Source organism: Mycoplasma sp. 1654_15 (genome assembly GCF_012516495.1).
Lineage (GTDB): Bacteria > Bacillota_I > Bacilli_A > Mycoplasmatales > Metamycoplasmataceae > Mesomycoplasma.
This window is the reverse complement of record NZ_CP051214.1, coordinates 461,370-519,040: the sequence shown is the minus strand read 5'-3', so window position 1 is coordinate 519,040 and position 57,671 is coordinate 461,370. Positions and strand designations below refer to the sequence as shown.

General features: G+C 25.1%; 45 protein-coding genes, 2 tRNA genes and 1 other RNA gene (2 of these 48 cut by a window edge). 23 read left to right on the top strand and 25 right to left on the bottom strand.

Annotated elements, in window-relative coordinates:
* The 5 genes from topA to HF996_RS02305 all read right to left on the bottom strand — a co-directional run.
* On the bottom strand, nucleotides 1-191 hold the start of the coding sequence (gene topA / locus HF996_RS02325; RefSeq protein WP_174813141.1) for a type I DNA topoisomerase. It extends 1,660 nt beyond the left edge of the window; only the first 191 of its 1,851 coding nucleotides appear in the window; the start codon lies at nucleotides 189-191; its stop codon lies off the left edge, out of view.
* Between the two features lie 18 nt (nucleotides 192-209).
* On the bottom strand, nucleotides 210-572 hold the full coding sequence (rplS, locus tag HF996_RS02320; RefSeq protein WP_168910457.1) for a 50S ribosomal protein L19: 363 nt from the start codon (nucleotides 570-572) through the stop codon (nucleotides 210-212).
* Nucleotides 562-1,242, bottom strand: coding sequence for a tRNA (guanosine(37)-N1)-methyltransferase TrmD (gene trmD / locus HF996_RS02315; RefSeq protein WP_168910456.1), 681 nt, complete (start codon nucleotides 1,240-1,242; stop codon nucleotides 562-564). The genes rplS and trmD overlap by 11 nt, the downstream gene beginning before the upstream one ends.
* A gap of 5 nt (nucleotides 1,243-1,247) precedes the next feature.
* Nucleotides 1,248-1,520 carry a 30S ribosomal protein S16 gene (gene rpsP / locus HF996_RS02310; protein ID WP_168910455.1) on the bottom strand — a complete coding sequence of 91 codons (273 nt, stop codon included), beginning with the start codon at nucleotides 1,518-1,520 and terminating at the stop codon, nucleotides 1,248-1,250.
* A gap of 90 nt (nucleotides 1,521-1,610) precedes the next feature.
* Nucleotides 1,611-2,285: a 16S rRNA (uracil(1498)-N(3))-methyltransferase gene (locus HF996_RS02305; RefSeq protein WP_168910454.1), complete on the bottom strand. Its 675-nt coding sequence runs from the start codon at nucleotides 2,283-2,285 to the stop codon at nucleotides 1,611-1,613.
* Nucleotides 2,286-2,740: 455 nt separating this feature from the next.
* Here HF996_RS02305 and HF996_RS02300 point away from each other — a divergent pair, with 455 nt between their 5' ends.
* Together HF996_RS02300 and HF996_RS02295 are read left to right on the top strand one after the other, a co-directional pair.
* A complete protein-coding gene (locus HF996_RS02300; RefSeq protein ID WP_168910453.1) occupies nucleotides 2,741-8,320 on the top strand; it encodes an SGNH/GDSL hydrolase family protein in 5,580 nt (1,859 codons plus the stop codon).
* Nucleotides 8,321-8,360: 40 nt separating this feature from the next.
* Nucleotides 8,361-9,857, top strand: coding sequence for a hypothetical protein (locus HF996_RS02295; protein WP_168910452.1), 1,497 nt, complete (start codon nucleotides 8,361-8,363; stop codon nucleotides 9,855-9,857).
* A 31-nt stretch (nucleotides 9,858-9,888) separates the two neighbouring features.
* On the opposite strand, the gene HF996_RS02290 is transcribed toward HF996_RS02295, so the two are convergent.
* The 6 genes from HF996_RS02290 to HF996_RS02265 all read right to left on the bottom strand — a co-directional run bounded on the left by HF996_RS02290 (nucleotide 9,889) and on the right by HF996_RS02265 (nucleotide 17,362).
* Nucleotides 9,889-10,590 (bottom strand): phosphorylase family protein, encoded by a 702-nt coding sequence (locus HF996_RS02290; protein WP_168910451.1) that lies wholly within the window; start codon nucleotides 10,588-10,590, stop codon nucleotides 9,889-9,891.
* Nucleotides 10,547-11,641 (bottom strand): nicotinate-nucleotide adenylyltransferase, encoded by a 1,095-nt coding sequence (locus HF996_RS02285; RefSeq protein WP_168910450.1) that lies wholly within the window; start codon nucleotides 11,639-11,641, stop codon nucleotides 10,547-10,549. Before HF996_RS02285 ends, HF996_RS02290 begins: the two co-directional genes overlap by 44 nt.
* 1 nt (nucleotide 11,642) lies before the next feature.
* Nucleotides 11,643-12,581: a Cof-type HAD-IIB family hydrolase gene (locus HF996_RS02280; RefSeq protein WP_334199175.1), complete on the bottom strand. Its 939-nt coding sequence runs from the start codon at nucleotides 12,579-12,581 to the stop codon at nucleotides 11,643-11,645.
* A gap of 14 nt (nucleotides 12,582-12,595) precedes the next feature.
* Nucleotides 12,596-14,770, bottom strand: a complete 2,175-nt coding sequence (locus tag HF996_RS02275; RefSeq protein WP_254427687.1) for a hypothetical protein — start codon at nucleotides 14,768-14,770, stop codon at nucleotides 12,596-12,598.
* Between the two features lie 24 nt (nucleotides 14,771-14,794).
* Complete coding sequence (locus HF996_RS02270; protein ID WP_168910448.1) at nucleotides 14,795-17,200, bottom strand: hypothetical protein; 2,406 nt, start codon at nucleotides 17,198-17,200, stop codon at nucleotides 14,795-14,797.
* 85 nt (nucleotides 17,201-17,285) lie between these two features.
* A tRNA-Arg gene (locus HF996_RS02265) sits at nucleotides 17,286-17,362 on the bottom strand.
* A gap of 133 nt (nucleotides 17,363-17,495) precedes the next feature.
* Between HF996_RS02265 and HF996_RS02260 the strand changes: the two genes are divergently transcribed.
* The 3 genes from HF996_RS02260 (at nucleotide 17,496) to yihA (ending at nucleotide 20,320) form a co-directional block, all read left to right on the top strand.
* Nucleotides 17,496-18,452: a phosphate acetyltransferase gene (locus tag HF996_RS02260; protein WP_168910447.1), complete on the top strand. Its 957-nt coding sequence runs from the start codon at nucleotides 17,496-17,498 to the stop codon at nucleotides 18,450-18,452.
* A gap of 2 nt (nucleotides 18,453-18,454) precedes the next feature.
* Nucleotides 18,455-19,663, top strand: coding sequence for an acetate/propionate family kinase (locus HF996_RS02255; protein WP_168910446.1), 1,209 nt, complete (start codon nucleotides 18,455-18,457; stop codon nucleotides 19,661-19,663).
* 102 nt (nucleotides 19,664-19,765) lie between these two features.
* The gene (gene yihA / locus HF996_RS02250; RefSeq protein ID WP_168910445.1) at nucleotides 19,766-20,320 is read left to right on the top strand and encodes a ribosome biogenesis GTP-binding protein YihA/YsxC; all 555 of its coding nucleotides are present in this window, start codon (nucleotides 19,766-19,768) and stop codon (nucleotides 20,318-20,320) included.
* Here yihA and HF996_RS02245 read toward each other — a convergent pair.
* The 6 genes from HF996_RS02245 to HF996_RS02220 all read right to left on the bottom strand — a co-directional run bounded on the left by HF996_RS02245 (nucleotide 20,309) and on the right by HF996_RS02220 (nucleotide 25,380).
* On the bottom strand, nucleotides 20,309-21,049 hold the full coding sequence (locus tag HF996_RS02245; RefSeq protein ID WP_168910444.1) for a pseudouridine synthase: 741 nt from the start codon (nucleotides 21,047-21,049) through the stop codon (nucleotides 20,309-20,311). The two genes, yihA and HF996_RS02245, sit on opposite strands and share 12 nt — an antisense overlap.
* 2 nt (nucleotides 21,050-21,051) lie before the next feature.
* Nucleotides 21,052-21,438 (bottom strand): iron-sulfur cluster assembly scaffold protein, encoded by a 387-nt coding sequence (locus HF996_RS02240; RefSeq protein ID WP_254427686.1) that lies wholly within the window; start codon nucleotides 21,436-21,438, stop codon nucleotides 21,052-21,054.
* Nucleotides 21,439-21,466: 28 nt separating this feature from the next.
* The gene (locus tag HF996_RS02235; RefSeq protein ID WP_168910442.1) at nucleotides 21,467-22,618 is read right to left on the bottom strand and encodes an aminotransferase class V-fold PLP-dependent enzyme; all 1,152 of its coding nucleotides are present in this window, start codon (nucleotides 22,616-22,618) and stop codon (nucleotides 21,467-21,469) included.
* Nucleotides 22,618-23,334, bottom strand: coding sequence for a TlyA family RNA methyltransferase (locus HF996_RS02230; protein ID WP_168910441.1), 717 nt, complete (start codon nucleotides 23,332-23,334; stop codon nucleotides 22,618-22,620). Before HF996_RS02230 ends, HF996_RS02235 begins: the two co-directional genes overlap by 1 nt.
* A 370-nt stretch (nucleotides 23,335-23,704) precedes the next feature.
* Nucleotides 23,705-24,181, bottom strand: coding sequence for a transcription antitermination protein NusB (locus tag HF996_RS02225; protein WP_168910440.1), 477 nt, complete (start codon nucleotides 24,179-24,181; stop codon nucleotides 23,705-23,707).
* Between the two features lie 8 nt (nucleotides 24,182-24,189).
* Nucleotides 24,190-25,380: a phosphopentomutase gene (locus HF996_RS02220; protein WP_168910439.1), complete on the bottom strand. Its 1,191-nt coding sequence runs from the start codon at nucleotides 25,378-25,380 to the stop codon at nucleotides 24,190-24,192.
* Nucleotides 25,381-25,459: 79 nt separating this feature from the next.
* Between HF996_RS02220 and HF996_RS02215 the strand changes: the two genes are divergently transcribed.
* From HF996_RS02215 to HF996_RS02185, 7 genes are all read left to right on the top strand, one after another.
* Nucleotides 25,460-27,490: an Mbov_0121 family peptidase domain-containing ABC transporter gene (locus HF996_RS02215; protein WP_168910438.1), complete on the top strand. Its 2,031-nt coding sequence runs from the start codon at nucleotides 25,460-25,462 to the stop codon at nucleotides 27,488-27,490.
* 31 nt (nucleotides 27,491-27,521) lie between these two features.
* Nucleotides 27,522-27,863 (top strand): MAG1140 family protein, encoded by a 342-nt coding sequence (locus HF996_RS02210; RefSeq protein ID WP_254427744.1) that lies wholly within the window; start codon nucleotides 27,522-27,524, stop codon nucleotides 27,861-27,863.
* A gap of 28 nt (nucleotides 27,864-27,891) precedes the next feature.
* Nucleotides 27,892-28,344, top strand: coding sequence for an rRNA maturation RNase YbeY (gene ybeY / locus HF996_RS02205; protein WP_168910436.1), 453 nt, complete (start codon nucleotides 27,892-27,894; stop codon nucleotides 28,342-28,344).
* A gap of 3 nt (nucleotides 28,345-28,347) precedes the next feature.
* On the top strand, nucleotides 28,348-28,734 hold the full coding sequence (gene cdd, locus HF996_RS02200) for a cytidine deaminase (RefSeq protein WP_168910435.1): 387 nt from the start codon (nucleotides 28,348-28,350) through the stop codon (nucleotides 28,732-28,734).
* Entirely contained in the window at nucleotides 28,734-29,612 is an 879-nt protein-coding gene (gene era, locus HF996_RS02195) for a GTPase Era (RefSeq protein WP_168910434.1), read from the top strand. The genes cdd and era overlap by 1 nt, the downstream gene beginning before the upstream one ends.
* Before the next feature lie 49 nt (nucleotides 29,613-29,661).
* Nucleotides 29,662-30,030, top strand: a transfer-messenger RNA (tmRNA) gene (gene ssrA, locus HF996_RS02190).
* 93 nt (nucleotides 30,031-30,123) lie between these two features.
* Complete coding sequence (locus HF996_RS02185; RefSeq protein WP_254427685.1) at nucleotides 30,124-31,026, top strand: hypothetical protein; 903 nt, start codon at nucleotides 30,124-30,126, stop codon at nucleotides 31,024-31,026.
* 48 nt (nucleotides 31,027-31,074) lie between these two features.
* On the opposite strand, the gene rpmE is transcribed toward HF996_RS02185, so the two are convergent.
* The 3 genes from rpmE to HF996_RS02170 all read right to left on the bottom strand — a co-directional run bounded on the left by rpmE (nucleotide 31,075) and on the right by HF996_RS02170 (nucleotide 33,122).
* Nucleotides 31,075-31,296, bottom strand: coding sequence for a 50S ribosomal protein L31 (gene rpmE / locus HF996_RS02180; protein ID WP_168910432.1), 222 nt, complete (start codon nucleotides 31,294-31,296; stop codon nucleotides 31,075-31,077).
* 618 nt (nucleotides 31,297-31,914) lie between these two features.
* Nucleotides 31,915-32,520 (bottom strand): FMN-dependent NADH-azoreductase, encoded by a 606-nt coding sequence (locus HF996_RS02175; protein WP_168910431.1) that lies wholly within the window; start codon nucleotides 32,518-32,520, stop codon nucleotides 31,915-31,917.
* Between the two features lie 17 nt (nucleotides 32,521-32,537).
* On the bottom strand, nucleotides 32,538-33,122 hold the full coding sequence (locus tag HF996_RS02170; RefSeq protein ID WP_168910430.1) for an FMN-dependent NADH-azoreductase: 585 nt from the start codon (nucleotides 33,120-33,122) through the stop codon (nucleotides 32,538-32,540).
* A gap of 215 nt (nucleotides 33,123-33,337) precedes the next feature.
* Here HF996_RS02170 and HF996_RS02165 point away from each other — a divergent pair, with 215 nt between their 5' ends.
* The 8 genes from HF996_RS02165 to HF996_RS02130 all read left to right on the top strand — a co-directional run bounded on the left by HF996_RS02165 (nucleotide 33,338) and on the right by HF996_RS02130 (nucleotide 47,556).
* The gene (locus HF996_RS02165; protein WP_168910429.1) at nucleotides 33,338-41,527 is read left to right on the top strand and encodes an ABC transporter permease; all 8,190 of its coding nucleotides are present in this window, start codon (nucleotides 33,338-33,340) and stop codon (nucleotides 41,525-41,527) included.
* 111 nt (nucleotides 41,528-41,638) lie between these two features.
* Nucleotides 41,639-42,568 (top strand): ABC transporter ATP-binding protein, encoded by a 930-nt coding sequence (locus tag HF996_RS02160; RefSeq protein ID WP_168910428.1) that lies wholly within the window; start codon nucleotides 41,639-41,641, stop codon nucleotides 42,566-42,568.
* A 71-nt stretch (nucleotides 42,569-42,639) separates the two neighbouring features.
* Nucleotides 42,640-43,722 (top strand): peptide chain release factor 1, encoded by a 1,083-nt coding sequence (gene prfA, locus HF996_RS02155; protein WP_168910427.1) that lies wholly within the window; start codon nucleotides 42,640-42,642, stop codon nucleotides 43,720-43,722.
* A complete protein-coding gene (gene prmC / locus HF996_RS02150) occupies nucleotides 43,709-44,440 on the top strand; it encodes a peptide chain release factor N(5)-glutamine methyltransferase (protein ID WP_168910426.1) in 732 nt (243 codons plus the stop codon). Before prfA ends, prmC begins: the two co-directional genes overlap by 14 nt.
* Nucleotide 44,441: 1 nt before the next feature.
* A complete protein-coding gene (gene gltX / locus HF996_RS02145) occupies nucleotides 44,442-45,887 on the top strand; it encodes a glutamate--tRNA ligase (protein ID WP_168910425.1) in 1,446 nt (481 codons plus the stop codon).
* Entirely contained in the window at nucleotides 45,878-46,273 is a 396-nt protein-coding gene (locus HF996_RS02140; RefSeq protein WP_168910424.1) for a DUF1934 family protein, read from the top strand. The genes gltX and HF996_RS02140 overlap by 10 nt, the downstream gene beginning before the upstream one ends.
* Nucleotide 46,274: 1 nt before the next feature.
* Nucleotides 46,275-46,802 (top strand): tRNA (cytidine(34)-2'-O)-methyltransferase, encoded by a 528-nt coding sequence (locus tag HF996_RS02135; RefSeq protein ID WP_168910423.1) that lies wholly within the window; start codon nucleotides 46,275-46,277, stop codon nucleotides 46,800-46,802.
* On the top strand, nucleotides 46,789-47,556 hold the full coding sequence (locus tag HF996_RS02130) for a TrmH family RNA methyltransferase (protein WP_168910422.1): 768 nt from the start codon (nucleotides 46,789-46,791) through the stop codon (nucleotides 47,554-47,556). The genes HF996_RS02135 and HF996_RS02130 overlap by 14 nt, the downstream gene beginning before the upstream one ends.
* 8 nt (nucleotides 47,557-47,564) lie before the next feature.
* Here the strand turns inward: HF996_RS02130 and HF996_RS02125 are convergent.
* Nucleotides 47,565-47,639, bottom strand: a tRNA-Trp gene (locus HF996_RS02125).
* An 80-nt stretch (nucleotides 47,640-47,719) separates the two neighbouring features.
* Here HF996_RS02125 and HF996_RS02120 point away from each other — a divergent pair.
* The 3 genes from HF996_RS02120 to HF996_RS02110 all read left to right on the top strand — a co-directional run bounded on the left by HF996_RS02120 (nucleotide 47,720) and on the right by HF996_RS02110 (nucleotide 49,863).
* The gene (locus HF996_RS02120; protein WP_168910421.1) at nucleotides 47,720-48,313 is read left to right on the top strand and encodes a chromate transporter; all 594 of its coding nucleotides are present in this window, start codon (nucleotides 47,720-47,722) and stop codon (nucleotides 48,311-48,313) included.
* The gene (locus tag HF996_RS02115) at nucleotides 48,291-48,956 is read left to right on the top strand and encodes a chromate transporter (protein ID WP_168910420.1); all 666 of its coding nucleotides are present in this window, start codon (nucleotides 48,291-48,293) and stop codon (nucleotides 48,954-48,956) included. The genes HF996_RS02120 and HF996_RS02115 overlap by 23 nt, the downstream gene beginning before the upstream one ends.
* Before the next feature lie 79 nt (nucleotides 48,957-49,035).
* Nucleotides 49,036-49,863: an MAGa7180 family putative nuclease gene (locus HF996_RS02110; protein WP_168910419.1), complete on the top strand. Its 828-nt coding sequence runs from the start codon at nucleotides 49,036-49,038 to the stop codon at nucleotides 49,861-49,863.
* Between the two features lie 28 nt (nucleotides 49,864-49,891).
* Here HF996_RS02110 and HF996_RS02105 read toward each other — a convergent pair whose 3' ends face one another.
* The 4 genes in view from HF996_RS02105 to HF996_RS02090 are tightly spaced (at most 37 nt apart) and all read right to left on the bottom strand, a layout consistent with a single transcriptional unit that may run on beyond the window.
* Complete coding sequence (locus HF996_RS02105; protein ID WP_168910418.1) at nucleotides 49,892-53,278, bottom strand: type I restriction enzyme subunit R domain-containing protein; 3,387 nt, start codon at nucleotides 53,276-53,278, stop codon at nucleotides 49,892-49,894.
* Between the two features lie 19 nt (nucleotides 53,279-53,297).
* Nucleotides 53,298-56,018, bottom strand: coding sequence for a type I restriction-modification system subunit M (locus HF996_RS02100; protein ID WP_168910417.1), 2,721 nt, complete (start codon nucleotides 56,016-56,018; stop codon nucleotides 53,298-53,300).
* Nucleotides 56,019-56,055: 37 nt separating this feature from the next.
* Entirely contained in the window at nucleotides 56,056-57,588 is a 1,533-nt protein-coding gene (gene metG, locus HF996_RS02095) for a methionine--tRNA ligase (RefSeq protein WP_168910416.1), read from the bottom strand.
* A 1-nt stretch (nucleotide 57,589) separates the two neighbouring features.
* Nucleotides 57,590-57,671: the 3' end of a tRNA1(Val) (adenine(37)-N6)-methyltransferase gene (locus HF996_RS02090; protein WP_168910415.1), read on the bottom strand. 692 nt of this gene lie beyond the right edge of the window; only the last 82 of its 774 coding nucleotides appear in the window; the start codon falls outside the window, past its right edge; its stop codon occupies nucleotides 57,590-57,592.

Here is a 57,671-nt window from a genome sequence, read left to right as displayed (position 1 = left end):
ATTTCTTTTTTATCACTTTCAACTTCATAAACTGGTTCTCAATTTTGCATATCAATACCTAAACCATAAGTTCCTGAAGTTTTTAGATTTACGACATGACCTACTGAAGCTACTACTTTGTATCCTTCTCCTAGGTATTTGGAAATTGTTTTAATCTTGTTTGGTGACTCAACAATAACTAATTTACTCATTTTTCATAAATCCAATTATTATTTTTCTGATGTTCTTTTAATTTCTTTTAAACGAGCTGCTTTTCCTTTTCTATCACGCATGAAGTATAGTTTTGCTCTTCTTACTTTGTTTGAACGAACAACTTCTAATTTTTCAATTAAAGGAGAATGAAGCGCAAAACTTCTTTCGATACCAATTCCATATGAAACTTTACGAACTACAAATCTTTCTTTTAGTCCAGAACCTTTTTTTGCTATAACTAGACCTTCAAAAATCTGAATTCTTTGTTTGTTTCCCTCTTTAATTTTTACATAAACCTTAACGTTATCTCCTACGTTGTATACAGGAGTTTCTTTTTTAATTTGTGAGTTTTCAACAATTTGTAATAAATTATTTTTCATAATCTTCCTTGTCTTTTTTTAATAAATCTGGTCTATTTTTTCTTGTTTTTTCAAGTCTTTTTTCTTCTTTTCACTTCTGAATTAGAGCATGATTGCCTGAAAAAAGAACTTCTGGAACTTTCATACCTTTATAGTCTCTGGGTCTTGTGTATTGTGGAAAATCAAGCATATTTTTACTAAATGATTCATTTTCTAAAGATTCTTGATTTATAACTCCTTCAACTAATCTTGCAACAGCATCTGCTACAATCATTGAAGGAAGTTCGCCACCTGTTAATACATAATCACCAATTGAAAGTTCTAAATCTACTAAATGATCAATTACTCTTTCATCAAATCCTTCATATCTTCCCGAAATTATAGTAATTTCTTTTTCTTTTGATAATTGATATGCAAGTTTTTGACTAAATTGTTTACCTTGTGGCGACATTGCTATCTTAAAGCCTGAAACAGTTTGTAAAGCTAAGTCGATCGGTTCGATTTGCATTAACATTCCAGGTCCACCACCATAAATTTGATCATCTACTTTTAAATGCTTGTTTTTACTAAAATCTCTTATATCTATAATATTTATTTCTATTAATTTTTTTTCAATAGCTTTTGAAATGATTGACTCATTTTTAAAAGGTTCAAAATATTTAGGAAAGAGTGTTAAAAAATTAATTTTCACTGTTTTTATTTAGTTTTATTTTGTAATTTTTGTTTAGTAAAAAGAGCTAAAATTTGTTCTTTTTTAAGTAAAGTTTTAACTGTTTCTGTAGGAACTGCTCCTAAATTTAATCAATTTAAAATTTGTTCTTTTTCTAATTTTGTTTCTTTTGTTTTTGGATTATAGTGACCAACTGCTTGGATAAATCTTCCATCTCTTGCAGCTCTTGCATCAGCTATAACAATTTTGTATATTGGATTAAATTTTGAACCCATTCTTTTTAATCTGATTTTTACCATTATTTACCTTTCTAGTTATTAGTTTTATAAATTTTTTTAAATTATAATATATTTTTAAAAAGTGTCAAGCATTTTTACTTGACAGATATGTTAATCTTCTTTTACTCTAGATAAACAAAAAACTGCAGCTGTTTCAGCTCTTAAAATTCTTTTTCCTAAAGAAATAATCTGGAAGTTTTTTTCCTTGGCTTTTTGGATTTCTCTATCTGAAAAACCACCTTCAGGACCTATTAAAAAAATAGAATCAGAATCAAATAATAATTTAGAGTTTTCTTCATTTTCCTTTTCATGTGCTATAAATTTGAAGCTTTTTTCAATATTTAAAACTTGTTCAAAATCGACAGGTTTTTCAACTTCAGGAATTATATTTCTAAAAGATTGTTGAGCAGCATGAAGAACTATTTCTTGTCATCTTTCTATCTTTTTTTCAATATTATTTCCTAGCTTTTGTTCTACATGTTCGCTATAAAAAGGGATAATTTGATGCACTCCAAGTTCGACTGCTTTTTGTAAAACTCATTCAAATGCTTTTGTTTTTAATATTGCAACTGCTAATATTGTTTTATTTTTGAATTCATGGTTTTCATCTAATTCTTCTATAATTTCAGCTTTATTAGGAAAAACAAATTTAGTTATATAAAATTTTTTTTCAAAAACACAAATGAATTTGTTATTTCTGGATTTTATTACTTTTAAATGTTGTAAAACTCTTTTATCTAAAATAAAATAGTTATCTATTTTTTGAAACACGAAAAATCTATGCATTTTGTTCCTTTTTAAAATTATGCTTTCTTTTCATACTCTTTCAAAACAAAAAAAAAAAAAACCAGCGCACCAGTTTTTTTTAATTATTATGTGAAAGGATAATTTCTTATCAATATTAAATTTATATTTAAAATAAAATATATTTATTTAATCTCATTAACTTGAATGAAATCTTAAATATTATATTCCTAAAATAAAAATTTCAAAATTTTTTTACGTTTTTTTTATTTACAAAATTTAAAATGTGGTTTAAAAAGAAGAAAACAAGCTATAAAGTGGTACAATTAAACAAATAATTGCAATACTTTTCAATCTGATTATAAAAATCTTCTATATTAATTTCAACTTAAAAAATTGCATTAATCAAAAACTAAATATAATAAAACTAAAAGTGAATTAATAAAAACATTTTTATAATTTTTTTTAATAAGTACTAATCGCAAAGGAGAAAAACAATGACTAAAGCGAAAAAAATGAAAATTTTAGCTGGTTCATTAGTAGCTGCAGCAGGAGTTGGGATAACATCAATTGCTATTTATTCAGCGCCCAAATTAACAAAAAAAGATACATCAGATAACTTACCAATGGACGAACTTAAATCTAACAACTCTAATACATTAATTGAAAAAGTAAATTATCTTGCAATCGGAGATTCTATAACAGCAGGTTTTAACCTTGAATCAGGAAATGATATAAGAGGAAATTATGTTAACAACCAAGTTAGTGGACTTTCTTATCCAGCATACTTAGCAAACTACATTCAAATGGTTAAATCTGATGCTTTAGTTTCTTTTGATAATTTAGCTCTTTCAGGTAGCACTATTAAAAATTGACTTTATCTTTTAGATCCTAGCAAGGAAAATGAAGCTAAACAAAACAAAGAAATACTTAAATTTACTTTAGAACTTGACAAACAAACCCAAAATCCCTTTGCAGATGTAATTAAAGACGTTTTCAATGACTTTGAAAACTCTAGTTTCCCTAAATTAATTCAAAAAGTAAAAGATTCTAATTTAATAACTCTTTCTTTAGGTGCTAACGATTTAATATTTTCTTTAGATTTTGATCTTTTAATTCGAATACAAAAAGAAAAAAATTTAGTAATAAAAGAAGAATTAGTTAATCAATTTAAAGAATCTCAAAATACTAAATTAAAACAAGTTCATCAAAATTTATCCAAGCTAATAACTTTGATTAAAAAAATAAATCCAAAAACAAATATTAATTTAATTGGTTATGCAGAAAATTTAACTGCTGTAGCTAGTTTATTTAGTTCAATTTTAGAAAATAATTTCAACATAGAAAAAAATTATGTTTCAGACATAATAAAAAAATTAAATGAACAAATCAAGCAAGTTGCTTCAGAAAATAAAGTAAATTTTATCAGTGCATATGATACACACTTATGAGAATTACATAAAAAAGAGTGAATGAAAAACCAATTAGATATTCACCCTTCTACTTTTGGTTATAAGAAAATGGCACAAGAAATTTTTCTTAAATTAGCTTTAAAACAAAGTACAAATTCAAATCTTTTAACCTTAATTCCTTATTGAAATCAAAATTATTTATTACAAGATCAAAATTATTACAAACAACAAATTGATTTTAAATTAACAAATGAACAAATAATTGAAAAATTAGTAGGTAATAAAAATATTAATAGTTGATCTGAACAAATCACACAATTAGATGCACCATTACAAATCCAACATTTCAAAGCTAATAAAACAGCTACTCAAGCTTGAAAAAACATTTTAACTGCTTATTTAATTACTAATAAATCTGTTCTTTTTGAAATCATAAACGATTCAAACTTAACTACAGATATCAAGCAAAATGTTAAAAGTTTAATTCAAAATTCTGATTTTCCTTCCTTCTTAAAAGAAATATTTGAAACTAATTTATTTTCTAATATTATGACTTCCTTTGAGGAATATGTCAATAAAGCTAATAAACAACCTACTTTAGATGATATGTTAAGTTTTATTAAAGAGAAAGGAGTAAAAGAAAAAGACTTAATTGACTTTTTGCACTCTATATTAAATTCAAAATTAATAACAGAAAATAAAGAAATGTTTAAATCAATAATTTTGGATTTAATATTTACAAATAAATACGTTAAAGATTTTGTTGTTTCCAATATAAATCTAAGTGATAAGATAGATAAAACAACTATTAATGCGATCGTTAGATTTCAATCATTTTATGATTTTATAAAACAAGTTGTAGATGAAATTGTAGAAAATAAAGATGAATATTTAAAAATTAATCAAATTTCAGATATTTTTCCAATTTTCCTTTCCAAAGAAGAAAATATAAACAAACTTAAAGACTTTTTCCAAAATTTTGCCAAGGAAACTCTTAAAAATGATGTTGTTATTTCTTCCATTATTAAACTAGTAGCAAATGGTCTAAATATTGATATAGACCCTAGCACTATAGAACAAATTTCTTCAACAATCCATTCATTTAATGATCAAATCTTAAATACAAAACTATTTTCAATAATTCAAGAAAAATTTACTTCCGAAATTATTTCAGTACTAAATTCTTCAACAAAAGAAGACTTAACAAATTTAAAAATAATAAACAAAATTATTGAAAAATCTAAAAAAATTGCAGCATCTTTAGTAAGTGAAGAAACTTTTACTACTCTTTTAAATGATTTACATAATTTAGATATTAATATTGGACAATTAGGTATTATCAAAGATGCACTTTTACCGCTTTATAATTTCTTAGAAACTGATGAAGCTAAAAACACAATTTATAATTTCGCAGATATTAAAGATGAAAATCTTAAAGAGTTAATTTCCTTGATGTTATCTCATTTAACAAATAACAATGATGTAAAAGAAACTGTTGAATTAATTCTTGATGATTTTTTTATAAATCACAAAGATCGTTTCCAAAATCTAAAAACAGCTAAGCAGTTTTTAGGTGCCTGAATTGAACTTAGAGCAAATTTTATTGAATCTATTATTTTTAATTTTATTTCAGAAAATATTAATAACAATAAATTTAATTCTATTTTAAAAAATATAATTTCTAATAATCAGTACATAACTTTAGGTGAAAGTTCTCAACGAACTTTGATTGCTTTATTTGAAGCTTTAATCAATCGTTTTCCATACGAAAATAAACAAATTCCTTCAGTAATTCAAGCAACTCTAGACCAATTTTGATCACTTATATTTAAATATTTAAAAAGTGATGAACAAAACTTTGATAACTTAGATAAATATTTTTCAATAACCAAATTATTCCCTGAAAAAAATATTGTAAATTTATTAAGAGAAATTAGCTTTATTTCTAAAGAATCTCATAATCCAGATTTAACAATTAATAAACTTTTTGACTTAGCACAAGAAGTTTTAAGATCTGATTTAGTTAAAAAATTAATCTTTAAATATATTAACTTTACAGTTGAAGAAAATACTTCAAATTCAAGACAAATATTTAATAATTTATATGATCAAATAATTTCCTCTTCTTCATTTAAAAGTTTTGTTGACCTTTTTATAGCTTATGCTTCTAAATTTAATGTTAATGATAATGACTTTAGCATTACTAAATTATTAAAAGACTTTTTAATTAACAAAAAAGAAGATATCAATAAATTATTTAAAGAATTTATATTAGAAAATATAGATAGACAAAATGTTTATTCACTAATTAATTCAATTATTCACAAAAACTTTAAATCTTTAGGAATAAATTTTAGTGATGAAAATGTTTTAACAATACTCAAAGTAATTAAAGCTTTATTACAAAAAGATGTTGATAATGAAGCAAACAAAAGCCATTCTGATTATAAACCATCAAAAACAGTAAGCTTTATTTTAGAAGAAATTCACAAGTTTTTAATTGCTTATTTAGATAATAAAAAAGATATAAAATTTGATTTTAAAAATTCAGATATTATTAACTTAATCCTTGATTTTGCAGAGATCTTAGACAATAACGAGTTTAAAGAAAATAATTATCAAAAACTAGCTAGTGTTGTTAAAAATATTTTAAAAAGTGATATTGCTAAAAACACATTTAAAAAATCTATTTCAACATTATCTAACAAATACCATTCTTTATTAAGTCAAGAACTTTACTCACTAGTAGATAAATTGATTGATTCTAATAAAATAAACGATGTTATTAAATTAGTATTTGATTATATAAAATCTAATAAACAAGATTTACAAAAAGAAGCACAAAATCCTTCAGGTGAGTCATTTACTTCTTTATTTATTAAATTTTTAAACAACAAAAAAGAAGCTTTTAAAAACGTTGTAAAACAACTTGTGCAAGAAAATATTAATCTTGTAGAAGTAAAAAGTTTATTTAAAAAAGTCTTTGAAGTAGAATTTAATGTTCAAATTAATGAAGCAGAAACTGAATTTTTAGTTTACACCATCAAAGAATTTTCTTCAGATAAATACAAACTTTCAGACTCAAACGTATCCAATAAAACTTCTTTTGATATTGTTTTAGACAAAATATTTGATTTATTAGTAGCTAAACTTTCTAAGAAATCAGATATTAATATAAGCTTTAGTCAAGAAGAAATGCTTCATTTTGTGAAGGAACTTTTATTAATTATTTCAAATACATCTTCACAATCACAAAAAACACATTTAGTTTCTTTATTAAATAAATTATTAAAATCCGATTTTATTAATGATCAAATAAATAAATTAAATTTAAGTTTTTTAGATACAAATGCTTACACAAAAAATGTTTTATCACAAAAGCAAGCCAAACCAATAATTAAACAAATTATTTCTTGAGATAAAACTAGTTTGTTTATTGATAAATTAGTAAACTCAATAAACTTTAAAAAAGAAGAAATCGAATCTTTAAAATCTATTCAATCAATAATCCCTTTACTTGTAAGTAAAAATAAAGAAATTTTAAAAGAATACTTTTTTGATTTACTAGCAAAAATCTCTGAATATGATGAAGTTGGAAATGTTGTAGTTGACTTAATAAAAGACAAATTAAAACTTATTCATCTAACTAGAAACGAAGACAAACAAAAAATAAAAAACTTCATTAAAAATGTTGCTCATTCAGCTAAAAACATTAAGTTAGTTAGTGACATAATTAATAAAGTTGTTGAATTATTTGCAAACAAAAATGAAGAAATTAATATTACAAAGATAAGCTCGACTCTGTCTACTATTTTTGCTGATAGTGACTTTTTCTCAACAGATAAAGTCTTAGCGCTTATTGATTCGATAGAAGATCCAAATAACCCAGATCCAAATAAACCTAAAATTAAAATTGAGTCATTAGTAAACTTTTTAGATTTAATATTTAATACATCATCAGATTGAAATAAAGAAAATAACAAGAAAAAAGAAGACATTTCTCCTATTTTAAGACACTTTGATAACTTAAATCCTAAGCATCAAGCAATTTCTTGAACAGGACAATTACCTCCTGGTACTTTTGGTTCTTCTTCTGGATCTTCTGGCGGATCTGGTGGTTCTTCTGGAGGCTCTGGCGGACAAGCAGATGCTGGTGGCGGTCAAGTAGATGTAAATAAAATAGGAACTTTAGTAAAATACATTTATGATGATTTTAAAATAAGACATTCAGGTCAAGAAATTACAAAATATAATTACTGACATTATCCAGAAGGTCGAATGATTTTTAGACTAACAGCAATTTTATTATTAACAGTTTGAGAAGAATTATTTAGAGATGCAGCTACTATAGTGCAAGTCCATGGTTTCTGAAAAGATGATTTAAATGCAACTACAGGAATTGCTGAAGTATATAAATATTTAACTTCTTCCAAAGACAAAAAAATCCAAGATTTAATAAAAGTATTTTATGGAAAATATACACCAACCGGCGGTTGATTAATCAAAACACGAAGAGATAAAAATAACTATCTAAAAGACGATTTAGTACCAATGATTTATTGATCAGCTTCTAGTGATCGTTTTGAAAGTAATAAGTATCCAAGAATAAAAGATAGAATTATTCACCAAATTAGAAATGGTTTTGATGATACTCATAACTATTAAATAATTTTGTTTTACAAAAAATAATATAAAATTATTTGATATGAAATTTAAATTTATAAATAAAAAAAGAAATCCACAAGATGATGAAAAAATACAAAATGAATCAACTTGGGAAAATAATGTTTTTGATGATATTAAGTTGGATGAACCTCAAATACCACAAGATAATCAACAAAAACAAAATAACGATTTATATCAACAAAATCTTGATTTTTTGCTTCAAAATGAAGCAGAACTTGAAGAAACAGAACACCAAGACGAAGACTTTAGTATTGAACCACCAGAAAATTTAGTTAATAGTTCTGATGAAGAAGAAGATAAGTGGTTTAATCAAGAATTAGAACAACAAGTTACAAAAGAAATTGAATGAGATGAACATCAAAAAGCTTTAAATTTATTCGAAGAGCAACAACACGAAGATCAACTAAATTCAAATCCAGAAGATTTTTTGTTTGAAGATAATTCATTCAATACTAAAAATGAACCTACTTCAGAAAAAGAAGTAAAAACAGAAACAAAAAAAGAAAATTGATTAGCTAGAATTTTTTCTAAAACCCCTTTTAATAAATCTAAAAAGAAAAAAGTTGAACTAGAAACTAATGATTCTTTATCTAAAGAAGAGCAAGAATTTCTGTCTGAAATGTCTAAAATCAATTCAATCGAACATCTTGAAGACGTTGATTCTAAAAAGGATTACAAAGAAAAATTAGTTGCTTGAAGCGCAAACTTTAAACTTTTAAATAGTGACATTATTAATAATTTAGAAAAATCTGAAAAAAACCCTTCAGCTAAAAATGAAAGTGGTGATAACTTATGAGATAAAATGTCATTTTTATCTAAATCAATTTACAAAACTTTAGCTATTTTATTTGTTTCTTTATTCTGATTTTTATTTTGAACTGTTTATGGTGGCTTCCAAAATTATCGTGTAGAAAATTATGTTATTTACATTGTAATTTTATCACTAGTTCTTCTATTTGTATTGCTAGGTATTTATATTAATACAATAAAAAATAAGGGTGATTATAGCCGACTTGTTTCTTACTATATTTGAAATTCAATCTTTACTTTTATAAACTTATTAATTAGAATCTTATTTATTTTTACTCCATTGTTTATTAATGCATTTATTCAAGTACCAAGATTTCCAAGTGAAGATGCTTTAAAATTAATAGGAAAACTTGAAGTTTCTACTTTCGCCCCTTCATTTTGTTTGGTAATTATTGCGATTTTTTATATTCCAGTCAACTGAAACAGAACATTTAAAAAAGTTATTAACAGTACAGGTATTATAGTGTTAATTACACACTTATATTTACTAAAAAATTATAAAAATAATCCAAATAAAATTGTGTACACTAGACTAAGAGATAGTTGAATAAGATTAAACAAAGTATTTGAAAAACCTTTAGGTATTGGTTATCATCCAGCCTTTATCAAAATGACACAAGATTTTAAAACACAAAATCTTACTTTTGAACAAAAAAGAACAAAAATTGAGCAAGTTAAAAAAATTATTGAAGACGATTTAAAATAATGTAAAAAAATACACTTATAAGTGTATTTTTTTACTTAACTTCCTCGTTTGAAACAATAAAATCAAACACTTTACTTAGAGCTTTTAAAGACCCCTTTTTAATGTTTGCATTTACAATTTCACTTGATGAATTCTGTCCGATATAGTCAGAAACGTATTTTAAAGTTTTGAATTTTACTTTATTTTTAAAGCAAACATGAGCTAAAGCAAAAGCCTCCATATCAAAAATGTTTACATCAATATGCTTTTGAATATAAGCTAAACGATTTAAATCAGATATAAAAGCATTTGATGAAGCTAAATTAATATCTTCATTTACGTTAGAAAAATTATTTAAATAATATTGTTTTTCATATGGTGTTTGACCAAAACTATATCAAGGTGTTTCTGCATCAGAAAGATAAATTTTATTTGGAAAAATTATTTCACCAATTTTTAGTTTAGAATTACTTGTTCCGACAGCTCCATAGTTAAAAACAGTTTTAATATTATATTTATCAATTAAATATTGGCAAGCAGCAGCGGCATTAATAAGCCCTATTGCAACTTGAAAATAATAAATATTAAAGCTTTTTAGTTGAAAAATATAACCAATTCCATAAGGTGTTTTTACTGTTTTTGCTTCATTTATAAAGCTAAATTCTTTTAACTCTATAAATTCAGAAGGATCTGCAAATAAAATAGCGATATTATTGGTTGATTCAAAATTCGTAAATTTTTTGTTGCTCCTCATCTATTTTCCCTTGCGATTGTAATAAATTTAAATTTGCTTTTAAAACTTCTTTAAAGCCTTGATTAAAGTCTTTTTTTGCTATGTCTCTTAATTTTTGTATTCCTGGATATCTTCTTCCTCTAGCTAATTTATCAGCCATATAAACAATTTTCGCATAAATATCCATATCTAAAGAAAGAGATGTATGGCAAGAAATAGCTTTGGCTATATTTTTGTTTGCAATTTTATATTCTTTTGTTAGTCAAACATAAGCACTAAGTTGATGTAATTTATAATTCGGAACTTGACTTTGATCTATGTTGTGTTGTTCCAAAAACTCTCTATGTTTTTCTATTGATCAAGTCTTAGTAATATCGTGCAAAAGTCCTGCATAATAAGCCGTTTTAGCATCTTTTTGAAGGATTTTTGCATATTCAGCTGCTAATTCAGCTGTTGAATAACAATGCTTTAATCTCTCTCCATTATTAACGTGAAATTTTAATAAATCTTCTATATATAAGTAATTATTTGAAATATATTTATGAACAGCAGGAAAAAGACCGCTAAAATCAGAATGCCTAATATCTGTTGAAGAAAAATCATAAATTTTATTATCAAATAAAATTGCATTGTATTTTTTTAAGTTTTTCTTATTTATTTTTTTATCTCTTTTAAAAACACAGATTTGACTAAGTTGTGATATTTGATTGATGTCTTTTCACTTATGAAGTCTTTCTAAATTATCTGAACCAATTATGAAATAAAGTTGAGCATTTTTAAATCTGTGTTTAAAAAATTTTATAGTATCAATTGTATAACTAATTCCTTTTTTGTTGATTTCAAACTCGCAAACCTTTGCTTTTTCAGGTAAAACCAGTTTTATCATATTGTATCGATGTTCACCACTAACGAAGGATTGTTGCTTGTTTTTAAAAGGATTTTGATAATTAGGAACAAAGTATAACCAATCTAAATTTAGTTTTTCAATTGCGAGTTTTGCAATCTTAACATGACCTTTATGTATAGGGTTAAAAGTCCCTCCAAAAATAGCAATTTTTTGAACAGTTTCCATTTTATTGTCCCCCAATAGCTTCGATATCCAAGGCTAAAGAAGACTTTAAAGACTTCATTTTCTTTGATTTTTCTATTTCTTTTTCAGGATTTTTTAAAAACTTTTTAATGTAATAACCAACTCCACCCTCTTTGTTTGTTTTTTTCAACACAACAGTAGCTTTTCTTTTTAAATCTTGATCAGAATTTTTCATTGCAACAGAAACTGTAGCCGTTTCAAACATACCTACATCATTAAATCCATCACCGATAGAAATTACATTATCTAAATCGATATTATAATAACGAGTTAGCATAGAAACAACCTTTGATTTATTAACTCCAACAGAAGTAATGTCAAAAACATATGATTGACCTTCGCCTTTTGATCAAGCTGAAAATTCTCCTAAATCTCCGTATTTTCTTTCTAAGTAAGATTTTAATTCTGCAACGTTAGTAGTAATTTTAGTATCTAAAATAACCCCAGTTGGCTTAAGTGGAATTTTCTTAAGATCGATTCCAGCTTTTAAATTTGGAAGTTCATTAAAGCCAAAAACTTTTTCTAAATTTTCATCTCTTTTTTGTATTTTTGCTCAACCTGGACCTTCAATAGCAAGATTTGTAATTTCAGATTTTAATTTTTTATCACCTAAAATGTAAAGCATTTCGTTTAAATTTAAATACTTAATTTCAGGAATAAAATTATAGTCTTTTGGATTGTGTACATAAGCACCATTGAAATTTCCTACAATAGTATCTAATTCTAATTGATCATATATTTTTTTAGTAGATCTTCAAGGTCTTCCTGTTATGATGCACACTTTGTGACCTAAAGAGGTAGCCCTTTTAATTTCTCTTTCTGTTTCTTCGTGAATTTCACCGGTAGCGGAATTAGACAATACTGTTCCGTCAAGGTCTAAAACAAACAGATATCTTGATTTATTATGCATATTTTTCTTCATTTTCCTTTATGTTTTTAATTTTTTTCTTCAGGTTTATTTAAATAAAATTTATAAATTTCATCAACTAAATTATAGCGATTTGTTCTTAAGACCACACCACCAGATAAAAATGTATTTAAGTTAGAATCTAAATAAAATGTATTAGAAACAGGTTTACGAGTAACTGGGTCTTTTCCTTCAAATAAGAAGCCAAATGAGTTTATAAACGCAAGTGAACCATCTCTGTTAAATATTCCTGAACCAGAAGCTCCATGACCGTTATTTACAAAGTAAAATGAGTTTAGATCACCTTCATCTTTGCCATAAATTGGAACAGCATTTACTTTAATTCCTTTAAACACATTTTTAAAAATAGTATTTTTAGGTCAAAAAGCACTGATTTTTAATGAATCATCAAAGTCATTTTCTTTTCAAATTTTATCACTAATTTTTACTGGTTTTAAAGTTGAGATGTGATCTCAATATTCTTTGAAAATCTTTAATTTTTCTCTTTCTTGTGCTATTTTTTCTTTCTCTTTTTTTACAGATTTTCTATATTCATTTAGTTCCCGCAATGTCTTGTTATATTTAGGAATAACAAAATAATAATTATCTGCGCCAATAAAGCTGGTTTTGGAACTATCTAAATAAATATTTTTAGTTATTTTATTTTGTTTTGGTCTGAAATTAGAAAAAAATGGTCAACCAACATCGAAAAAATCTCTCTCTTGTATATTCTTTTTTTGATTGTGTATGTTAGCATAAGTTCGCTCATCTATATCAGAAGTATCTTCTGTATCTCATATAGCAGAAACTCATTCGATGATTTCTTTTCAGTCTTTGATATATTCTTGAAAATTAAAGTAATATAAAGCAATATCTTGACGTTTATTGTCAAAATTTTGAACTATTTTAAAGTATTTATTAAAGAAATTAATTTGAAAATCTAAAATTTCTTGTTCTGAAAAACTTTTGTTACTTAAACTATCAATTTGAGCTGAAGAATACGTTCCTTTATTAATAAAATTATTTGCATCTGAGTTTAAAAATTTATAGTATTTATACTTTTGTCACTGTCAACTCAAAAAAGTGTCATTTGAAAATGAATAAACTTTATTTTTATAATAAATTTTAAAAAAATCATTCAAAATATAGTTATAAAATCTTAAATTTTCCTTGTTTCTGATATTAAAATGTGAATGTTTAGAATCTATATCTTGAAGCTTCATAGGTCTAGTTACGTGTTGGTTTGTTACTAGTAATGCTTTTCCGTCTTTAGTATCTAAAATTGTTGAAGTTCCTACAGAAATTCTTAAATTTCTTTCAAAAATATCTTCAAATCTCTTATCATCGTTTTCTAAAGAATTAAAGGCTATTTTATCTACATCTTTTCATATTTTATTTTCTTGTGTATGATAAAGAGAATAGTAATCATTTCTAATTTTCTTACTTAAATCGAAATAATTTTGTTTTTGTTCATCAGTGTAGCTATCAGAAAAAATTTGATTTTTATCAGCTGCTTTTTTAAGATCATAAACAAATAAATTATCATTTTGATTACCTAAAAAAGCATTATCATTTTCTTTTTCTATAAAACCAGATTCATAATTTGTTTTTATTTTCTGATATTCCTTTGGAAATCTAATATTTTTGCTTATTTCATCCAAACTTACTTTTGAAAAAGATTGATCAAAAACCTTCTTTTTTATAGGATTTTTATTAATATCTTTAACCAAATCTGGTTTTCGAACTTGAACAGTTATAGTTTGAGAAGTATTTTTATCACTAATATCACTTTGTGAATTTTCGTGAATTAATCCTTCATTTTCCTTGCTAGGTTGCTCATTTTTGTTACCTAAATTATCTGAATTTTCAAATTCAGGATGCTGAATAATTTTTGTTGATTCTTCTTCTTTGTTTGCGTCAATTCGAGTTAGATTCGTATCTGGATTTTCAGAATCTACATGTTTGTTCTCGCCTTGTTTAGGTGGCTGTTTTGAAGATTCTTCTTTGTCTGCGTCAACTGGAGTAAGATTTGAGTCTGGATTTGCAGAATCTACATGTTTGTTTTCATCTTCTTTAGTTGGTTGTTTTGAAAGTTCTTCTTGCTGTGATGGATTTTGAGTACCAACATTAGTATTAAAAGAACAGCTTGCAAGAACAAGAGTTGGAACAAAAGCTAAAAGAAGTTTTATTTTTTTTAATTTCATTAAATAATAATTTTACTCCTTTTATTAATTTTTTCAGTATTTTTGAGGATTTATATAAATATCTAATTCTTCAAAATGCTGTGGATCTTCTTTAGCTTTTTGTTTTAATCAAGAACCAAATGTGTTTGGATTATCTTTATCATAAGAAATTACATCTCTTAATTTTGAAATAAAAGGAAAGGCTACATCAGTTCCGTTGTTATATTCATAAGAATCTCCAAATACATCCATCGCTAACGAGTGAATTGCTTGAATATTTCCTTGCTGATCCACAATTAAAGAACCAGAAGCTCCACCTACTAAACCATTTCCACGTGGTGGTCCAGGTTGAGTTAAAATAGGTTTGTTATCAGCTCCTAGAACATGTAAATAATAGTCATGATGATAAGTTATTCTAGATTCTAAATAATTTACTTTATTAATTTTATAAACCACATTTGTTCTTTGTCTAGGATAAGCTGAGATGTAAAAATTTGTTAAGTATTCACCGTTATTTAAGTTTGCAAAACTATTTCCAAATTTTAGAGGTTCTAATGTTTTTCATTTTTCTAAGTCATTTTTAGTACCTGTTAATCAGTCAATAATCCTTTGTTTTTCTTCTTTTCTTGCAATATCTTGAACATAAGGAAGCGATAATGTTTGATCTAGTAAAGCTCTATCAAGAAGAGTAAATACAGGTTTTAAATCAATGATAGAAATAGCCATATCAATTGTGTTGGTCGCTAGTTTTTCTTCTGGATTGTCTTGAAATTGAACAGGTTTTGTTTTAATGTTATTAGGAACTCATACTACTTTTAAAAAGCTTTCAAAAAAGTTAGAAGTTGAAATATTATATTTAGTTTCAAATTCAGTTTTTCCATACAATGGTCTTTTGTTTCATTGCTCCACAGGCACTTTGTAAAGAACATTATTTGTTAGTTCTTCGCCATCTTTTAGTGGTCAATTATAAGTAGAAGTTTTTGCTCTTTTTAATTTTTCTTGCACTTGTTCTTCTGTATCATCTCCATCTATATCTGCTCAAATAGAATCTACAACGTGTCTATTAGATAAAACATAATATCTTTGATCTTCATCATCATGAGGTTTGACTTTTGCAATCATTGTATATGTTCCACGGTTTCCAAAACTTCTAACTTGTAAATCTTCAATTCTTGGATCAAACTTATTATAGTTTAAAATTCTTTCCATTGAATTTACAAAGTTATTAGTCATAGTTTTATTCAAAGCATTATCGAATGAAGTTAATGGATCTTGAGTAGACTTATCAAATGCATTTGGATTTTTTACGAAGGTTTTCGAAGGATTTGGATCAACTAAATTTATTCAATCATCAGGAAAAATATCAACAGTTTTTGGCAATCATTCATATCTTTTATCATCGTTTTCAATTATTTTGTCTTGTTTATCATAAGTAATAGTTTCTTTTGTATACTGTGAAGGATAAATGTATTTTTCTATAGTTTTATTTTCCTTATTATCAGTAGTAAAAGAAAGCGAAACAAATGAATTATTAGGCATCAATAATCTAATATTTGGCAAGTTATTTAAGTCTTCTTTGCTTGATTTTTCTTCATTTTTTAAATTTTGATATGCTTGGTAAGTGTTTCTAACAAATGTTATGTCATCACTTAATTTAGCAACTGAATTTGATAAATAAAAGTTTATTTTATTATCTTCTAATTTCGCTTCAATTTCATAGTTATTTTTAAGTTTGAATTTAAATATATTCTTTTTTAAAAAATCATTTAAATTAAAGCTAATACCTATTTGAAATTTTAACTTATTATATTTTTCTTTACTTCCTATAGAACTAAAGTTTTGTTGATTTTTAAACTCAAATTTAGGAATTCCATTGAAAATCGGTCTGTCTGTTGCTGAACTATGAAATTTATCTAAATCTTCAACATTATCTCTTACATCTGTGTAAAATCATATTGTTGGATTTTCAACTTCTTTATCTTTATTTAAAATTTTATTAATTTCATCAAGTTCTATACTCCAAACAAATTTATCGTTCTTTTTTCTTCATTTATCTTCATAAATAAATTTATAAAATCTATAAAACTTTTGATATTTGTTATCTTCAACTTTTTTTGTAAAAAAGTTTTTATGAACAAATCCATTATCAGGATTTAAAAAATCATCAAAATTATAAAAGTCATTAACACTAATATCATTGTGTTCTGTAGCTTCTTTTTTTGTTTCTATAGGTTTTTTGTTTGCTTCTGTAGCTTCTTTTTTTGTTTCTGTAGCTTCTTTGTTTGGATCTTCAGCTTCTTTTTTTGTTTCTATAGGTTCTTTGTTTGGTTCTGTAGTTTCTATGTTTGGTTTAATAGGTTTTTTGTATTCAACTTTATTCTCGCAAGAAATTAAAGTAATTAAGCTTAAAGGAATTGCACTGACAAGTATTAATTTTTGTTTAAATTTCATAGTAAATTTTCTTCCTCCATTGTGTGAAATACTGATAAATTTACTTAATTTTAAAACAAAAATATGAAAAAAGGCAATAAAAAAATGGCGATCACGAGAGGATTCGAACCTCTGACCACAAGCTTAGAAGGCTCGTGCTCTATCCAACTGAGCTACGCGACCACGCTAATAAATAATACCACAATTTAAATTTTTTACAAATTAATTTATTTTTTATTTTTAAAGTTAAATTTAACAATTTAAAAAGTTTTAATTTATAATTTTAAGTAATTTTTACATTTAGAAAAGGACAATTATGAGTTATCAAAAAGAACTAGAAAATTTAGTTTTATCAAATCAAAAATTATCAGGAATTAAAAAAATATTAATTATTGATGGAATAGATCCTAGAGCTGTTGAAGCAGCAAAACAATTAAAAGATCAAGGTTTAGTTCATCCTATTCTTCTCTGTGAAGAAAAATTCGATTCAAAAGGTGTTGACATTGAAGTAATGTCAGAAGAAAAAATTCAAGCTTTTGCAAAAGAATTTTTTGAATTCAGAAAAGGAAAAGAAACAGAAGAATCTTCACTTAAATCTATGAAAACCCTTCCTTTCTATGCTTCAATGCTTCTTAGAAAAGGACTAGTAGATGGAGTAATTGGAGGACTTGAATTTCCTACTGCAGACATTTTAAGAGCAGCTTTTAAAGTTATCGGACCAGTTAAAGGAATTAAAACAATTTCTTCAGTTATGATTATGCACAGAGAAGATCAAAGATTTATTTTTAGTGATATTTCAGTAAATATTTCTCCTAGTCCAGAACAACTTGCTGAAATTGGGCAAAATGCAACTTTATTTGCAAAAAATTTAGGCTTTAATCCAAACGTTGCATTCTTATCATTTTCAACATCAGGTTCAGGAAAAAGTCCAGAAGCTGAAGCTATAGAAACAGCAACTAATTTATATAACCAAACAGCAGAGAAAAAAGCCTTGGGTGAAATTCAATTTGATGCTGCAGTTGATTTAGCAATTAGAAAAGCCAAATACAAAGGTGAGATGAATTTAGATCCTGTAAATGTCTTGATTTTTCCTAATTTAAATGCAGGAAACATAGGATATAAAATTGCGCAACGTTTAGGTGGTTTCGGAGCAATAGGACCTATTATTACAGGTGTTGCAAAGCCAATTAACGATTTATCTAGAGGTTCAACAGTGCAAGATATATTTAACACAGCTTTAATTACAGCTTTACAATCAGAAGGGACAAAATAAAGATGAAAAACAAAATTTTAGTTATAAATGCAGGATCATCTTCTATTAAATGATCTATGTTTTTAAAAGAAACTATGGAATTACACTCAAGCGGTATAGTAGAAAGAATAGGAATTGCAGGTTCATTTTTTAAAACAAAATTAGGAAATCAATCTTGACTAAAAGAACAAGAAGTAAAAAATCATAAAGAATCAATGACTGTTTTGATTAAAATTTGATTACAAAATGCAATCATTAAAGATGTAAATGAAATAGAGATCGCAGGATTTAGAGTGGTTCATGGAGGAAGTGAATTTAATGGACCTACTGCATTGACAACAAAAGAAATAAACATTATTGAAAAACTTTCAAAATTTGCTCCTTTACATAATCCAGGTGCTGTTCAAACTATGAAAGCCATTCAAGAAATATTACCTAAAGTAAAAATTTCAGCTAATTTCGATACAGCATTTCACACCAGCATCCCAGCTGTAAATCATACTTATCCAATTGATTTAAAATTTGCTAAAGAACATGGAATCAAAAAATATGGTTTTCATGGAATTAGTCATAGATATATAACAAACAAAATGGAAGAAATTTTTAATAAAGATAAAGTAAATTTTGTTAACTTACATATCGGAAATGGTGCTTCATTATGTGCAGTTAAAGATTCAAAATCAATTGATACATCTATGGGTCTAACACCTTTAGCTGGAGTAATGATGGGAACAAGAAGTGGTGATATTGATCCTTCTATTCATCAATTTGTAGTAAGTGAAACAAAAATAACAGTGGCTGAATTTACTGATATGTTAAACAAAAAATCAGGACTTTTAGGAGTTTCAGGAATTTCTTCTGATGTTAGAGACTTACTTCAAGCAAGAAAAGAAGGAAACAAAGACGCAGAATTTGCTCTTAATCTATACACACAAAAAATTGCTGATTATTTAATTAATTACATCAACAAAGTTGGAAAAGACATCGATGGGATCGTGTTTACAGGTGGTGTTGGAGAAAACGCTGCTTTAGTTCGTAATTTAGTTTTAAGTAAAATTAATTTCCCTAAATTTAACATTGTAATTGATAAAGAAATTAATGAAAAACCATTATCAGATTTTGCAGAAGTAGAAAAAATTTCAGCTCCAGATTCTGATTTAAATGTCTTTGTAATCAAGACAAATGAAGAATTATTGATTGCTCAAAACGCAGCAAAAATCTTTAATAAATAATATAATTTTGTCTAAGAAAAAAACCAGAAATTAATATAATTCTGGTTTTTTGTTTTTCATATTTTTTTATTACATTAAAATTACTTAAAAAGGAATATAACTATGTGAAGTTTTATAAAATCAGCATCAGCAAAATCATCTTGATTTGAACATAACCAACAAGAAATTAGTTTCATTGGAAGATCTAATGTAGGAAAATCCTCTTTAATTAATGCACTAGCAAATCAAAAGATAGCCAAAACATCAAAGCAACCCGGAAGAACTCAGTTGTTAAACTTTTTTTATAATGAACAAAAAAAAGTCATTGTTGATTTACCAGGTTATGGATTTGCAAAAATTTCTATTAGTCAAAAATCTTTAATTTCTTCTATGCTTAGAGACTATTTTGAAAACAGAAGCAATTTAAAAACTGTTTTTGTTTTAGTAGATTCAAATGTTGGGATCACTGAATTAGATTTAAAAATGCTGGAATTTTTAAAACAATTGAACAAAGAAGTAGTATTAGTCGCTACAAAAATAGATAAAATTAATCAAAGTCAAAAACATAAGATAATTAAATCTATAGATAATTTAGGTTATCCATATTTTTTGATATCTTCATCGAAAAAAATCGGCATTGATAAGTTAAATGTTTACATTAACAACTTACTTAGTTAATTTTCTTCTTTTTCCTTCATTTTTTAAGCTTATCGTAGCTAAACTCTTTGAAAATTTAATTTCTTTTATGTTTAATTTTCTATATTGTCCAACTTCTAAATTAGCTAAAGTAATACCTGCAAATTCTAGTCTTTTTAAGCCTAAAACTTCTATATTAAAATAATCAAAAAGTCTTTTAACGTGATGGTTTGAACCTTGTTTTAACTTTACAATATATTTTTTTGTCCCTTTTTTTTCAACTTTTTGCAATGAATCTATCCCATTATTTAATTTTATTTTATTTTTATTTAAAAAACTTATTTGCACATCGGTCAAATCATTGTTTGTGTGGACTAAATAAGTTCTTTGAATTTCAAATTTGGGATGCATTAACTTATTTGCTAAATCACCGTCATTAGTTAACAAAATAATTCCTGTTGTATTATAATCAAGTCGTCCGATAGTGTATAAATATTCTTCTTTTGGAAAGAAATCTATTATTTTTTTTCTATCAAAGTTATCTTCTCTTGTGCACACGACTCTTTTTGGTTTATAAAAAGCATAATATAAAAATGAAGCTTTTTTAAGTATTTTATTATCTATTTTAATCTCGTCATTAAATGAAGCTTTTTGTCCAATTGTCGCTAATTTTCCGTTTACAAAAACTCTATTTTGCAAAATTAGTTCTTCTGCTTTTCTTCGTGAGCAAAATCCTGATTGAGAGATTAATTTTTGTATTTTAAATTCCATGACTACTTTTCTTTTATTAATTTTTCTACTGCATTTTTAGCTAATAAAACACATTGAAGTCTATTTAAATGATTTTTTGTATTTATGAAAATATTTAAATCATTTAAAGTTAAATTGATTTCTTGAGTTTTTAACATTTGTTCATAATCTTGAAAAATTTTATTTATTTGTTCAAATGTTTTGTTCTTAATTTCTTCTAGTAAAATATCAGTAGAAGCTAGAAACAAAGAACAACCTTTAGCCTTGAATTGAGCATCTATTACTAAATTATCCTTCATTTTTAAAGCTAAATTTAAATTATCATCGCATGTTGAACTAAAAGAATTTATAATTGTCCAACTTGGATTTAATTCATTTACTTTGTTTTTTGGACTAGTAAATGTTTCCATAATTTTTTTTCTTCTATAATTAAAATCGTTATACAAAATCTAAAAACCCTTCATAATTTTTTAAATATTTTATCAAAACATCAATGTCTTTTTTGTTATTATAAAAAGCAAGAGAAACTCTCACAAAAGAATCTTCTTTTAAAATATTTGAAATTAAAGGAGCACAAAATGTTCCACTCCTTACAAAAATATTATTATGACCTAAATATGAACTAATATCTTGTGCAGGAACATTTTTAATATTAAATAAAAGTATGCTATCACCCCTTTGTCCATAAATCTTAATGTCTTTTATCTTGCTGAGTTCATCGTACAAGTAATTTGATATTTTTTTTAGTTGTAAATTTATTTTTTTTATTCCAACTTCTTCTATCAGATCCAAAGACTTTTCGAATTCTCAAATTGCAGCTAAATTTAGTGTTCCAGCTTCAAATTTATTCACATTTTCATAATAAGTTCAATTTGTTTCATCAACGATAGTTGAAACAGTACCACCACCTGTTTTTATAGGTTTTAATTTATTTAAAAGCTTCTTTTTTATAGCTAAAACACCTAAACCTGTTGGTCCATAAGTTTTATTACTACTAAAAGCAACAACATCAAAATCATCAAAATCTACTTCTTGAGAGTTGATAGCTTGAGTTGCATCGTTTACTACAATAGCCTTGTTTTTTAAAGCTAATTTTTTAATTTTTTTAATATTTATTTCAACATTTATATTATTTGTTTTTTGAGAAAAAGAAATAATTTTTGTTTTAGGGTTTATATCTTTTTCTATATTTTCGGATAAAACAATTTTAGCTTTTTTTTCTTTTGCTAGATTAAATCAAGGAATCAAATTAGAAGTATGATTATAACTGCTTAAAAGAATTTCATCATTTTTCTTAATAAAATTTTTATACATTAAAACAAATAAATTTATCGATTCTGTAGTGCCAGAAGTAAAAGTTATTTCTTCTGTTTGTGAATTTATTAATTTAGCTGTTTTTTGTCTAACAATTTCTATTTTTTCTTCATTTATCAAGCCTAATTTCGAATTTCGTGAATGACTATTTACAGCAAATTTTGTATAAAATTCCACTCCAGCATCAATAACTGATTTTGGTTTTTGTACTAGAGCAGCTGAGTCTAAATAAGTAATATTTTTTAAAATTGGAAAATATTTTCTATAAGTTTTCATTATGTTTTTTTATATCAAAGAATATATTCTGTGTTTTTTGATTTTTGTCCTTTTATTGGCGAAGTAATTTTATCTATAAACTTAAAATTATGTTCACTAGCTTGTTCAATACTTCTATTTATTAAAAATTCATGATATTTTTCTTGTACAAAACCTCCTTTTTCTACATATTTTGAAGATGCTTCGAATTGTGGCTTTAACAAAACTATTAAATCTTTTGAAGAACTTAGTATTTTTTCAACTACTTTATAAACTTCTTTTAGCCCAATAAAAGATACATCACAAACTACTTTATCAATTTCTAAATCAAACATTTTTTCATCAATAGACTTCAAATTTGTTTGTTCAATGGATTTTACTTTAGTGTTTTGTCTTAGTTTAAAATCTAGTTGATTTTTCCCAACATCTAGAGCATAAACAAATTTTGCCCCATAAATTAAACTCACATGTGTAAAACCACCTGTTGATGCTCCGATATCCAAAATCACTTGATTATTAAAATCTAAGTTAAATTTTTCAATAGCCGCTAATAATTTATACGCTCCTCGAGAAACGAATTCTTTGCTTTGTTCCACTGTAATTTTATCTACTTGTTTTGTTATATAACTTGGAGTAAAAATAACCTCATTATTTACCTTGACTTTTCCTGAACGAATTAAGATTTCTGCATTTGGATAATTCATTTCGATAAGATGTTGTTTAATACTTTTTTTCATAATTTTTTATTTAAATTTTTCTAATAGTTTAATAACATAAAAATTAAAATCTGGTGAAACTTGCATCATTAAAAGAGAAAAATTATTGAAACAATCTCTTCTTTTTGCTTCATTTTCAAAGCTAATTTTACCTTTTCTTTTAAAAGAGTAATATAAAAATATAGCTAAATTTGAAACTAATAATTTATTAAGCGACTTGTTAGCACTTAAGTTTATAAACTTTAAAAGTAAAGCTTCAAAATCCCTTTCTAAGTTTGTAAAAATAAATTTTTTTTCAAATTCACAAATATAGTTTTCTGGAATTTTTAAATCAAATAATTGATCTAAAAAAACAAAGAAAAACCTTTGTCGTTTGTGCTTAAAAAGTTTTTTATACTTCTTTCAAAGTCTTTGGATTTTTAATTGTTTTTTTATATGCTTTAAGATTTTCGTCTTCATAAAATTGATTTATTTTATCCAATACAGCATTTACAAATTTATATTCATTATCATTTTCTAAAGTATAGTCTTTAGTCATTGACACCATTTCATCGATAACAATTTTATTATCTGTGATTAGTAATTCTCAAGTTCCTAAAAGCAAAATAGAACGAATCAAAGGTAATATTCTAGTTCAAGTTCAATTTTGTCCTATGAAATTAATAATAAGTTTTTGTAAAATTTCATATTTTTTCTCAATAGCTTCTAAAATCGTGATTTGTTCAGAACTTAAATTGTAAGAAGCAAAAATTTCATTAGTATTAATTTTGCTATCAAAAAGTTCATAGGTATAAATTAAACTAACTAATTCCATCCTGTGAATTCTACGTTTACTAAAAGGATACTTTTTGTTGGTAGTTTGCGTCATATTTGCCTTTATGTTAGTTTATCAAAAATATCTTCACCTATATCAGAAAGCTTGATTTTGAAGTTTTTTGCAACAATATTTCCAATAGTTGCTAATGAGTCTATGTGAGTTGATAATCCTTGTTTTGTGTTCTGAAATTTTTTAGAATATATAGTTAAAGGAAGTGCTTCTCTAGTGTGATTTGTTCCAGGAAATAAAGGATCATTTCCATGATCAGAAGAAATTAAAAGTAAATCATCTTCTTTTAGAGCATTAATTAACTTAGTTAATTTTATATCAAAATAATTTAAATTTTCTGCATATCCTACTACATTTCTTCTGTGACCATAGCTAGAATCAAATTCTACTAAATTTACGAAAATAAATTCATTTTTACTATCAGAAGTTGCGATATTGATAGCTACATCCATATTTTCGTTGTCACTAGCTGGTCCATAAACTTGATCAATTCCAAAACCCGAAAAAATGTCGTTAATTTTTCCAACACCGATAGTTTTAATGCCAGCTTGTTGAAGTCTATTTAAAACAGTTTCTTGAGGTGGTCTATTTGCATAATCGTGTCTGTTAAAAGTTCTTATAAATTTTCCATCCTGTTTTACATAAGGTCTAGCAATTACTCTGGCAACATTTCACTCAGGTCTTGAAGAACAAATTCTTCTTGCTGCTTTTGCATATTTGTAAAGATTTTCAAGACCCATTGTTTCTTCGTTACCACAAATTTGCAAAGTAGAATCTGGAGAAGTATAAACAATTATTTTATCATTTTGTTCTTGATCACCTAGTTCTTGTAAAATCACAGTTCCACTAATAGATTTATTACCGATAATTTTTCTACCATCAAATTCTTTTTCTAATTCATCTAACAATTCTTGTGGAAAGCCATTGTCAAAATTAGGATTAGCTACTTGTGTTCAAATCCCCATCATTTCTCAGTGACCTGCTAATGTATCTTTAGCATTAGATTTTGCAATTATTTTACCCATATATGCTTTAGGTTCTTTGTTTTTTTTGTAGTGACCATCTAATTTCGCTATGTTTGTAATACCTAATTTTTTTCAAGTAGGTATTTCTAATAATTTTGTTGTTGAAGCACTGTATAAAGTGTTTGCTCCTTGATCGCCAAATTCTTTTTGTCTACCATCATCACCAATTCCTAAAGAGTCAGTGACAATTAAAAATATTCTATTAAATCTAAACATTTTTTGATATTTTCCTTCTAAAAGTTCTTGATTTTTCCTTTTTTTAAAAAGTAATAATATTTTATTACAAATTAATAAAATGAAAATAAAACAACAAACAGACACTAAAGATTGTGGACTTTCCATAATTCATTTTTTTATTAAATATTTATTCTATAAAGAACAAAAAATTAACAAAATCAAGGAGTTTGCATTTTACAACCAGCAAGGAATTTCTCTAAAAAATCTTGAGAATTTAGGAACACATTTTGGACTTATTCTTGATTCATTTCACTGCGATTTAACAACTTTAATGGAATTAAAGTTTAGGTCACCTATTGTAATTTTGTTGCAAAATGAAAGTTTTAATCATTATGTAGTGCTTGAAAAAATTAAAAATGATATTTTCTTTATTCAAGATCCTATAAAAGGAAAGATAAAATTAACAAAACAAGAATTTGAAAAAAAATTTCTGAATATTGTTGTTTCTGTCTCTAAAAATCCTTCTTTTTCCTTCGTAAATCAAGACAAAGAATGGTGAAATAGTTTGTTTTACTTTTTAAATAATAAAAATAATTGAGTAATTTTGTTTATTATTTTTGTTTCTGCAATATTAAATTTTTTATCTATTTTTTATCTAAAAACTATTGTAGATAAAATACTTCCTTATAAACAGATAGATTTACTTCACAAAATAGTTTTATTCTTTGTGTGAATTTTTATATGAAAATTCATTCAAGATATTATCAAACAAATTTATATAAAAAAACTTCAAATACAAAAAGAAAGGTTTTTATTTGACAAATTCTTAATTGCATTAAATAAAGGTGTTAATAAACAAATTTATAAACTAGAGACAGCAGATTATTTAAAAAGGATTAATTTTATACCCACTTTTGCTTCTTTTTCTTCACACTTTTACTTTAATATATTCAATGAGTTAGTTACTTTTTTGTTGTCATTTTTTATTTTATTGTGAATTAGTTGACAACTATTTTTAATGATTTTAGCAGTGAGTATATTATTTTTAGTTATTTCATACTTTTTCAAGAAAATAATTTCAAAAAAAGTACCACTTTTATACGAAACTAATATAGAGTCTATAAATTCTATAAATGACTTTGTATTTTCTTTAAATAATTTAAAAAACAATGATCTATATAAAATGTTAAAAAATAAATTTGATAATTCTTATTTTAGCTTTAAAAACAAAGAATTTTCCATTTGACAATTACAATTTAGCCTAAGTCAATTACAAAATTTTTTTCTTGTAATTACACCTATTTTTTTAGTGTATATTACTTCGTTTTGAATTATTGATGATTCGTTATCTCTAGGAACTTTGTTAATTTTTATTTCTTTTTTTAGCTTCTTCATCAATCCTTTAAACTCTATTTCTGAAATGTTAGCTGTTTATCCTGCAATATCAAAAGAAATTGAAGCAATTAATTTTATTTTAAATGTAGAAAAAGAAAAATATGGAGACTACACTCAAGAAATAAAAGGCATAAAGCTAAAAAAAATTAATTGTGATTTGATAGTAAATAAAAAGCTATTTAGTGTCAAAAATTTAGAAATAAATAATAATTTAATTTTAACTGGAAAAAATGGTGTTGGAAAATCAACATTATTAAAAATTTTAAACCTTGATCAAGAATATAGTGGAAATTTTTTAGTAAATGATTTAGATTTAGCGTTTTATAACAAAGAGTTTTTAAGACAACGAATCATTTATTTAAAAAACGAAAATTACTTTCCAAAAACAGATGTATTTTCGTATATTACTTATGGTGAAAAAGAAAAAGTAAAAACTTTTTTAGAAAATATTCAAAATTTTAATTTACTTCCTTTATTAGAAAAATGAGATATAAAATTAGATGATATTTTAATAAATAATGCAAAAAACTTTTCAAGTGGACAAAAACAAATTATCAATTGCTTACAACTATTAACTAAACAATTCGACTTAATTTTACTTGATGAAACATTTGAAAATATTTCTGAACAAAACTTTCAAATTTTAAAAAAAATAATAAAAGAGTTTCAAAATAAAGCAATTTTCATAGAAGTCTCACATTCAAAAAAATATTTATTTTCAGATTCTAAGGTTGTTAATGTTGAAAATATATAGATTTAGCAAGGTGTATTGATTATTTTTGTTAGTGTTGTTTTTTATTTCCATACTAATTCTTGTTTATTTTTTTTATTTTGTAAAACTTAATGACAAAATACCAATTAAAGTTGAAATTGATGATCATAAAAAAATATCTTTTAATATAAATTCAGATTTATTTTATAAAATCAAAAAAGACTCATATGTACTTTTGACTTATAAAAAACAAGATTTTGCTTTAAAAATAAAGAATATTCAGCACATTTCTGATGATGTTTTTAATGTAGTTTTATCTTTTAATTCAAAATTAAAGTTTTTACAACCTAAGACAAATTACAATGCTATTTTAGTTCTAAAACAACTAAATAGTTTTGCATATCTATTTTCTTAGATTTGTTTTTGTTATAATTTTTTAAAATATGAAAACTCAAATAAATTTTTTAAATACAACTAAATATAAATTTAGATATTTAAAGACATTCGAATTAATATTAAACACTGTAGAAAAAGAAGAAAAATTTAAAAAGCCATTAACATTAGATTTAACATTAATAGATGATGTACAGATGAGGCAATATTATTTAGAATATAAAGGAAAAGATAAAACAACAGACATACTATCATTTCCTTTTACAAATAGTTTTTCTACTTCATTTTTGAAGCAAAAATTCTTAGGTGAAATATTAATTTCCTATCAAAAAGTCCAGCAACAAGCTAAAGAATATAGACATTCAATCACAAGAGAATTTTGCTACTTATTTACTCATGGTATTTATCACTTGTTAGGTTTTGATCATATGACTAAAGAAGAAGAAAATATAATGAACCAAAAAGTGGATAAAATAATGAAATTACTTCAAATAGAAAGATAAATTATGCTTACAGAATTACAAAAATTACTAAAAAAAACTTATACACCATATTCAAAATTTCCAGTTGCTGCTATTATAAAAGATAAGTTAGGAAACACCTGACAAGGTGTAAATGTAGAAAATGCAGCTTATCCTTCAGGTTTGTGCGCAGAAAGAAATGCTTTGTTTTCTTCAATAACATACGGTTTTGTTCCTGGAGAAATTAAAGAAATTCACATTTTAGCTAATACAGAAGAATTTATAAAACCTTGTGGTTCTTGCTTGCAAGTCATGATCGAGTTGATGGATTATAACGCAGAGGTTTACTTGTATTTAAACAACGGAAATGTACAAAAAAGAAGACTAACTGATTTTTTACCACTAGCATTTAGAAAAGAGTTTTTAGATTAATGAAAACATGTTTTGTATCTATTATTGGACTTCCTAATAGCGGGAAGTCTACTATGTTAAACAACATTTTAGATTATGATTTATCAATTGTTAGTTATAAGCCACAAACAACTCGAGATCAAATTAATGGCATCTATTCAGAAGAAGATTTTCAAATAGTCTTTGTTGATACGCCAGGTTTTCAAAATAATAATTCTTTATTTTCAAAGGTTTTAAACAAAAATTCAATTTCTTCTCTTGATGATATTGATTTAGTTTTGTTTTTGCATCCTGTTAACAGAAAAATAGATTCTACAACTACTGAATTAGCTAAAAAAGTCTTAAAAACAAAGAACAAAATAGCTATATTAACAAAAATAGATTTAGAAGATAATAATGAAATTCTTGCTCAAAAAGCACAAGAACTCAAGCAACTAGGATTTGATTTAGTTCTTGGTTTTTCAGAAAAATATCAAGTAAGCAAACAAGATTTACTTGAAGAAATTAAAAAGTATTTGTATGAAAGTGAAAATTATTTTGATACTGAGTTTTTAACAGATAGACCTATGCGTTTTTTAGCAAAAGAAATTATAAGAAAACACCTACTTTTAAATATTAAAGAAGAAATTCCGCATCAAGTTGCAATTGTAATTAATGATTTTATAGAAAACTATGAAGAAAAAGAACAAATTTATATTACTTCAACAATTTATGTAGCTAAAAAATCACATATTCCAATAGTTATCGGAAAAAATGGAGCTATGCTAGAAAAAATTGGTAAAGCCTCTAGATTAGAATTAGAAGACAAATTAGGTCAAAAAGTTATTTTAAAAAATAAAGTCAAAGAGTCTCAAAACTGACTAAAAGATACAAAATTGATAAAAAAAATGGGTTATTAATTTTTTTGTAATTCAATAAAAAAATGTTATAATTAATTACCACACAAGTGGGGGTGTACTGGCTTCGACATACATAAAAGGGTATAAATTGCAGTGGTCTTGTAAACCTTAATACAACTTCTTTACTAAACGGAAAAGAAAACAAAAAAGAAGATTATTCATTATTAATGAATGCTTCTACTCAATCAAATCTAGCTTTTGCTTTTTAAAAGTTAGTAGACCAACTTACTTCTCATAGGTTGCAATCTTCATATTAGAGAATAGTTAAAAAACTGATCATTTTTTAATGAATTTATAGATCACAGGCTTTTTATCTTTTTGTTATTTTAGTTAAAAAGTTTTTTAAAAAATAACTAAACTGTAGTAATTTATATTTAATTATGCGTGGACCCGGGTTCAACTCCCGGCATCTCCACCATTTTTTTATTTTCTGAAGTAAATTGGCATTTTATAGTATAATATGCCAAGTATTATAAATTCATTTCAAAATCAAAAAATAATTAAGGAAGTAATGATAAATTTTAATTCACCATTTACACAAGAAAATTTACCAACTGTAAAAGAACTATGAGAAACTAAATCCAACAACTATAAAAAATGAGTCTATTATTGTTTAGCTTCAATAGTTTTTTTGTTTGTGTTAAACATCATTTTAGTTAGTTTAATTTCAGCCGCGCAACTTAACAATAGATTTGTGTTTTATTCACAACCTAATAAAGAAACAGGCAAATCAGAACCTTCCACTGATTTAATGCTATTTCCAATATTTTCTTTATTTTTTATATTTATAGCTTTAGTCTACTTCGTTGTATCGATAATTCAAAGTTTTAAAACAAAAAGTTTTGTAAGACTTGGTGCAAATACTAGTTTGTGAATTATAATATCAGATATTCTTTTACTTATTTCTTTTCTTAGAATAGTTATCATTTTACCTCAAGGTAATCAAAATTTATTTGTTGAAAACACCACTGAAATGTCAGTTTATTTTGTGTTTTTAATAATTACTTCAATTTGTACACTTATTTCATATAGATTTCTATTTTATAAAGTAAATGCCATTAGAAGAGAATTTATATTATCATTTAATAATGAACTATTCCAGCAACAAATAAAACAAATGCAAGACAATCCAAATGCATTTAACAACATATTTGATGCTTTTAATAAAGCTAATAATCAAAACAATAATTTTAACAATCCATTTGTAAATCCACAACAAAATACTAATGATAAAAATAATAATTCAAGACCAAATTCAGAAACTGATAAAGAACAAGAAGCTAGAAAAAAAGTAGAAAATTTATCAATTGAAGATTTATATAAATTAGCAGATAAATTAGAAATTTCCAGCTATAAAACTATGCCTACTAAAGAATTAATCGAAACAGTAATTAAAATTCTTGCTTCAAATTAATCATTTAAAAAAAGCACCAGAAGGTGCTTTTTTTAAATGATTAATAAATTATTTTCTTTGTAATTCTTTAGATTTATTCAATCTACGGTTAAATTGATCTACTCTACCAGTTGCTCTTACTAATGAACGATCCCCGGTAAAGAATGGATGACAACTTGAACAAACATCAACTGAAAATTTTTCAACAGTTGTTCTAAATGTGTATTCTGTATTACATGTAGAACAAGAAATTTTTAATTCGTTTGTTTTTGGATGTATATCTTTTTTCATAATACCTTTCACATAAAAAGAATGCTTTTTATATTTTTAAAAATTAATTAGTCATTAAATTTTAATATATTTTTATAAAAAAACAAATTAATTATTATATTTTAGTAAACTTAAACATTTAAATTTGTTTAGAATCGATATTACTTCTTCCTGTTCATCTTTGTTTCTAATTTTGTTTAATATAGTACTAATAATTCAATCTAATATCGTTGCTACATCTTTTTATGAATATTCTCGCAATCTTTTTTGCGTTTAAAATTCCTTCAAAGACAATCTACATTTTAAAGTAATTAAATCAGACTCTAAGAGTATAAATATTTTATAAAACCCTATTTTAGAAAATGTTTCATTAAGTGATTTAGAAAGATAAAAATATTTTTAGACTCATTCTTCTTTTAATAATTATAGGTCTTAAGCTTCGCTAGTCAATATCTCTGGAACCTTCTTTTTTCTTCATTTTTACTTCCTTGAATGTTAAATGATCAAATTATCTAAAAAAAGCAAGTGAATAACAAGATGCAAAAGCTTTACTTCTATTTATAAACTTTTATGCATAATTTTAAGACTAGAAAAAATTAAAAAACCTTCATAAATGAAGGTTTTTTAAGAATAATTTTATTAAAATTTATCAGCAGCTTCTTTGATTTCTTCTTCGTATTGTCTTAGGTATTCATCAATACTTAATTGATTATTTGGAGCTACTTTTGTACCTGCTAAAACAATAGGTTTGTTATGTATATGCATTCCTAAAAATAAAAATGTTTCTCTTAATGAATTAGCAAGATTTCCTCATGGATATCAATCTTTAGGTGCTCCTTGAGCTAGTAAAAATTGAACATTTTTTACATTAGAAAGTAAACCTGTATATGAATCTGTTTCTTTATCATATAAAAATGTTTTTCTACTTACTGAAATTGCATCAATAAAGTTTTTTGCAGGTGCTGAATAGTGAAAGTTTGTCATAGATGTTGAAAATACAACTTTATCTGCTCATTTAAGTAAATCAATTCATTTATCTGATTCAACTTCTTGTCAGAATTTGAAATCTTTTAAACTTTCTCCTGTTAAAGGAGTAAGACCCACTTTTTCTTTGTTTAAATCAAAAAATTGAAATGTATCATGTGGATGTTTTTCTTTATAAAATTCAATAAATTTATCATTAAGTGCAGAAGAATAAGAACCTTTTTTTTCGTTTACAGATGCTTTAATAACTAAAATTTTCATAGCATTTCTCCTTTATTTTAAAATGTTTGTGCAGCTTTTTTTAGTTCTTCTTCAACTGATTTTACTGCTTCTTCTTTACTTGCAAAACCTGGTGCTGAATATACAGTAACTGTTGGTTGAACATGTTTTGCACCTAAGAATTTTCAAGTTCCAGCAATTGTATCTTGCATTTTATTTAGTATTTTTACTTTTTTAGAAAAACCTTGTGATGTTAGAATTTGAACATTTTTAATGTTATCAAGTAAACCTATTGCATCACCTTTTTTAGAATATTTGTAAGAAAATGTTTTATCTGCTAAACAAATAGCGTCAAAAAAGTTTTTAGCGTTTGCAGAATAGTGAACATTTATAATTGGAGCACCAAATACAATTTTATCAACTGTTTTTAGCTCTTCAATATATTTATCTGCTTCTACATCTTTTCAAAATGTAGCAAAGTTTTCAGAATTTAATGAAATTTTACCAATTTCGGTTTTATTAATATCTCATTCTATAACTTCAACATCAGGGTGTTTTTCTTTATAAAATTCAATAAATCTATGTGACATTAATTTGGTAGTAGAATTTTCTGTCAATGCAGTTTCTATTAATAAAATTTTCATAATTAAACATGTCTCCTTTTTAGTTTATGTTTTAATTATGGCACAAAAATTAATTATAAAAATATTTTAGTTAATTTTATTTATTACTTTACAGTTTTTTTACAAAACTACATAGTTAATTCAATTAAAAAGCATTTAAAAAATAGCCTAATTTTAATTTTGTTATATAATTTTAAAATTAATTTATCAAGCACAACGATAAATGGAGATGAATTATGAAGAAAATTTTTAAACATATTTGAAATTCATTGTCTAAAAATAAAGTTATTTTAATTGGTATTTCAATCTTGGTTTTTTTAACCACAGGAATTTTTACTTTACTTTTTACAATTAATAAATCATACCAAAATAAAATAAATGACTACAGACAAGTTTCAGGAATTCAAGATGCAACCGTAGATTTGGATCTTAATTTTTTTGGTAATGCAAAAGATAACGGCTTTGACGCTGAACAAGATGATGTTTATAAAATATATAATTCACCTGCAATAGAAACTCACAAGTTTGTTATTGGAGAAAAATATATAAAATTAGCTGATTTAATTGGAACTAATAAAAAAGACTCTAATTCCTATATTTCATCAGCAAGATTATTGCAAGAATATAAATTGTTTCAAAATAATCCTGATTTTGCAACAAATTTTTTCTTTAATATAGATAGCAATAAAAAGACTTTTAGAGTTTCTAATCTAAAAGATAACAATGAGTATTTTATAAAATATTCACAAACAAAAGATGGTTTTGAACCACAAAGAAAAACATATACTGTAACTGATCAAAATCAGATTTTTAAACTTGATCGTGATTATGTTATTAACGAAATTATTTTATTTGATCAAAATGCTAATCCCAAGCAAAGTATTTTAAGTATTTCAGGTTTATATTTAAATTTAATAACAAAAGAAGCTAGTTTTGATACAGCTAAAATTTTAGAATGAAAAAAACTAAATATAGCTTATGAAGTGCCACAAAATCAAGTATTAAAATTCTTATCTTTAAAGAAAAAAAATAATCAGATTATCCCTGATTTTGCTTCAAAATCAAGCAAAAACATATTAGATATAAATGAATTAGCACAAAATAAAACTTTTTCAATTAGTAATTATTCACAACCTTTTAATTACATTGCTTACAACGATCAATTAAAAATAAACAAAGACGCAAACATTATTTTAGATTCTTATAATGATGTTTCTGTTTATTCTTACGATTATTTTGTTTTTCCAAAAAGAACAGATTTTAATTTAAAAAACGAATGATTTGATACAACAAAAATCGATGTATCTTACATTAACCATAAATGAAAACTAAAAGAAGTAAATGAAAATAATTTTTCAGGAGCTTTTTTAAAATATTTACAAGAATTAAAAACACAACCTGTTGAATTTAAAAAGATAGAAAATTTAAATTATTGAGAAAAAGTAACAACAACGACTATAAATGGAAAAAGTTATGAATTTAAGTCTAAGTTAATACCTCAAGATTTAACAATTTTGCTTCAAAAAGGAAGTGCAAAACCAACTTCTATAGCTGAAATTGAAAACTTGGGTAATGAAAATAATATAAGACTTTTAACTGAACAAAGAATTGCTAGTCTTTCAAATCCTAATGTAAGAGATACTACTTTTTTAAACATAAAATCAAATGTAGAAAACTTTTCTAAAGACTTAATTCTTGAACATCTAAAAGAATACAAACAAAACATAGAAAATCAAGATAAAAATGTAGTAAAAGGAATAGGTCAAAGAGAATATCTAACAACTCCTTTTTCAGTAACAGATCCAGTAACTAAAAAGCAAAAGAATCAAGTTGCACAATTTATTAATGCAGGAATTGCTCCAGATACATTTTCTCTTAATCAAAAACAAGAAAAACAAAAACAAGAAGTAGGAAGATTATTTGACGAGTATAAAAAAATTGAACAAAAACAAGTTTCTCATTTGTTTACTCCAAAAGACGAACTTCTAAATCCAAATTCAATTATCGAACCTTTTTATGTAGCGTCAATAATTTCTGCTATTTTCCAGCAAAGTGCAGTAGATAAAAATTACATTGATGTTGATACAACTTTCGAAACTATTAAGTTTTTAAATAAGTCTTTAGTAGACGACATTAAAACTCAAGTTAAGATAGTTAAATTACAAAAAACTCTTCAAAATGAAGACCCAGACAAAGAATATGGAACAATTATTCTCGGTGCAAATGTTTTTGGTGTAGTAACTAAATTAAAAAACGAAAGCACTTGAATTTTTAATCCAGATTTAACTTTTGATTCTTTATTAAAATTTAGTAAATATCTAGAAGAAAACAATCTTACACTAAAAGGCAAAATAGGACCAAATGGTTGACTAAAAGTATCTCCAAGATTTTCGAATACATATAATGTTCCATTAATTTTCTATGCTCCTTCTTCTGCAGTATTAAACGAATTGCAAGCAACTAGAACAGCAAGTATTTTATTTAATCAATTAAAAGACGTGTTTTCTACATCACAACTAATCGAAAAAGACTTTTTAGTTAAATCTGATGTAGATTCACTCATTGATTCTTTTATTACTGGTTTTGAACAAAGCGATTTATTTAAATTATTTTTAGGAAACAATTCAAATCCTGATTTATTTTCTAAATTTATAGTTTACTCTTTATATAACGCAGTAACTAAAATTAGACCAACAATAATAAATGACTTTTTTGGTTCAATTATTGATAAATTTATTGACATTGTAGAAGCTCAACCGCAACAAAAAAGAAGTCAATATGTAATTGAACAAATTTATAATCTAAAACCTGTCTTTCAACGTTTAGGAGTAACTTCTTTTTCAAATTTTCTCGATTCAGTAAGACCAAAACAATTAGAGTTACTAATTAAAGATCCAGTTGAGATACTAAAAGGTTTAAAGACAATAATTTATTCTTTTGATTTAAACACAGCATTTAAAAATATTCACAAATGATATGAAGAAAATTCTAACAAACTAGATTCTGATGGATTTTATAAAAGTGTTGGAATAGCTAACATTATAAATCCGATTTTAAAATCAGTAGATACTGAATTTCTAAAAAAAGGATTAAATCAAATAGTTGCTCAAATTAACTTCGAAGCTGTATTTTCAACTGAAATAGATACCGAAACTGGTTTATATAAAGGGCTTTTAGTTAATAAAATAATCAATAACTTCTCAGATAAATTAAAACCATCAGTATTGACTCTTTTTAGAAAACTAAATGGTGCAGAAGTAGGTTTTGCTCCTTATTCAAACATAACTCAAGGTTTAGTTTCATTTTTTAATTTTTTTGATTTAAAAGAATTTAACAAAAATTTAGAAAAAACAACTTATTCATATAAAACTGATTTAGATCTTTATTCAGATGAAACTAAAAAAATAGAAACTAAGCATTTTAAATCAGATTCTTTAAAACTTTCAGATGTAATTGCTTCTTTTGTCTTTACTTTAGCCAAAGATAAACAAGCACAAAGTCAATTAATTGAAATATTAATAAAAGCATTTAATCTTTCAGGTGCAACAGAAATTACTTATGAAATAAACGCACCAGGAAATGATGATAAAAAAATAACTATAAACGATGTGCAAGCTCTTACTCAAGCTGATACTAGCGCACCTGCGGATGCAAATTCCGCAACTAATTCAAATTCTACAGCTAATACAAATTTCAGAGCTGATATAAAATCTATAGCTAATATTTTGATAAATAAAATAGAAGATATTCTAGATATTAATAAACTAAATAATGAATTACAAAAACAAGATTTAAATAATAATTTTGAACTAGATGCAAATCAATTTACTTTAAATCAAAAGCCTTTTGATGTGGATTTATTAGCTTTAACACCAGCATTAAAACAGTTTTTAGTAGAGTATTTAGATATTAAAGTCCTAGATAATAAAAACTTAATTAATGTTTATTTAAGACTAAAAAGTTTTTCTAAAATATATTCATTACTTGAAATTTCTTCATATACAAAAAATGATGATAACAAATTAGAAAACATTAGCAAAAAAAACAATCCTTTAATTACTTGAAAAATTTATCAAGATAGTTTAAAAGATCAAAATGCAAAAATAAAATATTCACAAAATGATGTTGGTCAGTATCTAAAATACTTAAATTCAATAGCAGATGTTGTTTATGATACAGCTTCTTCAATTGATTCTGTAGAAAATTTTAGACCAAAAAAATTTAATGAACTTGAATCTAGACAGTATTTATTTGTTTCTAATGTTTATAAACAATCACTAAAAGATTCTATACTCAAACCATTTGAAGAAAATCCAGATTCATTAGTATCAGAGGGGCTTACAAATTTCGGTTTTTGAATTAAACTAATCACTGAAAATCCACAACTTAGCAATGAAGAACTAAAACAAGCATTTAGTATTTTATATAATCTAGCAATAGATAAAAATAGCTTTATTTATAAAGACTCTTCAATTTCTTCAACAACATTAGATGCAGGTGTTTCAAATGTATCAACTAGAGGATTAATTATTGGATCTATGAATCCTCTTTGAAAAGGAATTCTACAGCCTTTTAATGTTAGTTTTGAACTCTTTAAACAAGATAAAAATGGTTTTGTTTCCAAAGACTTAGCTTCTTTATTAGATAGTGATTTATTCAAAAAAGAAGATAAATTACACAATTCTTTAGCACAATGAATTATCAATAACAAATTTGGATTCATAGAAAATTTAGCCCTTATAGGTTATTCTAAATCCGAATCTTTACTATTAAAATCACACTATAAAAATGTTGATTATGTAGTAAATAACATTTTATTAAAAGACAATAAATTAAATTATTTTGATAAACAAGTTTTAAACAAAATTTACTATCAAACTACTTCCTCTTCTTTAGATCAATATTTACAAGGTTTAAATTTAAAACTTTTATTTTTAAGTCCTTATTTTAGATCTAGAATTCCACAAGCTTCATTATGATTTGCAACTAATACAGAAAATGTAAATCCTCAAATTAACTCTGAAGCTAAAAAAGTAAATGCTAACTTAGCTTGAGTTTTTAGAAATTCTTTACCAAAATACTTCTTTTTTAAAGAAAAATATCCAAACGACTATATATCTAAAGTAAGTCAGATGTTTTCTAAACCTCAAGGAATTAATCAAGCAGAATCAAAACCAATAGTAGATTTAAATGCCTCACATGTAAGTAGTTTTTCTTTAGATTTTTCATATATTAACTGAATTTCTAACAGAGTTTTTGTAAATGATAATCAAAGACCAATAATCTTTTTTGATCTAAATTTAAAAAACTTTTTTGACAGATTAGTAAGCAATGTTTTTGTTATTAGAGAATATGTAAATATTGTTGTAGCATACGATAATCGTTCTTTTGTTGCTAAAGTAAATCAAACATACTTAGATGCAAATCACAAAGCAGTTTATGACAAAGAACTTCCTACCTCTACTGCAAAAATTGAACAACTAATTAAAAGCATCGATCAAAAATACATTTTGGATGTTAACGGTCTTCAATTTATTATCGTAGGAACTGATTCAACAGGTGATTACTTATATCCTTTACTAGATGAAAATAACTTACAAATTGATTCACAAAATCAAGCTCTTGTTTATGTAAATAAATACGGTTTTGATAAAGTTCGTGAATCTAATCGTTCTACATTAGTAAAAAAATCTTTATTAGTTAAGTTAGATCCTCAAACTAATATAGAAGCTTTCAAACAAGATACTAACAGATTTTTATCTTCTAATTTTTCACAAACTGATATTGAAAAAACTTATTCAATTAATGACTTTGATTTTCTAAATCCAGAAAGATCACTGAGATTATCTACAGCTTTATCTTTTGTAAATAATTTAGCAAATATTAATTTATATTTAACAATTTTCCTTTCTATTTTAGTTTTATTTGCTGTGGTTTTCATAGTAAAAAGATATGTTAATAATAATCACAAAGTTTTAGGAATTCTAAGAGCACAGGGATACTCGTTATTCGAAATTGCTACTTCGTTTACTTCGATTTCTATAGCAACTTCGATCATTGGTGGGTTTTTAGGATATCTCTTAGGTGTCGCTCTAAGAGGACCGATGTTAAATTTACTACAACAATTTTGAGAATTTAATACAGATTTTTCATTCTTTGAATCTTCTTCTTTCTTCATTTCTCTATGTGTTCCTTTTGTTTTACTTACTTTGACTATTTATCTTTCAGTAGTTTGAATCCTCAGGCGTAAACCAAATCAACTTCTATCAGGAATTACTGAGTTAAATACTTCAAAATTTGCTATTTTCTTATCTAAGAAATTAAGAAACAAAAATATTACAACTAAGTTTTCATTTTCTTTAGTTATAAATTCATTTTGAAAACTATTTTCGCTTACAATTTCTGTAGTTTTAGTTTCTTTTGTTTTAATTTTTTCTTTATCATCAAGAAATATCTTCCAAAATTCTGTAAATAATACTTGAAAAAATAGACTATATAATTTCAAAATTAACTTATTTACTCCATCAAAAGAAGGTGGACCGATTGTTCCTTATGAACTAGCAAAATTAGACAATCAATTATATGTTCCTGAAGGATTTGAAGGAGAAGTTGACTTAGAAGATCCAAAATATTTCCAACCAGGTCATGCCCTTATTAAAGGAGTAAACAAAGCCAACGGGGAAAGTATTCCTTTTGCTCCTCAAGTTCTTACTCGTGCTTCTTTAAATGTAAAAGGAAAAGAAAATGATAATGGAACTATTTTTGACGTAGTAGTAAATAATCTTCCTGAATCATTAAAAAATAACATTCTTAAAGTTTCAGATGCAGCTTTTGCCTTGCTTGAAAAAACACAAGATTTAAAAACCGAAAATAGAAATGGAGTAGATTTTACTTACAAAGGAGAAGCTCCAAATTACGAGCCATATTTTAAATTTGTAGAAGATCCTGATAGCCCTAAAACTTCTCGTTTTTGATACTTTAGCTATAACAAAGACAAGCAAGCTTATGATTCTCAAGAAGTAAGTTTAAAAACTAAAACTCGTGATGCATACCGTAAATTTTTAGTAAATGGTTATAAAAAAATAAACAGAGACTTTAGTGTTTCATTCGGAGGAATTTTATTTAATCCAGCAAAAGACGAACTATTTTCTTACATTGACACTGAATTTAAATCAGAATCTGGATTAAAAATATTTGGATATGATACAGATTCTAAATTTATAAAAATAGTAAATAACAAATCACAAGAAGTACTTCCAATTCTTGAAGAATTTAGCAAAAATAATAAAGATAAAAACATTTATCCTTTAGCTGCTAACTGAGTATTTTTACAAAAACATAATTTAAAACTAAATTCAATAATTGAATTACCTATTTTTAATACAATAACTCGTTATCAAGATAAACTAAATCATATACCTACTAAAACAGCTAAATTCCAAATTGTAGCTATTTCCAATACATTTATTAACTCAGAATTAATTTCAACACGTGATGTAGTTAATAAATTAACAAATATGGATCAATTCGATCCAATTCTAAAAACCTTTGGACATAAAGCTTTTAACGGAATAATGTCTACAAATAATGAACCTGAACAAATAAGAGCTTCAATTGGTTTATATTCTCCTTCAGGTTATTGAGCAGGTACAGATTCAATTGATGTAAATGGAATTTCAAATGAAATAGCAGCTAGATTCTTTAGAGAAATATTTGCTTACTCAGATTCTCAAAATAATCCAAATTCAAAACAAGGTTTACTTCAAAAACAAGGATTGACACAAGATAAGCTCTATGAACTAATTTATCAAAATCAAACAAGTGATAATAATTTAGAACCAAAAATCACTTTAAATTTCAAACAACTAGAAAATGAAGAATACTTTGATAAATACAACATAGTCATCAGAAATGCTCTTAAAAACTTTAATAGTTTATTTAGTGATAATTTATATCAAATAGAAACTCAAGCAATTTCTGCAAAAGATATTGAAACTAACTTTATTAATAACTTTGCTTTATTATTTAGTTCTGCGACTTCAATGGTTGTTGTGATTTTCTTGATAGTATCTATTATTATATTAATAGTTATGGCTTCAACTATTATTGCTGAAAATGAAAAAAATATTGCAATTTTATCAGTTCTAGGATATTCAACGGCACAAAAAATCAAACTATTTTTCACTGTTTACTTACCAATTGTCTTAATAGGATTTGCAATCTCAATCCCACTGGTTTATGCATTTATTAGTTTATTTAATAATTACATAATCTCTACAAGTTCAATTGTTTTAGCAATTAGTGTTTCAGCTCTTAATTTATTTATTACTCTTGCAATTATTTTATTAGTATTTGCAATTACACTTGCCTTTTCTTGATGATTACTAAATCGTAAAAAATCAGTTTATATTTTAAAAGAAGAATAATTACATTAATTAAGTATGACTACAATAAAAAAATATCTTTAATAAATAGCTAAAAAATAAAAATTAACTAAAATGCTATAAAAATGAAGCTTTTAGATACTAAAGGAAAATATGAAAACAAGTATTTTTAAAGAACTAATGACTAATTTTTTTAAAAAATTTACTAAAGCAAATAAATCTGAAAAAGTAAATGAAATTATTTCAGAGAATTTAAATTCTGATTTTCAACTTAACAAAAAACAACTAAAATTAGTTCGTTGAGCAAATAATCACCCATTACCAAAATCAAGCAAAAAAATTACTACAAATACTGAAGGTAATATCATTGAATTTTTTAAAGTTTCAAAATATTATTTATTTGGTTCAGTTGTAGCTGAAGTATTTAAAGACATTAGCTTTAGTATTAAAAAAGGAGATTTTGTAATTTTATACGGAAAATCAGGTTCTGGAAAATCTACAATTTTAAATTTAATGTCTGGACTTGATCGAGCATCAGGCGGAGATATCGTTGTAGCAAATGAAAATCTATCTTTTTTAACTAACGCTCAACTTACTCAATTTAGAAGAGATAATGTTTCTTTTATTTTTCAAAACTATAACTTACTTCAAAGCATCAATGGTTTTGATAATGTTCAAGTTGGTTCACATTTGCAAAAAGATAAAGATAAAAAAATCAACATTGATGAGCTATTTAAAGAATTTGAGGTTGATGAAATTAAATTCAAGTATCCTTCTCAAATGTCAGGTGGACAACAACAAAGAATTTCAATTTTAAGAGCTTTAGCTAAAAATGGTGAAATTATTTTCGCCGACGAACCAACTGGTGCGCTAGATGAAAAAAATACAGCAATTGTTTTAAAAGTTTTAAAATATATTAATGAAAAATACAAAACTACAATAGTTATGGTTTCTCACGATGTTTCAATGCTTCCTTTGGCTGATAGAATTATTAAACTCGAAAATAAACAAGCAAATATTATTGAGCAAAAAGGAGTTAGTTTTGAAGAATTTGTAAAATTAAAAGCTAAAGAGACAAAATAGAATAAAAAAATATTTTTCTTCATTTTTAAAGTAAAATAACAAAAATAAAACAATACAAAGGACTAAAAATTATGGAAAAAAGTATGTTAAATTCATTAACTTCAATCAAACAAAAATATGAGGATTTATCTAATAAATTACTAGATCCAAATATTGTTTCTGACATAAAAGAATATACAAAAATCAACAAAGAATTAGCTTCTATAGAAGATATTGTTGTTGCTTTTAACGAATACTTAAAACAAATTTCCATAATTGAAGATTCTAAAAAATTACTACAAGAAAAAGATGTAGAAATTAATAATTTAGCTAAAGAAGAAATTGCTATAGCAACTAAAAAAATTGAAGAAATTGAAAAAGAATTAGTTATTTTACTACTTCCAAAAGATGAAAATGATGATAAAAATGTAATAGTAGAAATACGTGGCGCTGCAGGAGGTGATGAAGCTAATATTTTCGTTGGTGATCTTTATAAAATGTATTTAAAATGAGCAGAATCAAAAAAATGATCTGTTAAAGTTTTAAACTCATCAATAGCTTCTGCTGGAGGATTTAGCCAAATAGTTTTTTCAGTTAGCGGTGATAAAGTCTATTCCAAGCTCAAATTCGAATCAGGTGTTCACAGAGTTCAAAGAATACCTGAAACTGAAACACAAGGCAGAGTTCATACTTCCACTACTACAGTTACAATAATGCCTGAAGTTGACGATGATATTCAAATAGACATAAAACCACAAGATTTAAGAATTGATACTTATCGTTCTTCAGGAGCTGGCGGTCAATCGGTAAATACTACTGATTCTGCAGTTAGAATTACTCATATCCCGACTGGTTTAGTTTCTACATCACAAGATGGAAGATCTCAGATAGCCAACAAAGAATTAGCTTTAAAAATTTTAAAATCTAAAATTTATAATCTAGAAGTTGAAAAAAAACAAGCAATCGAAGGTCAATTTAGGAAATTAGCAGGTTCAGGTGCTCGTTCAGAAAAAATTAGAACCTATAATTACCCTCAAGATCGTGTTACCGATCACAGAATTAGCTTTTCTACCTCATTAAAAAATGTTATTGTAGGAAATTTAGATCCTATCATTGAGGCTTTATTAGCAGAAGATAAAGCTGAAAGAATAGCAACTAGCTATGAAAACAAATAATGATTATTTTTTAGCAAGAAAATTAGCTTTGTTAAAAGAAAAACAAAGAAACAATTTAGAGCTAAACATCAACAAAAAAGAAGAAAAATTACTAAAAACTAACATACCGATTCAAAAAATAATTGGCTTTGTTATGATGCAAAATCTAACAATAAACATCAACAAAAAAGTTTTAATTCCTCGTTATGAAACAGAGGAATTAATTTTACAAGCCTACAAATTTATAAATAAAAATTCATCAGTTTTAGATTTAGGTTGTGGTTCAGGATTTATAGGACTTTCTATAGCTAAAAATACACAAGCCAAAGAAGTGATTTTATCAGATATTGATTCTCAAGCAATTTTACAAACTAAAATAAATGCAAAATTAAATAATTTAAAAGTTAAAATCATTAAATCAGATCTTTTTGAAAATTTGAAAAATTATAAGTTTGATGTTATTATTTCTAATCCACCTTATTTAGATTTTGAAAGTTCAAATTTAGATTCTTCAGTGTTAGATTATGAACCTTGAAATGCTTTATTTGCAAAGCAAAAAGGCAATTATTTTTTTAAAAAAATATTAAAACAATATAAACTATATTTAAATAAAAAAGGTGTAATTTTATTTGAAATTGACCAAACTAATTTAAAATTTTTTAAAAAATATCATCCTGAATTTAAAATAATTTATGATATAAATAACAAAGTCAGAATTGCAGTTTATGAAAGTGAGTAAAATGTCAAAAATAATCGATTTAGCAAATTCAAAAATAAGAACAAGATATGCACCTAGTCCTACTGGTTATTTACACATCGGAGGAGCTAGAACTGCTTTGTTTAACTATTTATTTGCAAAGCATTTTGAAGGTGATTTTATACTAAGAATTGAAGATACAGATGTTGCAAGAAATGTAGCTGGTGGTGAAAAATCTCAGTTAGATAATCTTTTTTGGCTTGGAATCATTCCTGATGAATATCCTACAAAGGAAAATCCAAAATATGGATTTTATCGCCAGTCAGAAAAATTAAAAAGATATTGAGATTTAGCACATAAACTAATAGAACAAAAAAAGGCATATTTAGCTTTTGATTCACCTGAAGAGTTGCAACAACAAAAGCAAGAACAAGAAAAACAAGGTATTTTTAGTTTTAGATACGATAGAAACTGGTTGAAGATTTCTCAACAAGAAAAAATAAAAAGGTTCAAAAACAAACAATTTTCAATAAGACTAGCTTTAGAAAAAAACAAAGAATATGCTTGAAACGACATTGTTCGTGGTCCTATTAAAGTAAATTCAAACGATATTGGGGATTGAGTTATAATAAAATCTGATGGTTATCCAACTTATAATTTTGCAGTAGTAGTTGACGATCACGATATGGAAATTACTCACGTTTTAAGAGGTGAAGAACATATTTCAAATACTCCAAAACAATTAGCAGTTTATGATGCTTTTGATTGAGATTTTCCAAATTTTGGTCACCTTACTATTATTACAGATCAAAGCGGTAAAAAACTTTCAAAAAGAGATAAAAGCTTATTTCAATTCATAGAAGACTATAAAAATGAAGGTTATTTACCACAAGCTATCTTTAATTTTTTAGCTTTACTAGGTTGAACTTCTCAAGATGCTAAAGAACTAATGACAAAAGAAGAACTAATCACAGCATTTTTACCCCAAAGACTTTCGAAATCTCCTTCAAAATTTGATAATAAAAAACTTGAATGATTTTCTAAACAATACTTTAAACAATTAACTAATGATCAAATAAAGGAAAATATTAAAATAACCCTTCAAAATCCTTTACAAAATTGATTAGATTTTGCGATTGATACATACAAAGCTAGTTGTGCTACTTTTAAAGATTTAGAAATAGAAATAAACTCTTTTAGCACAATTTTAGAAGAATGTCAAAATGAAAAAGATAAACAAATTTATAGCCAAATTGATGATAATTTACTAAAGACTTTTACTTCATTTTTAGATTGAAATGATTTTAGTGTTGTAATGCTAGAACAAGCGATTGAAAAAACAAAACAAGCTACTAATTTAAATGGTAAAAAGCTTCTTTTACCTATTAGAATAGCAACTACTTTTAAATCATCAGGGCCTGAATTAGCTAAAGTGATTTGATTATTAGGAAAAGACTTAATTTTAAAAAGGTTAGCAAAATGATTATAAAATTTTCATCTACAATAAAAAGTCCTGGAATTGAAGACCAAAAATTATCTTTTAGCTCTAAACTCGAAAGAGAAAAAGAAATCAGCTTTGATACTCAAGAAGAATTTACAAGCTATACTTTTACAAATCCTGAAAATAAAGGTATTTTAAGAATAGAAATATACAAAAATAAAGCTTTATTAATAACTGAAATGTCAACAATTTTGTTGGATAAAAACAAAAAACAAACTATAGAATACAACACTCCTCATGGTCAAATGTTTTTAGAATCATCACTACAACTTCTTTCTGAAGAAGAAAACCAAGTAGATATTCACTATACTTTACACACTTTGAAAAACGAGCTTGTAGGGCAATATTTTGTACGTTTGGAGATAGAAAACTAAAATGATACATGTTGTTTTATATCAACCTGAAATTAGTCCAAATACCGGAAATATCATAAGAAGTTGTTTTGCAACAAATGCAAAATTACATATTATAAAACCTATTGCTTTTGAATTAGAACCAAAATATTTAAAAAGACCTGCTGCTGGCAAATTACTTTCTGACATTCAACATGAAATTCACAGTAACTATGAAGAGTTTGTAAAAAAATACCAAGATAAAGAAATTTTTTACATCACAAGATATGCAACTCAAACTTATTCAGATGTAGATTATAAAAAAATAAGAAACAAAAATGAAGACATTTTTTTAATGTTTGGAACAGAATCTACAGGCATTCCTAAATCCATTTTGTCTAAAAACTTAAACAGATGTCTTAGAATCCCAATGCAACCAAAATCAAGATCTTTAAATTTAGCAAATTCAGTTGTTATTGTTATTTATGAAGTTTTAAGACAACTTAATTTTGAATCACTTTCTTTATATGAAGTGCAAAAAGGAAAATACTTTCTAAATGAAGATAATTAGTTCATTACAAAATCCAGAAATTAAATTATTAATTAAATTAAAATTAAAAAAATATCAACAAATTCACAATAGTTTTTTAATAGAAAATTATAAGGATTTAGAGCTTGCTCTTGAGTACAACAAAGTAATAAAAATTTATACAACTAATCCTAATTTTGAACTTAAATCCTTCAAAAATGAAGACATTATTTTAGTTTCTGAACAAATAATGCAAAAAATTAGTTCATATCAAAGTGCTTCTGAAGTTGTGGCTTTATGTAAAAAATTAGATATATTAAAACTTGAAGATTTTTTTATACACAAAAGAATTGCTATTTTAGAAAATATACAAGATCCAGGGAATTTAGGAACAATTATTAGAAATTGTTCTGCTTTTGATTTTTCTTTAATTTATTCAGGAGTAGATTTTTATAATCCAAAAGTAATTAGTTCCTCAAAAGGAGCAATTTTTAAAACTTCTATTTTAAGAGTAGAAGATCTAGAGAATATTATTGAAAAATTACATAATAATAACTTTATATCAGTGGGAACTTTTTTATCAAAAAAAGCTACAAAAATAAAGGATTTTTTGATTGATAATAATCAAAAATATGCAATTGTTTTTGGTAATGAATCAACAGGGATTTCTGATAAATTAGAAAAACAAATTAAAAAACAAATTTATATTCCAATTGTTTTTGAGTCATTAAACATAGCAAATGCCAATGCCATTTTACTCTATGAATTTTCAAGTCAAAATTATAAAAAAAGATAATAAAAAAATGGCAGAGGTGACAGGAGTCGAACCCGCAACACACGGGGTTGAAGCCCGTTGTTCTACCATTGAACTACACCTCTATAGCCAAATAAAATTATACTTGATTTTTAAAAATTCATAAGTTTTTCTTTATCATTTATAATATAAAAAGAAAGAAAATATGAAAGTTAATTTATTTTGAAAAGTCTTTTGATTTATTTTAAAAATATCTTTTATTAGTTTTGGTGGAGGTAATGCAATTATGCCCATAGCTAAAAGATATTCTGTTGATAAATATAATTGACTAACTTCTGCTGAATTTGATGAAGTAGTTATTATGACCAACTTATTGCCAGGACCTAGTGTAATACAAATGTTTTCTTTTGTTTCTATTAAAATGCTCGGCAAATTTAAAGGAATATTAGCAACTACACTTGCTTTACTTCCACATATGTTATTTGCTTTGGTTTTGATTTATGCTTCAACTTACTTACCGCCTAAATACTTATTGGTTATAAATATAGGAATAATGCCTGCTATTATTGGGATATTAATTGCGTTTGGAGTTAACTATATAAAAACAAGTAAAAAAGAGTTATCACTAGCATTGGTAATTTTAATTTTTACTTTTACATTTTTATTTTGTATTTTTGTTCCTGCACCGTTTAATTTACCTGTTATTTCATTAGTAATTATTTTTATACTTTATGTATTATTTGAGTTTGTTTATAAAAAAATAAGAAAGAAAAAAGATGATTTTAGTAATAATAACTAGTATTTTTTTACTGATAATTATTTGCTTAATAGTTTTTGGTGGCGGACAAGTTTTTATGCCGGTTTTTAACTGATTTTGACTATTTCTAGCTAATCAGTTTGGAACTCAAATAGATGAAAACAGAATACAAGAAATTTTTTCTATTACAAATTCTACACCAGGAGTTGTTTCATTAAAATTTGCAGCAGTTACTGGATTAGTTGTAGCTAATAATCAATGATGAGGAATATTTTTATCAATATTTTTTTACTTTGTTTTTAGTTTACCAGCAATTTTATTAGTTATTTTAGGTTTAAAAGTTTTAAAAAAACATAAAAATAATCCTAGATTTAAAAAATTGTTTTCTTTATTTAAGCCAGCAATCGCGGCTATTATGATTAGTTTAGCAATTCAATTATTCATTAGTATTTATTTTATTCAAATTTATTTTAATAAATCAATGGGTCAATATGCAGGATATAGTGATGTAGCTTCGTTAAAAAACACTTTTTTTGCAAATTGAAGATATTATGTCTTACTAGTTTTCGTCCCTGTTTATACATTAGCTTCATTTATTATGTACAGAAAAAAAGTACCTATTTTCTTTATTTTCTTAACAGGACTGGTGTGTTCATTTATAGTTTTTGAACCTTGATTAGCATAAAAAAAGTAAACAAACTAAAGAAAAAGTTTTTATTTTATTCAATTTTAGATTTTAAAAGGAATTTTAATATAATAAAGATATGACAAGGAAGTTTTATAATAAAAAAGAATACTTTGTGGATTTAGAAAAAAAAGAAGTGATTCTTGAAAAAGAATTTCATCAAAAGCTATTAAACAAAGAATTTGCTTTTAATACAGGATTTAAAAAAATAGGTGGTTCTTCAATCGGAGAGGTTTTAGAAGTTGATGATTATTCTTCAGCTTTTAAAGCTTTTATTAGATTATCAAAATTAGATATGCCTATTTTAGATACCAAATATATTGATGCCGGGGTAGCGATTGAGCCTTTAGTAGTAGCTGCGATTGAGAAAAAATTAAAAGTAAAAGTTGAAGTGTTTCCACCACAAAAATATAACTATGATTATTTTAAAGAAGATCCGATAATTGGCGGTATTCCTGATGGATTTATTCAAGAAAAACAACTTATAATCGAAATTAAGACAACGGGCGAAAAAAACTTTGAAAAATGAGGTAAAAACGGAGAAAATTTACCTCCAAAATACTTAAAACAAGCTCAGTTGTACGCTTACTTAAAAAAGGTAGATAGATTTGCTATTGTAGCAACATTTTTAAAAGAACAAGATTATATAGATCCTAAAAACTTTCCTATTGAAAAAAGAAAAATACAAACATATTCTTTTAATGTTAACAAAGAAGAAGTTGAAGATGATATAGCGCAAATTAAAACTTGATATTTAGAACATACATCTTCTGGTGTTTCTCCAAAATTTAATTCTATAAAAGATGCTGAAATTTTAGAATATTTACTATGTGAAAACGAAGAACAATGAATGAATTTGCTTGAAAAATGAAGAAAAGAAGGTAAAGTTAAAGTAGAAATTGATTAAATAAAAACCAGTTTTAACTGGTTTTTATTTAATCTTTTTTCCTACTTAATTTATCTGATCAATCTTCAAGTTCTCCTTGAAAATTTTTGTATAAGGCTATGCAACCTGTTGGAACATTTTCTTTATTTAATTCTTTTAAATATTGTTTATATTTGCCACAATCTCATATGCTTCGTATTTCTTCGTTTTTACCAAAATTAAAAATTTCATCTTTGGGTTTATTAAGTAATTCTCTGATTCAAAAATATTGAGAAAAACCAATAATTTCACATCAATTTTTAAAATTATATTCATTTTGTTTAATAACTTCTTGTTCTAAAAAATTTTCTAATGAAATTTCATTGGGTTGTGAGGTAAGAAAATCAGTTACTTTATCTATGTTGTGCTCTGCTCATTCTCTTTGCTCATCATCTTTAATTTCAAAAATTATTTTTTTAATTTCTTCTTCTAGTTCATATGTATTATCTTGCTTTATTAATCTTTTAATTTTTTCTGTTGAATAAGCAAATTGATGAATATTATCCTTATTGATAATATCTTTACCAAAAGAAGAAATATAATCATTAATTAATCTTTCTTCTCCCATAATTGGAGACTCAAATTTATCAGCTTTTATTGATTTAAATCTTCTTTTTGCTTCTCTAACTAAAACTTCAAGTGCCTTTCTTTCTTTTTCTGTAATCTGCACATTTTCATTTACAAAATCTTGTTCTTCTTTAGTATCTACTAAATTTCTTAGTTGTAATGTGAAATAGTAAATTTTTATTCAGCATAATAAAAACTGTTCTAATTGACTTTTAATAAGAATTTTATTATCTTGTTCTTCATCGCTTGGAATACTTTCAAAACAAGGAATATCTCATAAATAAAACAATTTTTTGATTGCATTAAAGTTTTCGTTTATTTGGTCTACCACTCAAAATATTTTATCTTTATCAAAATCTACAATGGAAACATCTGCATATTTAATGTTTCCATAAATATTAAGAGCTTGAATTAAGTTTTTGTACATTTTAAATGGATTATTAAAGAACACAACATTACCATGAGGTTTTATATTGTTTAAAAATACTCTATTAGTTCTTGAAATCGCTTGAATTAAGTGCTCTTCTTCTAAGTTTTTATCAAAGAAAATTGTATTTATGAATTTAGAATCAAAACCAGTAAGTAATTGATTCACCACAATTACTAAATCTAAATGGTCTTTACCATCATTATTAAAATTTGTGGCATTATCGTTAGAAGAAACTTGATAAGGACCCTTTTTAGCTAATCTTATAGTAAGATCTTTTTTGTAATTACTAAAAGTATCTATTGTTCAATTAGTATCAAAAAGAGCATTATAGTTTTTTAATATATCCTCAACTCCATTTCTTTTAAATTCTATTTCTTCAGTATCACCAGTATATGATTCGTTAGGATCAAATAATGCGCTTACTTTAATTTTCTTATAGAAACAACCACCTTCTTTATTTAAATATGACTGAAAAATTTTAAAATATGCAATTGCATCTTCAATTCTATTTGTTGCTAAGATAGCGCTAAACATATTTTTTTTAGCCATAAAACTATCTCAAGTTTTTAAAATATTTTTTACTACTAAATGTTTTCAAAGTCATAGATCATCTTTATCCAGATAATTTGGCTCTAAAAACTTTTCAAATAACTTTTCATTTTTATCAATATCATCGTTATTTTTATTTTCGAAGCGCAAAATGCTAAAGTAATCTTCGGAAAATTCTTTATCTGACTCTAATATCTGTTTTACTTTTTCTATTTTTGTATTTTTTTTATGCTCATTAGCTTCATTTGGATTTCAAAAATCTTTTACAAAATCATAATTTAATTCACTTAAAATATCTTGCTCATATGCATATTTCCAAAAATTATAATCATTGAAAAAGACATACTTAAAACTATAACCCAGAACGTTATTATCAATAATCGCATTTTTCATAGTATAAGTGTGAAGAATTTTCCCAAAGATAATTTGTGAATGTAGCTCACCTTTTTTATTAATTTCGAAAATTGGAGTTCCAGTAAATCCCATTCATACTGAATTGTAAAATGTTTTTTTAATATTTGCAGCAGTTTCACCAAAAACACTTCTATGTGATTCATCTAGTATAAAAACAATTCTTTTTGAATTAATTTTTTCTACTTCACTCGGAGAAAGTTCTTTAGCAATATTGTTTATTTTTTGATGAGAACTAATGTGTAATTTTTTATCACTATTTAAAAGAAAATCCTTTAAAGAAGAAGTGTATTTAGAATTAGTTACTTCTTCGCTCCAATTTTTTGCAAAGTCGCTATAATTTTGAAATGTCTGATCAGTTAAAGCAATTCTATCAGCTAAAAAAACTACTTTATCTGCATAATTTTTATCAATTAAAACTTGAGCAGTCTTAAAACTAGTTAAAGTTTTTCCTGAACCAGTTGCATGTCAAATTAATCCACATTTTTTAATAAAGTCCGTTTTATTATTTCAAATAGTATTATTATTCTTTTCAAATTCTCTAGCAATAGCTTCAATGGCTCAATATTGATATGGTCTTAAAATTTTTATATCCTTATCATCTGAAGCTGAGTATATTCCAATCAAATTGTGAGATGTTGGAATATTTAAAAAACTTTGTACAATGTCTTTTCAATAAGTTATTTTTTCGTTTTTTTCGTCAGTTCACTTAAAAATAAAGTCTTTATTTACAATATCATCTGCATTATTTTTATTAGATGTATAAAACATTTCATTTTCATCCATTGCTACAAACATTTGAATAAGTGAAAAAATCCCTTGTTTATACACACCGGCTTTATGATATGACCTTATCTGACCTAATGCATCTATGGCGTAATTATTTTTACCTTTTAACTCTATTTGTATTACAGGAATTCCGTTAATCAAAAGAACAATATCAAAACGCTTATTTGCTCTTTTGTCTACAACTTGTTGTGCAATTTGATAAATGGTTTTACCTTGATTTACATCAGTTTTTGAAAATATATTCAAATATTTTGTTTTACCATAATCAGGATTAGTCTCTGCTGTTCCAGCATCTCTTGTAATACTTACTTCACCGTTTATGATAAATTGATTTTTTAAACCAACTGTATTTCTTTTGTTAACTTTATCTAATATTTGTTCCATTTCTGAATCAGATAATGGAATTGATTTTAATTCTCCTCTATTTCTAAAATAAATTATTTCTTTTCAATTTTCAATTAAACTTTGTTCATCTTTTCGCTTTAAAACATTATCAGAATATTTTTTTAAAACATCATTTAATTCAGAATTATTAAACTGATTAGTGGTTTGTTTTAAAGTAAGGTCTCTATTTTCTCAGCCATAATGTTTTAATAAAGAAATTAATTTTTCTTCAAATTTAGCTTCATTTTCTTCTGGTTTATATAACATATTTTCTCTTTTATAAATTTTATTTCAAAATTTTTATAAGTTTATTTATAGCTATAGAATCTGATTGATTTGCATCGAGTTCAGTTAATAAAGTAGCTAAATTTGCTTCATTTTCTTTTATTTCACTGTTTATATTTTCTAAAACATCTTCATATTTTTTGTGTAAATTTTCAAATCTAAAAACAAAATCTAAGATTATTTTTTTAGATTTAGATTTTAGATCATTTATTATAGGATTGGTTCAATTAGAAATTAAAATTTCTATAACTTGTTCATTTGTTAATGTTTTAAAAGTATTATAAGTTTGCAAAATTAATTCTTGATTTAAGTCTTTTATTAAATTATTGATATTTTTTCTATTATTTTCTAATTCATCTATTTGTAAGATTCATGACTCGAGAGAATTATCTTCAATTTGTTCGCTTTTTAGTTTTTTAGCTTCTTTTTTTATTTTTTGAATACTAATCTTTCAAACATCATCTTTTTCTTTAAAATCAAAGTACATATCTGTTTTATCTTCATCACTTATGGACTCAACAATTGATTCAATTTCATCTACAATTTGATTAATTTGTTCTTCATATTCTTGTCTTTGTTTTAATTTAACAGCTAAAAATATTGAACTAATCATATCAGGATGAATAATTTCATGATCTCAAGATTCTAGTTCTTTAACAATTACTGCTTCTTTTAATTTGGTTTTTTTAGAAACTATTCTTTCTTTTTCTATTATCTGTGCTGTTGATTTAATAAAATCCAAAATTTCTTCATCTGTTTTGTCTGAAAATTTATTAAATTCAAAATATTCTAAATAATTATTTATAACAAGAGATGAATTCATTAAAATTTGAAAAATATCATATTTATCTAAAAAGCTAATTTCTTCTAATTGATTAAAAACAAAATTAATAATTAATTTTTCTAATTCGATTTTATTTAGTTTTTTTAATAAATCTCAATTAGTAAAATTTGTTTTAAATAGATTATATATTCTTTTCCCTAATGTATCATAGGAAGTTAAATAACTTTGAACTGAAGAAGAATTAAATATTGTTTCTTGAATATTTTCTGGATCTTTAAATAGATAATAACCTTGTTTTTCTGTAGGTTCTAATAATTGATTTTTAATATCTGGAAACTTTGTAAAAAATTCATTAAATTCTTCTAATTCTGTCTCTGATACATTTCCATAGATAGTAGAATATAAATCAAATTTTTCTTCTTTTTTGAAATTATCTAAGTATCTAGAAATATTTAAGTTGTAGTCATTTTCTCTTATTTCACTTACATCTACTAATCTTGAAAAGTCTTTTAATTCAATTTTATTATTTACAGTATCAGCTATTTTTTTGATATGCGAAATTTCTAATTTGTTTTTATTTCCTTCTTTTACAAACAATTTTGAAGCATCAACAAATAATATTTGATTTTTTTCGTCATTAGTTTTTCTTTTTAAAATAACAATTATTGTTGAAATTGAAGTACCATAAAAAATATCTGATGGTAGTCCGATAATAGAATCAATTTCTGCGTTTTCGATTAATCTTTCTCTTATTATTTTTTCATTTCCACCTCTAAATAAAACTCCATGAGGTAAAACTATAGCAACAATTCCGTCTGGACTAATATGGTATAAATCATGTAGTAAAAAAGCAAAGTCAGCTTTAGCTTTAGGCGCTACTGCATAGCTTCTAAATCTTTTATCAGATTCAGCATTTTCTGTATCTCATTTTAATGAATAAGGAGGATTAGAAACGACAGAATCTACTCTTAAAGGTTCTGTTGAATTTATTTTGTCAATTGGTCAATCTTGTTTTAAAGTGTCAGCATTTCTTGCATGAATTTCAGAAACATTAACTCCGTGCAAAATTAAATTCATTTTTGTCAATTTGTATGTAGATTCATTAATTTCTTGTGCATAGTAGGTGACTGAGTGTTTCTTTTTATTAAATTTTTGAAAAACTTCACCTATATTTAAAAGTAATGAACCAGAACCTGAAGTTGGATCGTAAATTTTAATATTGTCTTTGTGTTTTAAGTGAAAAGCTACTATTTCTGCCATTAATAAAGAAATTTCGTGAGGAGTATAAAATTCACCTCCTTTTTTTCCTGCAGACGATGCAAATTTACCTATTAAATATTCATAAACAAAACCTAAAATATCATATTGTCCTTTTTTAACAGGAATATCTTTGATAATTTCAATTAGCTTTTTTAACTTTTTAGTTTGTTCTGCTTCGTTTGTACTTAATTTGTATAACTCATCAGATAATGTTTTAAAAATATTTTCAAATAAATTTTCACTTTTTCCTCTTAAGTTTGAATCAAAAGAGTTAATTGAGCGATTTAGTAAACTTGCTGAAAAATTTCTTGCATTATCCTTCATTCAAGAAGAATATAAATACTGATGCTGGATAAAATATCCTAAATTTTTATTTGCAGATTCTTTTATTTCTTCATATTCATTTTTAGAATAAGGACTTTTAATTGAATTTTCATCTTCATAATAATCATCGTTTAGTCATTGAATGTCTTCGATACTTCCGTTATATTTTAAAAATCATTCTTCAAATCTTTGTGAAATAGTTTTATAAAAAATAAGTTCAAGTAAGAAATTTTTATACTCTGTAATTTCTAATGAACCTCTCATTTCATTAGCAGCTTCTCAAATTTTGTTTCCAAGTTCTTGTTTAGTAAGTGTTTTGTTAGTTTCTATTTGAATATTTTTGTTTTTTGACATAATTTCCTTTCATTTTATAGTGTTTTTTTAATACTTTTTATTTCATTCTCTCAAAAATAACTTCAGCTTTATCTAAAAATAAATTATCAAATTTAGAAAAATTTTCAATTTCGAGTATATCATTTTTGTCAAGTTTTAAAAGCTTTAAAACTTTTTGCGAAGTGTTTTTTAAACATACAGATAATAAAGTATTAACTGCATAAATTCCATTAATTAAAGTATTTAAAATAACTTCTAATCTATTTTTATTTGTTTCAGATCAAGGCTTAGTTATATCAATATAACCATTTAGTTTTTTTGATAAAGAAAACACTTCTTTAAATGCTTTGTCTAATTCATAGTTATCAAAGTGTTTAATATAATTATTTTTGGTTTCGATTATTGCTTGAAAAATTTGTTTATCTTCTTCTAAAAGTTCTTCTTTTTTGTATCTTACAGGTCTAGCGAAGTTTTTGAATATCATAGTAATTGTTCTTGTAATTAAATTACCAAAATTATTAGCAAGTGCTGAATTATAAAATAAAGTTAAATTTTCTTGATCGAAAATACCATCGGAACCAACAGGAATTTGACTAGCAAAAAAGAGTTTAATAACTTCTTTATCATATTGTTCTAGTAATTTAATAGGATCGATAACATTTCCTTTAGATTTGGACATTTTACCTTCATTTGTGATAATTCAACCATGAGATAAAATTGAAGTTGGTAATTTTATATCTAAGGATTTTAAAAATATTGGTCAATAAATACAGTGAAATCTAGTTATTTCTTTTCCTACAATATGAAGGATTTGATCCCCGTTTTTTCAGTATTTTTGATAATCTTGATCATTTTCTAAATCGAAATTAAGTGCACTGATGTAATTAAATAAAGCATCTAATCAAACATAAATTGTATGTTTTGGATCTGATGTAACTTTTATTCCTCATTCAAGATCAGGTCTAGTTACTGAAAGATCTTCTAATCCCTTTTCTAAAAAGTTTTTTTCTAACTCGTTTTGGATTTTTTTATTAATTACAAATTTATCATTTTCTTTTCAATAAGCTTGTAATCAAGGAGCAAACTTTTTCATATCAAAAAAGTAAGTTTCTTGTTCAAAATATTCTAATAAATTATCACTTACAGGATGATAGTATTTTCCATTTTTTACTACAGCTTGTGTTGGAGTTAAAAATTCCTCGTCGCTTACTGAGTATCAACCACTATATTTTCCTTTATAAATCAAGCCTTTTTGGAGCATTTTTTCAAAAATTTGAGCCACTATTTTTTTATGTTTTTCAGAAGTTGTTCTTATAAAATAATCATAATCAATATCAAGTTTATTTCATAAATCTTCAAATTTTTTAACTACTTGATCAACAAAAACTTGTGGTTTTAAATTATTTTGTTCTGCTTTTTGTTGAATTTTTAATCCATGTTCATCTGAGCCTGTTAACATCTTGGTATCAAAACCAACTAATTGTTTATATCTTTTAATAACTCAAGCTAGTGTAGTCGTGTATAAATGCCCAATATGTAAATCACCTGAAGCGTAATAAATTGGAGTGGTTACATAAAAAGTTTTCTTCATTTTACTTCCTTTTTATAGGTTTATAGAGTTTTTTTATTTCTTTACGATAAACATGTAATTTCTTATTTTTAGGATGTAAATAT